The 56,287-nt window shown below is 55.1% G+C and carries 55 protein-coding genes and 1 other RNA gene; 27 read left to right on the top strand and 29 right to left on the bottom strand.

Going from position 1 to position 56,287, the window contains the following annotated elements:
- Positions 1-128: 128 nt before the first annotated feature.
- Positions 129-1,742: a diguanylate cyclase gene (locus Q4501_RS04155; RefSeq protein ID WP_303594461.1), complete on the bottom strand. Its 1,614-nt coding sequence runs from the start codon at positions 1,740-1,742 to the stop codon at positions 129-131.
- A 224-nt stretch (positions 1,743-1,966) separates the two neighbouring features.
- Here Q4501_RS04155 and Q4501_RS04150 point away from each other — a divergent pair, with 224 nt between their 5' ends.
- Complete coding sequence (locus Q4501_RS04150; protein ID WP_303594459.1) at positions 1,967-3,019, top strand: DUF2333 family protein; 1,053 nt, start codon at positions 1,967-1,969, stop codon at positions 3,017-3,019.
- 70 nt (positions 3,020-3,089) lie between these two features.
- Here the strand turns inward: Q4501_RS04150 and ppa are convergent, their stop codons facing one another.
- The 3 genes from ppa to rpiA all read right to left on the bottom strand — a co-directional run bounded on the left by ppa (position 3,090) and on the right by rpiA (position 5,748).
- Complete coding sequence (gene ppa / locus Q4501_RS04145; protein WP_303594458.1) at positions 3,090-3,617, bottom strand: inorganic diphosphatase; 528 nt, start codon at positions 3,615-3,617, stop codon at positions 3,090-3,092.
- A 145-nt stretch (positions 3,618-3,762) separates the two neighbouring features.
- Positions 3,763-4,902 carry an acyl-CoA dehydrogenase family protein gene (locus tag Q4501_RS04140; RefSeq protein ID WP_303594457.1) on the bottom strand — a complete coding sequence of 380 codons (1,140 nt, stop codon included), beginning with the start codon at positions 4,900-4,902 and terminating at the stop codon, positions 3,763-3,765.
- A 165-nt stretch (positions 4,903-5,067) separates the two neighbouring features.
- Positions 5,068-5,748, bottom strand: coding sequence for a ribose-5-phosphate isomerase RpiA (rpiA, locus tag Q4501_RS04135; protein ID WP_303594455.1), 681 nt, complete (start codon positions 5,746-5,748; stop codon positions 5,068-5,070).
- A gap of 135 nt (positions 5,749-5,883) precedes the next feature.
- Here rpiA and ilvA point away from each other — a divergent pair, with 135 nt between their 5' ends.
- Together ilvA and Q4501_RS04125 are read left to right on the top strand one after the other, a co-directional pair.
- Positions 5,884-7,419, top strand: a complete 1,536-nt coding sequence (gene ilvA / locus Q4501_RS04130) for a threonine ammonia-lyase, biosynthetic (protein WP_303594454.1) — start codon at positions 5,884-5,886, stop codon at positions 7,417-7,419.
- Between the two features lie 210 nt (positions 7,420-7,629).
- Positions 7,630-7,803, top strand: coding sequence for a hypothetical protein (locus tag Q4501_RS04125; RefSeq protein ID WP_303594453.1), 174 nt, complete (start codon positions 7,630-7,632; stop codon positions 7,801-7,803).
- Between the two features lie 13 nt (positions 7,804-7,816).
- On the opposite strand, the gene Q4501_RS04120 is transcribed toward Q4501_RS04125, so the two are convergent.
- The 6 genes from Q4501_RS04120 to Q4501_RS04095 all read right to left on the bottom strand — a co-directional run bounded on the left by Q4501_RS04120 (position 7,817) and on the right by Q4501_RS04095 (position 11,308).
- Positions 7,817-8,449 (bottom strand): 5-formyltetrahydrofolate cyclo-ligase, encoded by a 633-nt coding sequence (locus Q4501_RS04120; RefSeq protein ID WP_303594452.1) that lies wholly within the window; start codon positions 8,447-8,449, stop codon positions 7,817-7,819.
- A 4-nt stretch (positions 8,450-8,453) separates the two neighbouring features.
- Positions 8,454-8,633: non-coding RNA, 6S RNA (gene ssrS / locus Q4501_RS04115), on the bottom strand.
- Positions 8,634-8,694: 61 nt separating this feature from the next.
- Complete coding sequence (locus Q4501_RS04110; protein ID WP_303594450.1) at positions 8,695-8,991, bottom strand: cell division protein ZapA; 297 nt, start codon at positions 8,989-8,991, stop codon at positions 8,695-8,697.
- Positions 8,991-9,197, bottom strand: coding sequence for a TIGR02449 family protein (locus Q4501_RS04105; protein WP_303594448.1), 207 nt, complete (start codon positions 9,195-9,197; stop codon positions 8,991-8,993). Before Q4501_RS04105 ends, Q4501_RS04110 begins: the two co-directional genes overlap by 1 nt.
- 126 nt (positions 9,198-9,323) lie before the next feature.
- Complete coding sequence (locus Q4501_RS04100; RefSeq protein ID WP_303594446.1) at positions 9,324-10,595, bottom strand: ABC transporter permease; 1,272 nt, start codon at positions 10,593-10,595, stop codon at positions 9,324-9,326.
- Positions 10,592-11,308, bottom strand: a complete 717-nt coding sequence (locus tag Q4501_RS04095) for an ABC transporter ATP-binding protein (protein WP_303594445.1) — start codon at positions 11,306-11,308, stop codon at positions 10,592-10,594. The genes Q4501_RS04100 and Q4501_RS04095 overlap by 4 nt, the downstream gene beginning before the upstream one ends.
- 81 nt (positions 11,309-11,389) lie before the next feature.
- Between Q4501_RS04095 and Q4501_RS04090 the strand changes: the two genes are divergently transcribed.
- Positions 11,390-11,920, top strand: coding sequence for a DUF3299 domain-containing protein (locus Q4501_RS04090; protein ID WP_368497117.1), 531 nt, complete (start codon positions 11,390-11,392; stop codon positions 11,918-11,920).
- 2 nt (positions 11,921-11,922) lie between these two features.
- On the opposite strand, the gene Q4501_RS04085 is transcribed toward Q4501_RS04090, so the two are convergent.
- Positions 11,923-12,546: a DUF2796 domain-containing protein gene (locus tag Q4501_RS04085; RefSeq protein WP_303594444.1), complete on the bottom strand. Its 624-nt coding sequence runs from the start codon at positions 12,544-12,546 to the stop codon at positions 11,923-11,925.
- Positions 12,547-12,763: 217 nt separating this feature from the next.
- Here Q4501_RS04085 and Q4501_RS04080 point away from each other — a divergent pair, with 217 nt between their 5' ends.
- From Q4501_RS04080 to Q4501_RS04060, 5 genes are all read left to right on the top strand, one after another.
- The gene (locus Q4501_RS04080; protein ID WP_303594443.1) at positions 12,764-13,363 is read left to right on the top strand and encodes a UPF0149 family protein; all 600 of its coding nucleotides are present in this window, start codon (positions 12,764-12,766) and stop codon (positions 13,361-13,363) included.
- Positions 13,364-13,389: 26 nt separating this feature from the next.
- On the top strand, positions 13,390-14,709 hold the full coding sequence (pepP, locus tag Q4501_RS04075) for a Xaa-Pro aminopeptidase (RefSeq protein WP_303594441.1): 1,320 nt from the start codon (positions 13,390-13,392) through the stop codon (positions 14,707-14,709).
- Between the two features lie 4 nt (positions 14,710-14,713).
- Positions 14,714-16,012, top strand: a complete 1,299-nt coding sequence (gene ubiH, locus Q4501_RS04070) for a 2-octaprenyl-6-methoxyphenyl hydroxylase (RefSeq protein WP_303594440.1) — start codon at positions 14,714-14,716, stop codon at positions 16,010-16,012.
- A complete protein-coding gene (locus Q4501_RS04065) occupies positions 16,005-17,228 on the top strand; it encodes a UbiH/UbiF/VisC/COQ6 family ubiquinone biosynthesis hydroxylase (RefSeq protein ID WP_303594438.1) in 1,224 nt (407 codons plus the stop codon). The genes ubiH and Q4501_RS04065 overlap by 8 nt, the downstream gene beginning before the upstream one ends.
- Before the next feature lie 122 nt (positions 17,229-17,350).
- Positions 17,351-18,271: a DUF808 domain-containing protein gene (locus Q4501_RS04060; protein ID WP_303594436.1), complete on the top strand. Its 921-nt coding sequence runs from the start codon at positions 17,351-17,353 to the stop codon at positions 18,269-18,271.
- Positions 18,272-18,273: 2 nt separating this feature from the next.
- Here Q4501_RS04060 and Q4501_RS04055 read toward each other — a convergent pair whose 3' ends face one another.
- From Q4501_RS04055 to ubiE, 10 genes are all read right to left on the bottom strand, one after another.
- The gene (locus tag Q4501_RS04055; RefSeq protein ID WP_303594435.1) at positions 18,274-18,993 is read right to left on the bottom strand and encodes a 16S rRNA (uracil(1498)-N(3))-methyltransferase; all 720 of its coding nucleotides are present in this window, start codon (positions 18,991-18,993) and stop codon (positions 18,274-18,276) included.
- Entirely contained in the window at positions 18,990-19,790 is an 801-nt protein-coding gene (gene tatC / locus Q4501_RS04050) for a twin-arginine translocase subunit TatC (RefSeq protein WP_303594433.1), read from the bottom strand. Before tatC ends, Q4501_RS04055 begins: the two co-directional genes overlap by 4 nt.
- Complete coding sequence (gene tatB, locus Q4501_RS04045; RefSeq protein WP_303594432.1) at positions 19,787-20,179, bottom strand: Sec-independent protein translocase protein TatB; 393 nt, start codon at positions 20,177-20,179, stop codon at positions 19,787-19,789. Before tatB ends, tatC begins: the two co-directional genes overlap by 4 nt.
- A gap of 11 nt (positions 20,180-20,190) precedes the next feature.
- The gene (gene tatA / locus Q4501_RS04040) at positions 20,191-20,424 is read right to left on the bottom strand and encodes a Sec-independent protein translocase subunit TatA (protein ID WP_303594430.1); all 234 of its coding nucleotides are present in this window, start codon (positions 20,422-20,424) and stop codon (positions 20,191-20,193) included.
- A 90-nt stretch (positions 20,425-20,514) separates the two neighbouring features.
- Positions 20,515-20,844 carry a phosphoribosyl-ATP diphosphatase gene (locus tag Q4501_RS04035; RefSeq protein ID WP_303594429.1) on the bottom strand — a complete coding sequence of 110 codons (330 nt, stop codon included), beginning with the start codon at positions 20,842-20,844 and terminating at the stop codon, positions 20,515-20,517.
- Positions 20,845-20,856: 12 nt separating this feature from the next.
- Entirely contained in the window at positions 20,857-21,273 is a 417-nt protein-coding gene (gene hisI, locus Q4501_RS04030) for a phosphoribosyl-AMP cyclohydrolase (RefSeq protein WP_303594427.1), read from the bottom strand.
- 117 nt (positions 21,274-21,390) lie between these two features.
- Positions 21,391-21,768, bottom strand: coding sequence for a nuclear transport factor 2 family protein (locus Q4501_RS04025; RefSeq protein WP_303594425.1), 378 nt, complete (start codon positions 21,766-21,768; stop codon positions 21,391-21,393).
- Positions 21,769-21,893: 125 nt separating this feature from the next.
- Entirely contained in the window at positions 21,894-23,537 is a 1,644-nt protein-coding gene (gene ubiB / locus Q4501_RS04020; protein WP_303594423.1) for a ubiquinone biosynthesis regulatory protein kinase UbiB, read from the bottom strand.
- Positions 23,534-24,175: an SCP2 domain-containing protein gene (locus tag Q4501_RS04015; protein WP_303594421.1), complete on the bottom strand. Its 642-nt coding sequence runs from the start codon at positions 24,173-24,175 to the stop codon at positions 23,534-23,536. The genes ubiB and Q4501_RS04015 overlap by 4 nt, the downstream gene beginning before the upstream one ends.
- Entirely contained in the window at positions 24,175-24,957 is a 783-nt protein-coding gene (gene ubiE, locus Q4501_RS04010) for a bifunctional demethylmenaquinone methyltransferase/2-methoxy-6-polyprenyl-1,4-benzoquinol methylase UbiE (RefSeq protein WP_303594419.1), read from the bottom strand. The genes Q4501_RS04015 and ubiE overlap by 1 nt, the downstream gene beginning before the upstream one ends.
- A 126-nt stretch (positions 24,958-25,083) precedes the next feature.
- On the opposite strand from ubiE, the gene Q4501_RS04005 reads away from it, so the two are divergent.
- Complete coding sequence (locus tag Q4501_RS04005; RefSeq protein WP_303594417.1) at positions 25,084-25,362, top strand: polyhydroxyalkanoic acid system family protein; 279 nt, start codon at positions 25,084-25,086, stop codon at positions 25,360-25,362.
- A gap of 41 nt (positions 25,363-25,403) precedes the next feature.
- Here Q4501_RS04005 and Q4501_RS04000 read toward each other — a convergent pair whose 3' ends face one another.
- Both Q4501_RS04000 and Q4501_RS03995 read right to left on the bottom strand, forming a co-directional pair.
- Positions 25,404-26,153 (bottom strand): hypothetical protein, encoded by a 750-nt coding sequence (locus Q4501_RS04000; RefSeq protein ID WP_303594415.1) that lies wholly within the window; start codon positions 26,151-26,153, stop codon positions 25,404-25,406.
- Positions 26,154-26,237: 84 nt separating this feature from the next.
- Entirely contained in the window at positions 26,238-27,161 is a 924-nt protein-coding gene (locus Q4501_RS03995) for an alpha/beta hydrolase (protein WP_303594412.1), read from the bottom strand.
- 351 nt (positions 27,162-27,512) lie between these two features.
- On the opposite strand from Q4501_RS03995, the gene Q4501_RS03990 reads away from it, so the two are divergent.
- From Q4501_RS03990 to Q4501_RS03960, 7 genes are all read left to right on the top strand, one after another.
- On the top strand, positions 27,513-28,931 hold the full coding sequence (locus tag Q4501_RS03990) for a WS/DGAT domain-containing protein (protein WP_303594410.1): 1,419 nt from the start codon (positions 27,513-27,515) through the stop codon (positions 28,929-28,931).
- A gap of 69 nt (positions 28,932-29,000) precedes the next feature.
- Positions 29,001-30,521 carry an aldehyde dehydrogenase family protein gene (locus Q4501_RS03985; RefSeq protein ID WP_303594408.1) on the top strand — a complete coding sequence of 507 codons (1,521 nt, stop codon included), beginning with the start codon at positions 29,001-29,003 and terminating at the stop codon, positions 30,519-30,521.
- 148 nt (positions 30,522-30,669) lie between these two features.
- The gene (locus tag Q4501_RS03980) at positions 30,670-31,308 is read left to right on the top strand and encodes a TetR/AcrR family transcriptional regulator (RefSeq protein WP_303594406.1); all 639 of its coding nucleotides are present in this window, start codon (positions 30,670-30,672) and stop codon (positions 31,306-31,308) included.
- 47 nt (positions 31,309-31,355) lie between these two features.
- On the top strand, positions 31,356-32,339 hold the full coding sequence (locus Q4501_RS03975; RefSeq protein WP_303594404.1) for an MDR family oxidoreductase: 984 nt from the start codon (positions 31,356-31,358) through the stop codon (positions 32,337-32,339).
- A gap of 43 nt (positions 32,340-32,382) precedes the next feature.
- Positions 32,383-32,961, top strand: coding sequence for a peroxidase-related enzyme (locus tag Q4501_RS03970; protein WP_303594402.1), 579 nt, complete (start codon positions 32,383-32,385; stop codon positions 32,959-32,961).
- Positions 32,962-33,039: 78 nt separating this feature from the next.
- The gene (locus Q4501_RS03965) at positions 33,040-34,416 is read left to right on the top strand and encodes a lyase family protein (protein ID WP_303594400.1); all 1,377 of its coding nucleotides are present in this window, start codon (positions 33,040-33,042) and stop codon (positions 34,414-34,416) included.
- A gap of 26 nt (positions 34,417-34,442) precedes the next feature.
- Positions 34,443-34,925 carry a CDP-archaeol synthase gene (locus Q4501_RS03960; protein ID WP_303594399.1) on the top strand — a complete coding sequence of 161 codons (483 nt, stop codon included), beginning with the start codon at positions 34,443-34,445 and terminating at the stop codon, positions 34,923-34,925.
- Here Q4501_RS03960 and Q4501_RS03955 read toward each other — a convergent pair.
- Complete coding sequence (locus tag Q4501_RS03955; RefSeq protein WP_303594398.1) at positions 34,919-35,896, bottom strand: metallophosphoesterase; 978 nt, start codon at positions 35,894-35,896, stop codon at positions 34,919-34,921. The two genes, Q4501_RS03960 and Q4501_RS03955, sit on opposite strands and share 7 nt — an antisense overlap.
- Positions 35,897-36,148: 252 nt before the next feature.
- Here Q4501_RS03955 and msrA point away from each other — a divergent pair, with 252 nt between their 5' ends.
- Both msrA and msrB read left to right on the top strand, forming a co-directional pair.
- Positions 36,149-36,817: a peptide-methionine (S)-S-oxide reductase MsrA gene (gene msrA, locus Q4501_RS03950; protein WP_303594396.1), complete on the top strand. Its 669-nt coding sequence runs from the start codon at positions 36,149-36,151 to the stop codon at positions 36,815-36,817.
- A gap of 11 nt (positions 36,818-36,828) precedes the next feature.
- On the top strand, positions 36,829-37,254 hold the full coding sequence (gene msrB, locus Q4501_RS03945) for a peptide-methionine (R)-S-oxide reductase MsrB (RefSeq protein WP_303594395.1): 426 nt from the start codon (positions 36,829-36,831) through the stop codon (positions 37,252-37,254).
- Positions 37,255-37,296: 42 nt separating this feature from the next.
- On the opposite strand, the gene Q4501_RS03940 is transcribed toward msrB, so the two are convergent.
- From Q4501_RS03940 to Q4501_RS03930, 3 genes are all read right to left on the bottom strand, one after another.
- Positions 37,297-37,617 carry a cytochrome c gene (locus tag Q4501_RS03940; RefSeq protein WP_303594393.1) on the bottom strand — a complete coding sequence of 107 codons (321 nt, stop codon included), beginning with the start codon at positions 37,615-37,617 and terminating at the stop codon, positions 37,297-37,299.
- Between the two features lie 57 nt (positions 37,618-37,674).
- On the bottom strand, positions 37,675-38,901 hold the full coding sequence (locus Q4501_RS03935; protein WP_303594392.1) for a sulfite oxidase: 1,227 nt from the start codon (positions 38,899-38,901) through the stop codon (positions 37,675-37,677).
- Positions 38,902-39,087: 186 nt separating this feature from the next.
- A complete protein-coding gene (locus Q4501_RS03930; protein WP_303594389.1) occupies positions 39,088-40,071 on the bottom strand; it encodes a calcium/sodium antiporter in 984 nt (327 codons plus the stop codon).
- Between the two features lie 480 nt (positions 40,072-40,551).
- On the opposite strand from Q4501_RS03930, the gene mqo reads away from it, so the two are divergent.
- From mqo to Q4501_RS03915, 3 genes are all read left to right on the top strand, one after another.
- Positions 40,552-42,033 carry a malate dehydrogenase (quinone) gene (gene mqo, locus Q4501_RS03925; RefSeq protein ID WP_303594387.1) on the top strand — a complete coding sequence of 494 codons (1,482 nt, stop codon included), beginning with the start codon at positions 40,552-40,554 and terminating at the stop codon, positions 42,031-42,033.
- Positions 42,034-42,094: 61 nt separating this feature from the next.
- Positions 42,095-43,327, top strand: coding sequence for an acetyl-CoA carboxylase biotin carboxylase subunit family protein (locus tag Q4501_RS03920; protein ID WP_303594385.1), 1,233 nt, complete (start codon positions 42,095-42,097; stop codon positions 43,325-43,327).
- Positions 43,328-43,381: 54 nt separating this feature from the next.
- Positions 43,382-45,406 carry a hypothetical protein gene (locus Q4501_RS03915; protein WP_303594383.1) on the top strand — a complete coding sequence of 675 codons (2,025 nt, stop codon included), beginning with the start codon at positions 43,382-43,384 and terminating at the stop codon, positions 45,404-45,406.
- A gap of 21 nt (positions 45,407-45,427) precedes the next feature.
- Here the strand turns inward: Q4501_RS03915 and Q4501_RS03910 are convergent, their stop codons facing one another.
- Together Q4501_RS03910 and Q4501_RS03905 are read right to left on the bottom strand one after the other, a co-directional pair.
- Positions 45,428-46,315 (bottom strand): chemotaxis protein, encoded by an 888-nt coding sequence (locus Q4501_RS03910; RefSeq protein ID WP_303594381.1) that lies wholly within the window; start codon positions 46,313-46,315, stop codon positions 45,428-45,430.
- A 139-nt stretch (positions 46,316-46,454) separates the two neighbouring features.
- Entirely contained in the window at positions 46,455-48,035 is a 1,581-nt protein-coding gene (locus Q4501_RS03905; RefSeq protein ID WP_303594379.1) for a BCCT family transporter, read from the bottom strand.
- 410 nt (positions 48,036-48,445) lie between these two features.
- On the opposite strand from Q4501_RS03905, the gene Q4501_RS03900 reads away from it, so the two are divergent.
- The 5 genes from Q4501_RS03900 to Q4501_RS03880 are packed head-to-tail and all read left to right on the top strand — an operon-like array spanning position 48,446 to position 56,086.
- Complete coding sequence (locus Q4501_RS03900; protein WP_303594377.1) at positions 48,446-49,786, top strand: TolC family protein; 1,341 nt, start codon at positions 48,446-48,448, stop codon at positions 49,784-49,786.
- On the top strand, positions 49,783-50,949 hold the full coding sequence (locus tag Q4501_RS03895) for an efflux RND transporter periplasmic adaptor subunit (protein WP_303594375.1): 1,167 nt from the start codon (positions 49,783-49,785) through the stop codon (positions 50,947-50,949). The genes Q4501_RS03900 and Q4501_RS03895 overlap by 4 nt, the downstream gene beginning before the upstream one ends.
- A complete protein-coding gene (locus Q4501_RS03890; protein WP_303594374.1) occupies positions 50,942-54,109 on the top strand; it encodes an efflux RND transporter permease subunit in 3,168 nt (1,055 codons plus the stop codon). The genes Q4501_RS03895 and Q4501_RS03890 overlap by 8 nt, the downstream gene beginning before the upstream one ends.
- Positions 54,103-54,792, top strand: coding sequence for a response regulator transcription factor (locus Q4501_RS03885; RefSeq protein ID WP_303594373.1), 690 nt, complete (start codon positions 54,103-54,105; stop codon positions 54,790-54,792). Before Q4501_RS03890 ends, Q4501_RS03885 begins: the two co-directional genes overlap by 7 nt.
- Entirely contained in the window at positions 54,785-56,086 is a 1,302-nt protein-coding gene (locus Q4501_RS03880; RefSeq protein ID WP_303594371.1) for a HAMP domain-containing sensor histidine kinase, read from the top strand. The genes Q4501_RS03885 and Q4501_RS03880 overlap by 8 nt, the downstream gene beginning before the upstream one ends.
- The last annotated feature ends 201 nt before the right edge of the window (positions 56,087-56,287 follow it).

Genomic DNA, 56,287 nt, shown 5'->3' with positions numbered 1-56,287 from the left:
CGGGAAAGCCGAAGTGAGGCGTTTCGAATGATAGCGATCATTGTCGTGAACGGCGGGGAGGACTTCTATACGACGATGGTTTCATACGGGCAGCGCTTAAGGGCTGCCCGGCCCGCTATCTTCGACTTTCAGTTGTCGGCAAGCGTAACGCAGTTGCGGCCATATTCTTTCGAGGTGTAGAGCGCACGATCTGCCCGCTCGCACAGAGTCTGGGATGGCTCGTTATCCCAGGCCGTTACGCCGCAGCTGAAGGTGACATTGAATTCCCTGTCACCTGCAGGCTGCAGAAGTTCAGCGAAACGCTCCCGGATTTCGTTGAGAACGTTGCGGGCGTCGCTGGGGCGGGTATCAGGCAAGATGATTGCGAACTCTTCGCCGCCATAACGGCCAATATGGTCGGTTTTGCGTAGGCGCTGCTTGAGAAACATCGAAAGACTACGAAGAACACGGTCGCCAATGGGGTGCCCGAAGGTGTCATTCACCTTTTTGAAGTAATCAATGTCGATCATCGCAAAGCACAGAGACTGGTTTTTTTGTCGGGCCCGGACTATTTCCTGGTCCAGAAGGTACAGCGTATGAGTGTGATTGTAGAGCCCGGTAAGGCTGTCACGGATCATAAGAGCCAGCAGGGAGCGTGCGCGCCGGCCCCGATTATGAAGCGTTGCAATCAGGTGCTTTGGGTCAATAGGTTTGGTTAAAAAATCATCGCCTCCCAGGCTCATGGCATGCAGCTGTTTTGTGACATCGTCTTCGGCCGAGAGGTAAATGATTGGCACACTGTGAAACCGGTCCTGCTGGCGGATCACCCGGGCAATCTCCATGCCGGTGCAACCGGGCATGTACATGTCGAGAACAATGATTTCCGGGGAAAACATGTCGAGAGAATCGATGATTTCCATGGGGTCGGTAATAATGTGTGCGGTCATGCCTGCGCGTTTCAGAACCGTTTCCATGAATTTTGCCTGTGCTCTGGAGTCATCCAGCACCAGCACTCGATAGGGTTCAACTGTGTTGCCGTGGGTGTAGGTTTCGATTTTTTCGATAAGTTGGCCGGGGTCAACTGCCGGGTAGAAGAATTCCTCTCCACCGCAGCGGGATGCACGCAGACGGGTCTGTATAGTGCCGTCTTCATCGCTCATGAAAATGATCGGGATGGGTGTGTCGTGTCGCTCCTGCAGATGCTCAATAGTCGAGATGCCTGCGTTCACACTGCCGCCAAAGTTCACATCCATCAGGATGGTCTCTGGCTTATGAAGTGCGCAGGCCTCGATCAACTCGTCCGCAGAATCAAAAGCTGATGCGCGGAAGCCGAAAAACTCTAGCTGGCGAATCAGTCTGTTCGCCATCTCGCCGTTTGCAAGTGCAATATAAACCGGTGTCCGCCGAAATTGATGAGGTGCCTCGGTATTGCTTTGGTCTGTTCGCCTGAGGGTGCTGCGCGCCAACGCGTCTATGGCGTCCTGGAGTTGTCGCTCAGTGGAATCATCCAGAGATCTGTCAGCAGGCCAGGCCTGCATGATTCGGAGAATTTGGCTGCCCGCATCGGCATGGCCCGACATTTCAAACCGCTGTGCGTAACGCACCAGTTTGTCGGACGCAGACAAGAGCTCTTCGCGATGAGCTGCAAATGAATCGGTATCGGTGTGGATTTTCTGCCATGTATCCAGAACGACTCGTGCCTGGGTCGTTACGCGGCGAGCAAAGTGCTGCCTGAGTTTTTCTTTCTGGCTTGCGTCGCTCATTGTGCTCCGGCCTGTATTTTTTCATTATGGGCCGTCCTTTCCAGTGTGGACGATTTTCCCAACCTTAGTCTGTTTTTGGAGTCTATAGTGTTTAGAGTTGTCGGCGAAGGTTGCACTGTGTAACGGTTTGTCATTTCTACGATCTGTATATAAAAGGCACCATAGGTTAGGATCGAGGCAGAACATTTGTACGGCCAATCAATAGACAAGGGGCTTAACGTAATATGCCAGGCAAAATCAGACAGTACTTCAGAGATAAAAAGGATGATGCTCAGGATTATGCCGGCAACAATGGCGTGATCGGCAAATTTATAGCAGTTGTGCTGCTGGTGTATCTGCTGGTGACAGTGGTATTGGGGATGTACTGGTCGAGCGAGCCCGAGCCTTTTTCCGTACGCGAGCATACCCGGGCTGTTGCCAATGAGATGCAGCGCGAGCCAGTAACTGGCTTTGCCACAACTGTAACCATGATTCGCATTGCCGAAACCCTTCTGGATAAGCCGGGCGGATACATTTCAAACGATATTTTCCCGCCGGGCCTTTGGCTGGATAACATTCCCAACTGGGAATATGGTGTACTGGTGCAGTTGCGCGATCTCTCCCGTGCCATGCGCAAGGACATCAGCCGCTCTCAGAGTCAGTCGGCGGAAGATCCGGATCTGATCATTGCCGAGCCGCAGTTTCACTTTGACAGCGAAAGCTGGGCCATTCCATCGACAGAAGCCGAGTACCGTCGGGGCATTACAGCGCTGAAGCGCTACCTTAATCGCCTTTCCAGCCCGGAGCAGGCCAACGCCCAGTTCTTCGCCAGAGCCGACAATCTTGGTAACTGGCTGGCCGATCTGGAGACCCGCCTGGGTAGTCTTTCGCGCACTCTCGGTGAGAGTGTCGGCAAGGCATCGGTATCAGAAGCGGTCGCCAATATTGACGCAGACAACCCGCTGAATGAAGAGAAAGGTGGTGGGGATATAAAAACCGATTGGACTAAAATCGACGACGTGTTTTACGAAGCCCGTGGAAGCTCCTGGGCGCTGCTGCACATTTTCCGTGCGATAGAAGTCGATTTCCGCAAGGTGCTTCAGGACAAGAATGCCGTTTCCAGCGTTAAACAGGTGATTATTGAGCTTGAAGGTGCTCAGGGCGACATGTGGAGCCCGGTTATCCTGAACGGGAGCGGGTTTGGTGTTCTGGCTAACCACTCTCTGACCATGGCTGCCTATCTATCTCGCGCCAATGCAGCGATCAGCGATATGCGGGATCTCTTGTCGCGGGGCTAAGGGGTTTTGCGCAGACATAAAAAAACCGGGCTGTTGGATTAGCCCGGTTTTTTATTATCTGGTGCTCGGCTCAGCCTTTGTAGGCGTTGATCGAGTCCACAATAGCTTGCTTCGCAGCGGCAGCGTTATCCCAGCCCTGCACCTTGACCCATTTGCCCGGCTCAAGGGTTTTGTAGTTTTCAAAGAAATGACGGATCTGATCGCGCAACAATGTTGGCAGGTCGTCAATTTCCTTCACATCCTGGTAAGCATTGGTCAGCTTGTCGTGAGGCACTGCGACCAGCTTCGCATCTCCGCCTGCCTCGTCTTCCATGTTCAGGACGCCTACCGGACGGCAGCGGATCACTGAGCCGGCCTGAATCGGGTAAGGAGTAACAACCAGAACGTCCAGTGGGTCGCCGTCGTCAGCCAGCGTGTGCGGGATGAACCCGTAGTTCGCTGGATAAAACATAGGCGTTGCCATAAATCGGTCAACCAGCAGTGCGCCCATGTCTTTGTCCAGCTCATACTTTACTGGAGAGCTGTTGGCCGGAATTTCGATGGCAACGTAGATGTCTTCAGGCGGGTTCTTGCCTGCGGGAATGTTATCGAATTGCATGTGAGATCCTTCCTGATATGTGAAGTTCGTTTAACTGTGCTCGAAAAGTAGGCGCAATTATACGGGACTCTACAATCATCCGAAACTAAACCTTGGTATGCCAGCCCGGTCCCCTGAGTGGGCTTGATTCTGGGAAAGTAAAAACCTACAGCTTGATCTGCTTGGCAATCAGCTCCTTCATGATCTCCGTGGTGCCACCGCCTATCGAAAGAATCTTCGCGTCCCGGTAAAGACGGTCAACGACCGATTCCCGCATATAACCCATTCCCCCGAAAATCTGCACGGCCTCGCGGGTAACCTTCTCGCAGATCTCCACAGAAAAATTCTTCGCCATGGCCACCTGGGTGATCGGGTTCTTGCCCGCTTGCATAAGGGCTGCGCAGCGATAGGTGTATTCGCGGGCCACGTCGATCTGGGTCGCCATATCCACCAATTTGTGGCGGGTAACCTGAAAGCCGGCAATGTTGCGCCCGAACGCTTTGCGCGTTTTGGCATACTCCATTGCCGTTTCGTAGGCCAGCTGAGCCGTCATGTATGCCATGACCGAGAGCATCAGGCGTTCCGACAGAAAGTTGCTCATAATGGCGATAAAGCCTGCGTTTTCCGCGCCAATCAGGCGGTCGGCAGGTACTCGACAGTCTTCGAAGAAGAGCTCCGCCGTATCGCTGGCCCACCAGCCCATTTTTCTCAGCTTCTTGCCATTAGAGAAACCTGGCATGTCGCGATCAATCAACAGCAGGCTGATACCGCCATGGCCTTCACCGCCGGTGCGCACGGCAACCGTGTAATGATCCGCACGGGTGCCACTGGTAATAAAGGTTTTGCTGCCGTTCACCACGAAATGATCACCGTCCTTCACCGCACGGGTTTTCAGGCTGGCTACATCGGAGCCGCCACCGGGCTCGGTAATAGCCAATGCAGAAATCTTCTCACCACTGAGGACCTGGGGGACGATCTGTTCACGTACCTCTTTCTTTGCCCATTTGGCGACGGGTGGCAGGCCGATGTCCAGAGAGCCCAGGCTGGCAACAAAGCCGCCAGAGGTGGAGCGCATCAGTTCTTCGGAAACGGCGACTTTCAGGAATACATCGCCAGCCCCCACGCCGCCCAGTGCCTCGGGAAATCCGATGGCGAGCAACCCGGCATCACCTGCCATCCGGAAAATTTCACGAGGAAATTCACCAGCCTCCTCCCATTCATCAATATGAGGGAGAACGTGAGTGTTGATGAACTTGCGCGCGCTCAAGCGCGCTTGCTCATGAGTCTCGTTGAAGTAATCGGACACGATAAAACACCTCTGATCGGACGTGATGTGAGGTAGTGTCGCGCAATTCCATGTACCAAGCAAGCGCTTGGTTGTTGGTGTGTCAGGCACAAAAAAAACTGGCCTGAGAGGCCAGTTTGTATCGTGCTATCTTCGACGAACATGAGTTGATACGAGTTTGCCGGGTCAGATGCCTTTGCGTGGGATGCTCTCGACCCCGTTGCTGGTGCCGAGTAATAGCAGGTCTGCCGGGCGGCGAGCGAACAGGCCGTTAGTGACAACGCCTACAATGTTGTTCAACCTTTCCTCAACCTGGATCGGGCGGGAAATATCCAGATTGTATATGTCCAGAATAATATTACCGTTGTCGGTGGTGAAACCGTCCCGGTAGACCGGATCACCGCCGAGCTTGACGATTTCGCGACCAACATGGCTGCGGGCCATAGGAAGTACCTCCACCGGCAAGGGAAATTCGCCGAGCAAGTCTACTTTCTTGGATTCGTCTGCAATACAGATAAAGGTTTTGGCAACTTCCGCAACAATCTTCTCGCGCGTCAGGGCGCCGCCGCCGCCTTTGATCAGCTCAAGGTGTTCGTTGGTTTCATCTGCCCCATCCACGTAAAACTCCAATTCCCCGGCACTGTTCAGGTCGTACACAGGAATGCCGTGGCTTTTCAGGCGTTCCGCCGTTGCTTCTGAGCTGGCGACAGCGCCGTCGAACTCGGTTTTCAGGTCTGCAAGCATATCGATAAAGAAGTTGGCAGTGCTTCCCGTGCCAACACCGATGATGCTGTCGCGCTCCAGGCGCGGTGCAATGTAGTCCACTGCAGCTTTGGCAACGGCTTTCTTGAGTTCGTCCTGGGTCATTGAGCGCTCCGGGTGAAAATCTTATGAGTTCGTGCCCATTATAGCGCTTAAGGGGCGCCTGCTTATAGACGGCTGCCGTGCAAACTTTCTACACTGTAGGTTTTCCCCGACCAATCATCAGCAACCGGAACCATCATGCCGCAACGCTACATCAAGAAGATTCTCGATGCGCGCGTCTATGACGTGGCCATTGAAACACCCCTCACTGAAGCCCGCAGCCTGTCCAAGCGCTTTGGCAACAATATTATGCTCAAGCGGGAAGACCTTCAGCCGGTGTTTTCTTTCAAGATTCGCGGAGCCTATAACCGGATTGCGCAGCTGTCGGAAGAACAGAAAGCCAAGGGCGTGATATGCGCTTCTGCCGGCAATCACGCTCAGGGTGTAGCGCTTGCGGCGAAGAAGTTGGGCATCAAGGCTGTTATTGTCATGCCGCAGACCACGCCAGAAATCAAGGTGCGCTCTGTGCGCGACCATGGCGCGAAAGTTGTGCTCCGGGGTGATGCCTTTGATGAAGCCGCGGCTCATGCCCATGAACTGATTGAGAAGCATGGTTACACTTACATTCCCCCCTATGATGACCCCGACGTCATCGCCGGGCAGGGTACGGTCGCCATGGAGATGCTTTGGCAGTTCAGCAAGCCGATTCACGCGGTGTTTATCTGTGTGGGCGGTGGCGGGCTTATCGCCGGCATGGCTGCCTACATTAAATACTTGCGCCCTGAAGTGAAGGTGATCGGTGTGGAGCCTGAAGACTCCAATTGCTTGCAGGCCGCCTTGAAAGCAGGCGAGCGCGTTATTCTGGATGAGGTGGGCATCTTCGCAGATGGTGTAGCAGTCAAGCAGATTGGTGAATACCCCTGGGAGATCTGTAAGGATCACGTGGACGAGGTGATTACCGTCTCCACCGATGAAATCTGTGCAGCCATCAAGGATATCTTCGAGGATACGCGATCCATTTCCGAGCCTGCCGGTGCGTTGGGTGTGGCCGGCATCAAGAAGTACATCGAGCGGGAAAAGATTGAGAATGAAAATCTGATCGCCACTCTGAGTGGCGCGAACATGAACTTTGACCGTCTGCGCTACATTTCTGAACGCACCGAAGTCGGTGAGAAACGTGAGGCTATCCTCGCGGTTACCATTCCAGAGAGGCCTGGTGCTTTCAAAACTTTTATCAACGCGCTGCACAAGCGCAGCATTACCGAGTTCAACTACCGTTACGCCGACGCAGCTCAGGCAACGATCTTTGTGGGTGTCCAGGTTCAGGCAGGTGGGCTGGGTCGAGATGAGCTGGTGCAGGAACTCCGTGAAAAAGGCTACTCCGTGCTGGACCTCACCGACAGTGATATGGCGAAACAGCACATTCGCCACATGGTCGGTGGCCACGCACCTACGATTACCAACGAGAAAGTTTTCCAGTTCGAGTTTCCCGAGCGCCCGGGAGCTCTGCTGAAATTCCTGATGTCTCTGGGAACGCGCTGGAATATTTCCATGTTTCATTACCGCAACCACGGCGCGGCGTACAGTCGTGTATTGCTGGGGGCTCAGGTACAAGATGATGAAGTAAAAGACTTCGAAGCAATGCTTGAAAAAGTGGGCTTCCGTTATGAAAACATGACGGATAACGAAGCGTACCAACTGTTCCTGGGAGCGGGGAACGGTAAAACATCCTAGCCTGCAAACAAGGGCGGCCCGGAAGGTCTCTTTCGGGTTGGCCCCTGAACCCGATTTATCTGAATGCCCCGTCAGTTTTCTTACTGAACTTTAATCTGTCAAAAATTGTAAAAATCGGGATGCGTGTTAGTCTTTTGTCACATTCTTGAAATCAAGAATAGCTAACTGATTTTCCGCAGAATTAACCTATCTGAAACAGGAAGAAGTGTCATGGGTGGCAAGCCTGATATTATCCGGGCAATTGTGCTGATTTTTGCTGTCGGCCTTGTTATTACCGGGTTTACCTCGCTTCAGGCGTCGGAAGACCGGCCCGCTGCTGCCGTTATGCAAAGCTCTGTCTCGGTGGGTTCGACGCAGATGACCGAAATCCCGCTATCCCGGTAAAGACGCTCCTGTATTATTTGACCCGGTAAAGCCGCCGGTTTGTTGCAACACTGTGTAGCGGAACATCCCAGGGTTCAATCGGCAATTTTTCCACCTTTTGAAAGTCGTGAGCCAGGCCAATCAGTTTTGGCGCCAGTCGCGGCCGCAGGCGGGTGAATGCGAAAGTCCGATCATAGAATCCGCCTCCCATCCCCAGTCGCCCCCCGCGTTCGTCAAAACCCACTAACGGGAACAGCACTGCGTCCAAAGCCCAGGCTGGTCGCCGGAGCCCATTGCTGAATGCGGGTTCGGGAATGCCAAAACGGTTGGCAGTCAGCTCTACACCGTCGAAATAAGGGCTGAAAACCAGTTTTCCCGGGTGAATAGGGTGCAACACCGGCAGGTAGAAATGAATGCCTTTGCGACGGGCCATAGCCATGTACGGGTGCGGATCAATCTCGCCGTCGTTGGGCAGATAAATGGCTACGTGCCTTGCCCGATGCAGGTCCGGGTTTTTCAGAAGATTCAGCGCAAGAGAAGCGGAGGCCTGTTCCTGTTCCCGGGGCGACAACATGCGTCTGCGCTGGCGCAGCTGTTTACGCAGTTGTTGGCGAGGTAAGGAAAGTAAACCGGAGTCAGAATGGTGTGAGTCGATTGTCTGGCTCAAAATAAAGCTTCCCGGGCTGCCGTTATCGGATGTGGCCCTTGAACCCAGAGTTCAAGGTCGGTGGCCGCTGTGACATATTAGGCTTTCCCCTAACGGGGACATGCTCACAATGCCCTAAAGTAGCCACCTGGGTAGTGCGCATCGGCTCGAGGACGAATCCGACCAGCGAACAGCCCAGGAAGTAGATTCATTATAGGGGCAGACCCGGGGCCGATTGCAACACCTATCGGGGAATCTTCGCAGATTCAGTGGTTGGAGGATTCTCCGAGGGCGTTTTCCAGCTTGCTGTCCATCGCCTTCAGCAATGTGCTGGTGGCATCGGACATGGTGTCCCGCTCGAGCAGTTCGTGGGTCATGTTCAGTGCAGCCATGACAGCGATACGCTCGGTTCCGAATACCTTGCCGCCGGTACGTATTTCGCGCATTTTGTTGTCCAGATGCCTGGCGGCACGGATAAGGGCTTCCTGTTCTTCTGCGGGGCAGGCGACCAGGTACTCCTTATCAAGAATTTTTACCTCAACGGTGGTGGACTGCTTAGACATCAATGATGCTCCAGTGCCCGAAGGCGGCTGATCATGGCTTCGATCTTGTTTTTCGCAAGATCATTCTTCTGAATAAGCTGGGACCGTTCCCGGTTCCAGTCATCCTGCAACTGCCTCAGAGTGGCGTTGTTCTGCTCCAGTTTCTGGCAGTGTTCGATCAGCTTGTCCAGCTTGTCCGCTAATGCTTGTACTTCGGACTGTTCCATGACGTGCCCAGCATAGGTTGATGTTATTGCGCCTAACTATAAGTGCGGACGCCATAACGGTCAATTTACGGGGCTGTCATAAGCGGTCATTCGCCTTGTTTTGGCGTGCCAGCGAGACCTGCATCACTACTCCGCGCCACTTCCAAGGCCTTGTGAGCGGCTTTGGCGCCAAGCGCTGAATGCCGGAATCAAAGCCACTACTACAGCGGCAAGCGGCACGGATATCAGCAGAGCCCATTCGTCGAGGTTCAGTGCGCGCAGTGGAATCTGAATGCCATAGTTTGTGAGCAACCAGGGACCCAGCATGGAGACTGCGAGTGCGCTGAACGCAAGCGCAGCCAGGCAGGCGACCACTGCCAGGGCCAGACACTCAATGAGATAAAGGCTTGCGATCAGCCCGGGGGAGGCGCCTGTAGCGCGCAGAATGGCTATTTCATGGGCGCGTTGGGTTTGCAGTGTGAGCAGCACCGCAACCAATCCAATCAGACTGGTAATCACCACGAACCCGGTTATCGCAAATAGTGCCCGTTCAAACTGGCTCATCAGGCGCCAGAGTTCGCTCAGAGCAACGCCTGGCAGAACAGCAGAGAGTGGTTCACCGGAGTATTGGTTCAAATCACGCTGCACGCGAAACGTCAGGATCTTGCGATCCAGTCCGGCGAAGACAGCGGTAATGTTGCCGGGTGTGAAATCCCGCCCCTCAGCTTGCTCAGGCGTGAGAGTGCGGCCCGGAATCGCAATGCCGGACTCCCAGCCTACATGTATGGCTTCCATGCCCTGAAGGCTGATGTAGACCGCTTGATCCACGGGTGTGCCTGTAGCGTCAAGAATGCCCGTCACCGTGAACGGCGTGTTTGTGTGATTGGAGAAGCTGGTGCGGCCGCCGCCATGGGAAAGTATGATTTTGTCATCAAGGGCGTGGTTCAGTTGTTTGGCAACACCTGCCCCAAGGACCACATCGAAAACCCCGTCAAACCATTGGCCGCTGGCCAAAGTCAGAGGTTGGCCCCGCCCGAACCGGAAATGCTTGCCAAACCCTTGGTCGGTTCCGACAACCCGAAACCCTTTGTAGCTATCGCCCAGAGAAATGGGGATCAGCCAGTCAATACGGGAGTCCTCCTTAAGATCCTGAAAGGTAGACCACCGAATGTTATTTGTGGCATCACCGATATGGAAGACCGTATACAGCAAGAGGTTGAGCTGGCCGCTGCGGGCACCGATGATCAGATCTGTATCGCTGATGGTGCTGGTGAAGGACTGCTTTACTTCTGTGCGCAGATACTGGATACCGAGCAGTAAAGTGACGCTTAAAGTAAGAGTGAGGCACACCAGGGCTAACACCTTGCGCCGATGCCAGAGGCTTGCAGATGCCAGTGAGATTGCCAGACGAGCTTTCATGCCGGTACCTCCCCGAGTTGAATCTGGTGGTGAAACCGCTGGGCGAGGGAGCGGTCGTGGCTGACGAACAGAACGGAGGTATTGGATTCTTCGGCCAGCGTTAGCAATAGATCGATGAAGCGATCTCGGTTATCGCTGTCCAGGGCAGAGGTGGGCTCGTCGGCCAGAATAATCTCTGGCGAACCTATAAGGGCCCGCGCAGCGGCAATGCGTTGCTGCTGACCAATGCTGAGCTGGGTGACCTTCCTTTGCCAGTGGCTTTCAGGAATGGCTAGTGCGGTGAGTAGCCGTTCAGCCGCTGCAGCTGAATTCTGGCCTGTTGAAATGTTTCGCATGCGCGAGAGCCGGCAGGGCAGGGTCACGTTGGCCTCAGCCGTAAGGTAGGGGACAAGGTTGAATTGCTGGAAGATCACGCCGATATGATCAGCCCGGAACCGGTCACGTTTCCCCGCCCCCAGCTTCTGAATGGCAGTGCCCAGCATGGTGATGGTGCCACTTGCTGGCGAAAGCATGCCCGCCAGCAGGCTCAGAAATGTACTCTTGCCGGTTCCGCTTGCACCGTGAAGGAACAGGTGCTCGCCCTGTGGCAGATATAGATCAGGGAAAGTAAGTGCGGGCTGATGCTTGTCCCAGCGAAACGAGAGGTCTTTGACTTCAATTGCCGCAGATCTATCTGCAGATATTTGCACGCTGCTTTCTGACTGGCTGTTCATGTTGATCTGTATCTGCCCCGTGTATCATGTCTGGCTTGTGTCGCGTTCACGTCGCTGTCAGTTTTCCGGAGAGCTTTGCTAATGATCCATTTCTTACGTTGCCCTGCCGGGGTGCATTTTCTGTCCCTGTTGGTTGTCCTGCTGAGCGTTGCTGCTCCAGCCCACTCCGAGCCGAAGCAGGAGATGCGGGAAATCGACTGGCTGGAACTGATGCCCGCTGAAGATCTGGCTCTGCTTGAAAATATGCCAGAACTGGAGCATGAGGGCGATGGGCCCCCTCTACTACCGGACGAAATAATGACCGGCAGGGTTGTTATGGATATGGCGAATGTTGAAGGCCGAATCCCCGGTTTTGTCGTGCCTCTGAAAACAACCAAAGACATGCGTATTCTCGAGTTTTTCCTGGTGCCTTATTACGGCGCCTGTATCCACGTGCCGCCACCGCCCCCAAACCAGATTATTCACATGAAATACAAAGAGGGCTTCAAGCTTGAGGCTTTGTACGACCCTGTCTGGGTTACTGGTACGCTTGTCATCGACCGTACGGAAACCGATCTGGGGACGTCCTCCTACTCGATGGTGGCGGAAGCCGTTGAACCCTATGAAGAGTAAATTCAGCGCCCGAGGCTGAATGAATCCTCTCCGTGCTCAAGGCGAGTCGCTCCTTGTCCGTCAGGGCCGGCCCAGGCTATATCGAGATCTTCAATACCAGAAAACCGGGTGGTAAGCGGGGTTGTCAGATTGGCTGACTGATCAAGCCCAGGGCAATTCAAGGTTTGGGTTACAGTAATATCTGAATGTTGAGCTTCGTTGTCGTGGCCTGATTCGTCATGATCGTGGTGGTCATGGTCATGGTCATGGTCATGGTCATGGTCATCTTCGTGTTCATGATCATCATGGTCGTGCTCGTCGTGATCATGGCCGCCGCCAACCTCATGCTGAACCTGGGTTGCGACCACTGTGCACGTAGAGTCCAGTGTGTTCACCAGCGGGGTTTCACCAAACCAGCCGGTAACACTTTCTATCATCTCATGCTGTTCTGGTGTGCGCGGCTCGTGCTCAAATCCAAGCATGTTGCCTGCCGGTGACAGAATCAGAATTTCAACCTGGTCAGCACTGAAAGCAAGCTGCATTTCGGCATGCCCGTGCTGATGTGATCCGGGGTTGTCGGCGGCCATGGCGGGTAAGCTGAGCAGTGCCGAGGCGATGGATAGTGCCAGGAGATTTCGGGAGATCATGACCTTGTCCTCAGGTGGAAATTGATATGTTATAACATATTCTGCCCTTGCCTCGTGAAAATCAACCGCTCAGTATTCACGAAATGTGTGACGAGAGACTGGAGAGCGTCTTGATAGTTCCGGAAGAGCTTCTCACAAGAGTTCGGCAAGAGTGCCTTGCGGCCGCCTGAATGTTAGGATGAAATCCCAACTTCATAACACAGGACTGTCTTGTTTCATGTCAGAAACCGACACTGCAGGAGCGGCCTACGCCGCTGAATTTGAACGCTGGGCAAACATGTTTGCCACCCATAAAGCGTTTAGCCATCCATCTGAGCTTCACGGCGCTCTTTGCGGTCGTTTGGCTGCCGGGGCACGCATTGAGGAAGATGAGTGGCTCGCCATGGTATGTGAGCACATGGGGTTGCCTGAAAGTGCATCCGGGGAGGCCGATGACCTCTCTGCTTTCATGAAAGAAGCTTACGAACAAACCCTGGAGTTTCTGAAGTCTGCGGATATGAGTTTCCACCCACTGCTCCCGGACGATGACTATGCGCTTGACCAACGCCTGGAAGCTCTGGTGGCCTGGATACGGGGTTTTCTTGAAGGTATGGCTCTGTCGGCCGGCGAGTCTTTAGGTCAAGCACCGGAAGAGATTCGTGAACTTATCGAAGATATGGTCGCCATCAGCCAGGTTTCGGAAGACCAGGAGTCTGATCAGGAAAGCGAACAACAGTTGGTTGAAATAACGGAATACATCCGGCTCGGGGCTCTGGCCGTATTCACCGAATTCAATCCCCCGGAAAAGCCTGCGTCACAAGCGCCAACGCTGCACTGATCATCTCACACACTGCGGGAGAATTTATGCCAACCATTATACCCGTCAAGGAATTTGCAGAGCGCCGTCGCAAACTGATGGAGCGCATGGCACCTGACAGCATTGCCATAATTCCCGCTGCGCCGGAGCGCGTCCGGAACCGGGATGTACTGCATCCATTTCGCCAAGACAGCGATTTCCAGTACCTGACCGGCTTTGGTGAGCCAGAGGCGGTGCTGGCATTGATTCCGGGCCGTGAGCACGGAGAGTCGGTGCTGTTCTGCAAAGAGAAAAACCCTGAAAAAGAACTGTGGGATGGTTTTCTGGTGGGGCCGGAGGGTGCAATCGAGCGCTACGGCCTGGACGACGCCTTCCCGGTGGCAGATATCGACGACATTCTGCCCGGTATGATTGAAGGTCGCAGCCGGGTGTATTATCCACTGGGTAAAGACCAGGGGTTTGATACCCGGGTGATGGACTGGGTCAAAGTTATCCGCAGCAAGGTGAAAAGCGGTGCGCATCCGCCGGGTGAGTTTGTGGCGCTGGAACACCTGCTGCATGACCTTCGGCTTTACAAAAGTGCCAGCGAAATCAAGGCTATGGCCAGGGCTGGTGAGATTAGCGCCGAAGCCCATTGCCGCGCCATGAAGCGCGCACGCCAGGGTGGCAGTGAGTACAACCTCGAGGCTGAGTTGATCTATACCTTTATGGAACACGGATCACGTTCCACGGCCTATCCGTCTATTGTTGGTGGCGGTGCCAATGGCTGTATCCTGCATTACATCGAGAACACGGCGCCCCTGAAAGAGGGTGATCTGGTACTGATTGATGCCGGCTGTGAAGTGGAATGCTACGCCTCCGACATTACCCGTACCTTCCCGGTCAATGGCAAATTCAGCCCTGAACAGCGGGCACTCTATGATGTTGTGCTGGACGCTCAGTATGCGGCCATTGAAGCAGTGCGCCCCGGCAATCACTGGAATCATCCCCATGAGGCCGCCTTGAGAGTGCTGACCGGTGGCCTGATTGACCTGGGTATTTTGTCAGGTACGGTCGACGACGCCATTGCCGACGAAGCCTTCAAACCTTTTTTCATGCACCGGACCGGCCACTGGCTGGGTCTGGATGTACACGACGTGGGCGACTACAAGGTCGGCGATGCGTGGCGGTTGCTTGAGCCGGGTATGGCACTGACGGTTGAGCCTGGCTTGTACATTTCTCCGGGCAACACCGATGTAGATGAAAAGTGGCGGGGTATCGGCATCCGTATTGAAGACGATGTAGTGGTTACCAAAGATGGGTGCCGGGTACTGACAAACGGGGTGCCAAAAACCGTTGAAGAGATCGAAGCGCTGATGGCGGAATGAGCCTGTGAAACACTCTGATACTGATGTGATCATTGCCGGTGGCGGGCTTGCAGGCGCCACCCTGGCGCTGGCCCTTGCCAGGGTGGCGCCAGCCTTGAGGGTGACAGTGGCAGAGACTTTTCCGCTATCTGCGGATGCTTTGCCCGAATCCTATCAGCCGAGCTATGACGCCCGCTCGACAGCCTTGGCCTGGGGGTCGCGGTTGATTTTTGAAGAACTCGGGCTCTGGTCACGATTATCGGAGCATGCAACGCCCATTCGACAGATTCACGTTTCTGATCGCGGCCATTTCGGCGCCACTCGGCTGAATGCGAAGGAATATCAACAGCAAGCTCTGGGCTACGTGGTGGACAACCGCTGGATGGGGCTGTGCCTGATGCGAGAGCTGCTGGCAACGGACACCCAGTGGCGAGCGCCGGCGGAAGTTGTCGACATGAAGTCTTCTGAGCAGGGCGTGAATGTTACCCTGAAGAGCGGTGATGAAATTAGCCGCATAACGGCGCAGTGCCTGATTGTGGCAGACGGAGGCCGTTCCGGGTTGAGAGAAAAGCTCGGCTTCCAGCCCAGCCACCACAGCTATGACCAGAACGCTCTGGTTGCCAACGTAAGCACCAGTGAGAGCCATGAGTTCACAGCATTCGAGCGTTTTACCGAAGCCGGCCCCATGGCTATGCTGCCGCAGGGTTCACCTTCCCATGCAAGCCATCAGTCCGCGCTGGTCTGGACTTTGAGCGACGAAGAGCTTGAAGCTGTTCTGGCAATGTCTGACAGCAACAAATGCCAACGGCTTCAGAATCGCTTTGGCTGGCGACTGGGCCGGTTTACAAAAATTGGCGAATGCAATCATTACCCCCTGACACTGACCACGGTTGACGAGCCTGTAAGGCCCGGTGTCGCGCTGGTAGGCAATGCCGCGCACGCTTTGCACCCGGTGGCAGGGCAAGGCTTCAATCTCGCACTGCGGGGCTTGATGACGTTAGTAGAGCAGTTCCGGTTGGCGGCAGAGCAAGGCCGGTCGCCGGGCGATTTTCAGATTTTGCGCCGTTATCACGAATTGCATCGCCCGGACTGGCAACAGACCGTAAAGTTCTCGGATTCACTCATTCGTATCTTTGGTCAAACCCCGGCGCCGGTGACAGCAGCGAGAGATGCCGGATTGGTAGGTCTGGATCTGTTGCCTGGTGCCAAGCGCCTGTTTGCGCGCAACGCTATGGGTATAGGCGGCCGCCGCGCTGTCATTAACCATCCTGGACTCAATCAGCAGCCAGACCGCCATCAGCACGGGATCTCAGAGCATGAGTGACACCAGCGTGTTCGATATTCTTGTAGTCGGCGGTGGCATGACCGGCACCGCTCTTGCTCTTGGCTTGTCCCGGCAGGGCTGGCGGGTTGGGTTAATCGAAGGCGGTGATCGCGATACTCTGCTGCAGGTTCCAGATGCCGCCGAGGGTGTGGCGGATTTTGAACCTCGAGTCAGTGCCATCTCTGTGGCCAGCCAGCAGTTGCTGGAATCCCTTGGTGCCTGGCAGAGTGTCGTGACTGGTCGTCATTGCCCCTATCAAGGCATGACCGTGTGGGATGGAGACGGCACCGGGCGTATCCATTTTGATGCGGCCGAGTTGCAGTCACGCGCCCTGGGAACGATTGTAGAAAACCGTAGCCTGGTTCGGGCCTTGTTCGAGGTTGTGGTGGCCAGCGATGTTGAGCTGATTGATGGTGTGCAGGTTATCGGATGTTCCCGGACTGGCGAGCAACGCAGTATTGAGCTTGCGGATGGCCGGACACTGGGTGCTCGCCTTGTAATCGCAGCGGATGGTGCCAACTCACGGTTGCGCCAGTGGGCAGGGTTGCCGACCCGTGAATGGGATTACGATCAGCAAGCGATTGTGTGCACCGTACGCACGGCCCAAAGTCACAGGTACACAGCCTGGCAGCGGTTTTCCCAAACCGGGCCTCTGGCGTTTTTGCCGCTGACACCGGAAAACGCTGATGAACATTTCTGTTCTATCGTCTGGTCGCAGGATACCGAAGAAGCCCGCCGTTTGATGGCGCTGGACGATACCGCCTTCGCTGCGGAGCTGGAGGGAGCAATCGAACGAGAGCTCGGAGCTGTTGAAGCTGTTTCCAAACGCTTTGCCTTTCCGCTTCGGCAGCGCCACGCCAAAGATTACATCGCCCCCGGTTTTGCACTGGTAGGAGATGCGGCCCACACCATCCACCCGCTCGCAGGCCAGGGTGCCAACCTCGGTTATGGCGATGTCCGGGTGCTGCTGGAGGAACTCTCCAGGGCCAAAAACACAGGGTTGAGCCCCGCTCATGAACTGGTTCTGGCGCGCTATCAGCGCCGCCGAAAGGGCGACAATCTAACCATGATGGCTGCGATGGAAGGCTTCAAGCAGTTATTTGGCCGTGATGAACTGCCATTCAGGCTTCTCAGAAATACCGGTATGCGCTGGCTTGATGGGCTGGGCCCGGTTAAAAACCGGATTGCTGCCGAGGCGATGGGGCTGAGAAGTTAGAATAGGCAAAAAGCTGCCAGCGCCCCGTCGCGCAGTTCAGATAAGTTGAACTGGTTTCTGGGCAATCAGCTTTCGGATACACTCGACCGATACCTCACCAATACTCCCGGGAACCCAATACCATGGCTGGAGCAAGCTTACTCGCCCTCATCGATGATATAGCCACGATACTTGATGATGTTTCAGTGATGACAAAAGCCGCCACAAAAAAAACTGCTGGCGTGCTGGGTGATGACCTTGCGCTTAACGCACAGCAGGTAACCGGCGTAAAACCAGCCCGGGAGCTGCCAGTTGTCTGGGCGGTGGCCAAAGGCTCGATGCTGAACAAGGTGATTCTTGTGCCGGCCGCGGTCGCGATCAGTTTTTTTGTGCCCTGGCTGGTTACACCGCTGCTGATGCTAGGCGGCGCGTTTCTTTGCTTTGAAGGCGCCGAAAAGCTGGCCCACAAATTTCTGCATTCGGAGGAGGAAAAGCAGCACAAAAAGGAACTGCTCAAAGCCGTCAGGCAGCCCGATGTCGATCTGAAAGTCGTGGAAAAGCGAAAGATAAAAGGCGCTATCCGAACGGACTTCATTCTTTCGGCGGAGATTATAGCCATTACCCTCGGTGTAGTAGTCGGCACCAGCATAGGAATGCAGTTTGCGGTGCTGTCTGTGGTGGCTGCGGCGGTGACAGTGGTTGTCTACGGTCTGGTGGCGGGAATCGTAAAGCTTGACGATGCAGGTCTCTATTTGAGCCAGAAAGACAGTGAGTTGGCACAGCGGGTGGGCAATGGCATTCTCTGGCTTGCTCCCTACCTTATGAAGGGACTGTCGATTCTCGGTACTCTGGCCATGTTTCTGGTAGGTGGTGGCATTCTGGTGCATGGAGTGCCGCCGCTTTATCACGCAATCGAACACTTCGCAGCAGATGTTGGTGGTCCGGCGGCCACTTTGATACCTGTACTGGCCAACGGTTTGATTGGCATATTGTCGGGTGCGTTACTGGTGGCGGTACTTACACCCTTGCTTCGGATGTGGGAATCGAGGTCAAAGCCTGACTGATTTCAAAGGCAGGCATCAAACAGCCGGCTGACGAGAACGGGAACGGCCGTTTCCACCCGCAGAATACGCGGCCCCAGATGGACACTCTGGCAGCCGGCATCTTCCAGTTTACCGACTTCGTAGGGTGTAAAGCCGCCTTCCGGGCCTATGCACAATGCAGCGGGTCTATCCAGGTGCGTGGGGCAGGGCGTTGCAGTGCCCGGGTGGGCAACCAGCGCCTGTTTGCCGTTCAGTAAAGCGGGCAGCTCATCTTCCACGAAGGGTTTGAACAGTTTGCGGATATGCACGCTCGGCATGGCCGTGTCTTTTGCCTGTTCAAGCCCGAGGGTCAGGTTCTCCCTCAGGTTTTCATCCGACAGCCAGGGCGTCTGCCAGAAGCTTTTTTCTACCTTGTAGCTGTTGATCAGCCATATGTCTTTAATACCCAATGTTGCGCTGGTTTGTAGAATACGGCGAAACATCTTGGGCCGGGGCATGGCCAGAAGGAGCGTGAGGGGCAGTGGGGCCGGTGGCTGCTGATCCAGAGTAACAATCAGTTCGGCTTCTGAATCCGTGAGCCTTAGCACTTTGCCGAGTCCCATCTGGCCATTTACGCGGCCAACCGATAGCTGGTCTCCCGTGGACACGCCAATCACAGCCCGTATGTGCTCAAGCCGCCGGCCCCGAAGGATAACGCGGTCCCGGGTAACAAAGTCCTCGTCAAACAGTAAGGCCAGGTTCATTCAGAGGGTGACTCGTCCGAGTCTGTGTCTGACACTTCTCGTACAGCCAGCCGGCCAAACAAAATACCCAGCTCGAACAGAATCCACATGGGCACAGCCAGAAGCGTCTGAGAGATGATATCCGGGGGCGTCAGCATCATGCCGATGATAAAACAACCCACAACGACATATGGACGCTTTGATGCCAGATCCGCGGGCGTTGTGACGCCGCTGAGGATCAGCAGAATGGTGGCAATGGGAATCTCGAAGGCAATACCGAAAGCGAAAAACATTTTCAGCACGAAATTCAGATAGCTGCTGATATCCGGCAGCTCAACAATGCCTTCCGGGCCTATGGCCGTAAAAAAGCCAAATACCAGAGGGAAAACCACGTAATAAGCAAACGCAGCACCCAGATAGAACAGGATGACGGAGGTAAATAGCAGGGGAAAGGCGAGCCGCTTTTCATGGGCGTAGAGGCCCGGGGCCACAAAGCTCCAGAGCTGGTAAAGAATAATCGGTATAGCGGCAAAGACAGACAGGAATAGGGCCAGTTTCAGAGGTGCGAAAAATGGCGACGTGATGTCTGTTGCAATCATTGTCTGTCCGATCGGAAGCAATGATCGGATAGGTTCGGATAGCCAGAGATACAGCTCGTTAGCGAAGGGATAAATGGCCGCAAAACAGATCACCACGGCCAGAACCATTTTCAGTAGCCGGTTCCTCAGTTCCAGCAAGTGCTCAACCAGAGGCATGTCCGGTTGTCCGGAAGAGGTGTGTTGATGTTCCGGGCCCTTGCCCTCGGTTTTTGCATTCATGGAGATTTGTCCGAGGGTTTTTCCACTGAGTCGATGTTTGCGTCTTTTTTCAAGCCTTGGTCAGCGGCTGGCTGTTTGGGGGTTGCCGGTTTTCTGGCGGGCTCGCCCTCCATGATCATGTGCTCGTACTTTTTGGCCTCGTCCAGAGCGCCCCGTACGGTTTTCTCAACATCTTCCAGTCCGACATCACCGGCGTCCCGAAGCTCTTTTCTTAGCTCATCGGCTTTCATCTGGCGGTCGAGCTCTGAGGTGAACTGGCTGACCATGCGGCGAGCACCACCAATCCAACGCCCGGCCGCGCGCGCAGCCGTTGGGAGCCGTTCGGGGCCGAGCACCAGGAGAGCGATAACGCCGCAGATCAGCAGCTCAAGAAAGCCGATATCAAACATTCTGTCTGGTCTCAGCTTTTGGTTTTATCCCTGGGCTTCTCTTCAGCTGCTTGCCGTGTTTGCTCATCGGCCTGAGCTTCCAGAGAGTCCGGGTCTTCGGACTTGGTGTCTTCGTCATTCATGGACTTTTTAAAGCCGCGAATGGCGCCACCAAGATCAGTGCCGATGTTGCGGAGTTTTTTAGTTCCGAACAACAGGATGACGATGCCCAGTACGATAAGAAGTTGCCAGATACTGATGCCCATTACGGGGTCCTCGTTTAAATGTTTCTGTTTGTCGGTATTGTACGTTACCGGGGGCTGTTCGCGGAAACCCCTCCAAAGGGGTATCGCGACTTATTGGCTTCGGGACGCTTTCTCTTCAAGGCCGGAAAGATCAAACCGGCTGGCCAGCTCGTCCAGAATGTCCTTGGAAGACAAGCCCAGATTGGAAAGCATGACCATGCTGTGAAACCAGAGATCCGCAGTTTCGCTGACCACGGCCCGGGTATTTCCGGAGTGTTCTGCGTCCTTGGCGGCCAACAATGTCTCCGTGCACTCCTCGCCAACCTTTTCCAGAATCTTGTTCAGGCCTTTCGCATGGAGGCTGGCGACGTAGGATTTCTCCGGGTCGGCTGATTTACGGGCTTCCAGAACCTGCGTCAGGTTTTCCAGAACATCGCTCACTGCACACACTCCTCAGTTCTTGCCATAAATGGCGTCTGGATCTTTAATCACCGGGTCGACACTGGTCCACTTTCCGTCTTTCAGGGAGCGATAAAAACAGCTGCGTCGACCAGTGTGGCAGGCGATTCCACCCTTTTGTTCCACTTTCAGCAAGATCACATCCTCATCGCAATCGAGGCGAATGTCCTTTACTACCTGCTGGTGTCCCGAGGTTTCACCCTTGCGCCAGAGCTTGCCTCGCGATCGAGACCAGTAAACAGCCTGGCCCTCTTCCGCGGTGAGGCGAAGTGATTCGCGATTCATCCAGGCCATCATCAGAATGTCGCCGGTGACAGCATCCTGAGCAATTGCCGGAACGAGTCCATCCGCCGTCCACCGGACAGCTTCAAGCCAATCGAGGTTGGCTAGATTATAAGGTACATCTTTCATTTTTATGAATCCCGAGTACTGCATGCTGAAAGTTGCCGTAAACTAAAGGGCGAGCGAGAAGCCGGTGGCATCTTTTCTCTACGCTTACCATCTTGGCCCGCTCTGAGCTTCATTGAGTTAGCCGGCCGATGGAAGGTTACCTCCCAGCATGTTTTCAACAACTGCAGCATTATAGAAAGCTTCAACTGTCTGGATTTTGTCGTCCTGAACACGAAACCAGATCGCAAGGCGCACGTCGCCGATCGGTTCAAAGTTGGTCTGGTAATCCAGGATTGCGAACACATGCTCCCCGTCGGCACTAAGCTGGCGCAGGATAAGATCTTTCTGAATGGCGGCCATACCGAATTGGTAGGTCATCATGTCATCCGGATTGAGGAAGCGCATATTCGGCCCCACATATTCGAAGCCCTCATCAACCAGAAGGGCTTTTGCCTCATCAAAACGCTGGGCATGGATGTCCGCGATGTACTGCGCCACGATTTGCTTGGGCTGCATGAAAAAACTCCATTTCGAACACAGGGATGATTAGGGTGCCAAAGGTTCCATTCAATCACATAGTTCTTTATCGCGAAACCAAAGGTCGTCAGCGAGGCCCCGGAATCGTAGCAAAGCTGACCAATTTAGCGGCTGCCGCGTATCACCAATGCACCGGCACATGCCAGAACGGCCCAGGTCCAGATGGGCGCATTCTCTGCCCAATCGCGGGCTTCCGGATGGGTGCCGACAATGGCGGTGGCAACCAGAGCGAGGACTGCTATTCCCCGGCGCCAGAGTCGGTCGGTTCTCAGCTGTTGCTCCCGGAGTAGCGCCAGAGTGTCCTGGTTTTGTTTCTCGGTTGGGCCCGCGCTGCGGAGTTGTAACAGTGCGTCGTGGACCAGTTGAGGCATTTCCGGAGACTGTTCCAGCCATGAAGGCAGGTGAGTCTGCAGGGACTTGATCAGGCCGGCCGGCCCTATCCGCTTGCGCATCCAGCCTTCCAGGAACGGCTGTGCGGTGCTCCACAGATCGAGCTCCGGATAGAGCTGTCGGCCCAGACCTTCCACGTTAAGCAGGGTTTTTTGCAGCAGAACCAGTTGTGGTTGCACCTCCATGTTAAACCGGCGGGCAGTCTGGAAAAGCCGGAGCAGGAAGTGACCGAAGGAAATGTCCTTCAGGGGCTTTTCAAAAATTGGCTCGCATACGGTACGGATGGCGGCCTCAAACTCGTTCACCCGGGTATCCGGCGGCACCCAGCCAGACTGGATATGGAGTTGCGCCACTTGCCTGTAGTCGCGCCGGAAAAAGGCCAGCAGGTTGCGCGCAAGGTAGCTTTGATCATCCGGTGCCAGGGTGCCGACAATGCCAAAATCAATCGCGATATATTTCGGGTCAGCCGGATTGGTAACGTCTACAAAAATGTTGCCCGGGTGCATGTCGGCGTGAAAAAAACTGTCGCGAAAGACCTGGGTGAAGAAAATCTCGACGCCTTTTTCTGCGAGAACCTTCAGATTTACGCCCGCCGCTTTCAGAGCCGGAACATCGGCAATGGGAATGCCATGGATACGCTCCATCACCATTACGGACTTTCGGGTGTAATCCCAATCGATGAAGGGGATATAGATCAGCGGGGAATTCTCGAAATTGCGACGCAGCTGGCTGGCATTGGCGGCTTCCCGCTGCAGGTCCAGTTCGTCGTGAATGGTCGAGTCGTAATCTTCAACCACTTCTACCGGGTGCAGTCGCTTGCCTTCGGTCCAGTATTTTTCCAGCAGGTTGGCCATCAGATACATCAGGGCCAGATCCTGGCGGATGACTTTTTCGATGCCGGGGCGCAGCACTTTCACAACCACTTCCTGACCATTCAACAGCGTAGCCGCATGAACCTGGGCTACGGATGCGGACGCCATGGGGTCAGCGCTGAACGCTTTGAACAATTCGGAAACCGGCGCGCCGAGGGAGGTCTCAATGATTTGGCGGGCCGTGTCGCTGGAGAACGGTGGCACCCGATCCTGCAGGGTTTTGAGTGATTCCGCCATGTCGTCTGGTAGCAAGTCACGGCGCGTGGAAAGAATCTGTCCAAACTTGACGAAGACGGGCCCGAGCTCTTCCAGAGCCAGGCGCAGCCGGTCGCCACGATCAAGCTTCGGCTGCGGGAAAAGGTGCCAGGGAGCCAGCAGGAAAAATAATTTCAGCGGTGCGGGAAGTTCCGCCATTGGCAAAAATATGTCCAACCGGTAACGGCAGAATACCCAGAAAATTCGAAACAGGCGTTGCAGGCGGGTCACGGAGTCTCCGGTTGGTCAGTATTGCTGCGGCTTTCGATTTGGTTAACGCGAGCTTCCAGGCGTTCGGTACGCAGGCTCAGGGAATCAATATCCTCGAACGTGGCTTCCAGTTCACGTCTGCCGGGCAGGGCGCGGCTCTCTTCGTGCACGTATTCTTCAATATTAGCGTTCAGCGTGGTGAAAGCCTGGCGGCTCCAGCTTACCGAGTTGCGAATACGTTTGCCGATAAAGTGGGCAGGCATGTCGCCAATGTGTCTTGCCATGGCAGCTTCCCAGTCTGGGTTGAGCTGATCCAGCGCCCGCTGGAACTGGTGTGCGAGGTTTGTATCGCCGACGACGTCGAGGCGCTTTTCCGTGAATACACGGTTATCGCCTGTTGCCAGTGCGGCGAAAGCCAGGGGCTTGCCGCTGATCTCCAGTGCTGGTTGATCTACAGGCTGGCTTCGCACCTGCACCTGATTGCCTGTTCTGTGCAGAGAAAAGGTAAGGAGCAGAGGGTCGGTCATGCGGAACTGGACAGGCCCTTCAAGCGCTGCCAGCAACGCCTTCTGGCCAGCAGGATCCAGTTCCAGCGCCTGGTTCAGTGCCCGCTCGATTATGGCGGTTATTGCCGCAAGCAGGGTCGGGCCAGGGAACATCAGGGTTTGATTCCAACATGCAGGGCAACAATGCCGCCGGTCATGTTGTAATACTTGCAGTTCACGAGGCCTGCGTTTTCCATCATGCCCTTGAGCGTCTCCTGGTCCGGGTGCATGCGAATGGACTCGGCCAGGTACTTATAACTCTCGCTGTCGCCGGCGATAAGCTGGCCGATCAGCGGCAGGGCGGTGAAGGAGTATGTATCGTAGGCTTTGCTGAGTAGCGGGTTGGAGGGTTTGGAAAATTCCAGCACCATGAGTTTTCCGCCAGGCTTCAGCACGCGGGTCATATCCCGAAGCGCCTGATCCTTGTCGGTCACATTGCGCAGGCCGAAGGCAATAGAAACCGCGTTGAAGTTGTTGTCGGGGAAAGGCAGGTGCTCGGCATCGGCTTGCACGTATTCGATGTTGCCGGCATAGCCGCGATCGGTCAGGCGGCTCCGGCCAACCTGCAGCATGGAGGCGTTGATGTCGGCAAGAACCACTTTGCCGTCAGGCCCGACCAGATCAGAGAACTTCATGGTCAGGTCGCCGGTTCCGCCAGCAATATCGAGCACCTGGTGGCCAGGGCGCACGCCGGACAGCTCGATGGTGAAACGCTTCCACAACCGATGGATGCCCATGGACATGAGGTCGTTCATGAGATCGTATTTGCCCGCCACGCTGTGAAACACTTCGGCGACCTGGCCGGCCTTCTGGCTCTTGGGTACATTCCGGAAACCGAAATGGGTGACGTCATCCTGGCCGTTATTGGAACTGGCCGGCGTTTGTTGATCGCTCATGGGGCATGTCCTGTCAGAATCTGAACCCCGTATTCTAACGCTTGGCGGGGTTGCTACAAGGGTGGCTAGACGTTAAATACCGACTTACACTATAAAACCTTTCAATTTTGAAGAGAAAACTGATTCATGTCCGTAATCGATGTACATCGCGCCCACACTCTTGATAAAGACCATGCCCGCGAAGCGGCGGAAACACTTGCCAAGGACCTCTCCAGCAAGTTCGAGCTCGACTATCAGTGGGAAGGAGATCACCTCAAGTTCAAACGCTCGGGCGTTAAAGGTCATCTGAACATTACCGACGATGACCTTAATGTGCACCTGGAACTGGGCATGTTATTGCGGCCTTTCAAATCGCGGATCGAGCAGGAGATTCATAGCCAGCTTGATCAGATTTTGAAAGCCTGAGACACACCATGAGTGGATTGAAATAAGGCGCTCATGGGCTGTTAAAGGTCGTTCGGGAGCACAAATGGGTCCGGGCGACCGTTGAGAATGTTGTCCATAATTTGCTGCTCCCGGGTGACCAGCCGGTCGATCAGCAGGTTAACCTTGTCCATTCTGCGAAATGCCGAATACCCTCTGTGAAGAAAATCGTGCAGATCGCTCAGGTCAGCCATTTCTGCAGGTGTCCGGCTCATTGAGAGCAGCCAGCCCAAGGTGCGATTACGCACATATCGGTCAAGCTGTTGCCCCACATCGGCGACCAGCACCACTTGCTGTCTGCGCTGTTCCAGTTTCTGGCTTGCTCGGTAAACATCGCAGTAACGTTCAGGCGTTAGCGATTCGGCGTGTATGTCGCGTTCATCGAGCAGTTCTGCCAGCTCAAGATCCAGCTGCTGGGTAATCAGGTTCAGCTCCACCAGCCCGGCGAGTGTTTCCAGCAAGTGGTCAGGCAACCACTTGACCATTTTGGGGAACACCCGATCTATATTGTCGTCGCGCCGTGTCATGCTGGCGGGGGCATAAAGGTCCGTGAGCAGGAACTCCAGGCCAGCCTGATAGCCAGGGTGCTGATACAGGTCCTGGTGGGTCAGCTTCAGGCGCCTGGCCTGCCAGTCTGCAACGGTGAGTGCACTGTCGAGGAGCCGGTGGTCCGCTTTCTGTTGCCGAAAGTCGTGATAATCCAGTAGCAGCTGCTGTAAGCGGCGGGCGCTTTCTGAGCGCACTTCCGTGCCAACAAGGCGCTCACGATACATGGGCCAGCTCCGGTAGGTCTGAGTGCAGGTTTGAATATAGCCGGGTAGTTTACCGTAGGAAAAGCGAGGGTGCAGTAAGCCCGGTCAGTTTTGGGCAGCAGCAGGAAGAGACTCGAATCCGGGCAGCCATTCCTTGCTGTCGAGAGTAACGAAGTGGCTCGGTGCCTGGGTTTCAATGATGCGCATGGTGGTCGGGCTTTGCCTCGCGCTTGCGAGCATCGCAGGGCGGTCCAGAATGCGATCGACTCCGGGAATCAGGAAGGTGCCATGGCGTACATTCTGGTATATGCCCGTGTCAGTGCGCTCCATCCATTCAAGAATATTTTCAATGTTGCGAACAATGGTCAGATGGTCGCGGGTTGAGTAAAACAGTTTGCTCAGCAACTGCTTTTTGCGAGGGTTCATTTTCCCAAAGAATGTTTGTCCGTACGCGGATGAAGGTGCACTGTTGATCAGGCGAATCAGCCAGGGCCACATGCCGTGACTGACAGGCTCAAGAAGCGCTGTGACCAACGGGTGAATTTTCCCCTTCGGCAGGGCCGGCGCTTCCAGAATCACTTCGATATCTTCGTAGAGTTCTGGCCGGTGTTTGATCGCTTCAAGAACAACAGCGCCACCCCGTGAGTGGCCATGAATGCGGATGTTGCGAGTGCTTGGCAGGTTTGTCAGGGCCTGGTTCAGAATACACGCATCGTATTCAATGGTGCCTTCCAGGTGTTTGATCGGCACTTCCCACGTCGGCGTTTCCGGTGTTACACCGTTTACCGGAATATGGTAGTTGCTGCAGGTCAGCAGGATCAATTCAGTGGTCGGTGCGTCGTAAGTCTGGGTGAAGTAGCAATGATTTTCCAGAAAGCCATGTACGCCAATAACGGTTTGCTTTGCTGAGCCACTATGGTTTCTAACCGATACGGCACCTTCACCAACGCGATAGACTCGACCTGAGAACATCTCCGAGTAAGCGCTGTTGATAGGCTTGATCAGCTTGCGGATATGGCTTGCTTTCATAATGCATCTCCTCCCAGCACGGCAATAGCCTGTTTTCAGAGTTTGGTCGTGTGACCTTAGTTGTGCTGGTAACCCTGTTGTACTCCTGAGCGGCCCAATCTGTATTGGCAGTGGAAACGGTGCTATCACCAAGCCATAGTCAACTGGTGACCTTTTGGGCGGTCAAATAACTATCACATCAAGGCTTATAACGAGTATAGGAGTGTAGGGATGCAGACGTGTAATTTTTTGTAACCTCGTGAGGTGCGCGGTGATGGGGGTGGTGAGCGCCTTTGTGGAGCCGTTGGTGCATGTCTGTCACAATGCAGGTGACATCTTTTTCCACTCTACTACTTCCGGGGACGTTCGGGTTTGAGTCACGATCAAACGCATCTTATGCTTCCTGCGGATTCAGCCTGGCTGGCTCTGGAAAATCCCCGAAACCCCATGGCTATTACCGTCATGATGCGAGTCGATGGCCTGACAGCGCCCCGGCTTCGGGAGTTTTTGCGGGTGTACTGGATGGCCTGGGAGCGTTTCAGGTACATGCCGGTCAAGCGTGCGCCGGCCTGGTGGTGGGAGGAGGATCCGGTATTTGACCTCCGGCACCACCTGGACGTAGTGCTTGACCGTTTCACGGAATCTTCACTTCAGGAGTGGGTTTCCGCTCGCCTTAATCAGCCCCTGCCGTTGTATCGCCCTTTGTGGAAGTTCTGGCTGGCACCGAATGCAGAGGACGGCGCGGTATTGTTGTTGCGACTTCACCACAGCTATGCCGACGGGGTATCGCTGACGGGCATTTTTGACCGTCTTTGCCCGGCTTCTCCGCAACAACACCCTGCTGTCTACGGCGCCCGGCAAACCCGGGATCTATCGCCCTGGATATCAGCGGCCAAGAGCCGTATTGAGAAGTTGGTTGGCTGCGACCTTACAGGCGAAGCCAGCACAGAAGAATCCCAGCCGGAGGACAAGGAAAGCCGCGACGGACCCGAGGCTAAGTTGCTGGGCCAGTTGGCACGCAATGGCCTTAAGCTGGTGAATGAATTCAGTGACTTTCTTGCAGAACCGGAAGATACGCCGTCAGATCTCAAAACACCCTTGCTGGGTCGGCGTCATTGCCGGTGGTCCGTGCCGGTTCCACTCGACCGGTTCCGGTCAATCGCCAAAGCGACGAATGTCACCATCAACGATGTGCTGCTCAGCTGCGTAGCGGCAGCGGTTCGTCCTCGCCTCGGGGTTACCGGCGCTGCATTAGAAGATGCGGTAATGCATGCGGCCGTCCCGATTGATATCCGCAGTCGTTTGCCTGAGGACCTCAAGCCGGAGCCAGATGCTCTCGGCAACTATTTTGGCACTGTGTTCGTGCCCTTGCCCGTAGATGGAGAGAGCGGGCTGGAGCGGCTCTATCGCATAAAACAGGAAACCCGGAGGCTGAAGAAAAGTTGGCAACCCGGAATTGCCTGGGCCTTGTCCTCCTGCTCGACTCTGATCCCGGAAGCCCTGCGCCAGCCGCTTTCGGATGTCTTTTACCGCAAGGCCAGTGCCGTGGTGTCAAACGTACCCGGTACGCCCGAGGCACGCTATATTGCTGGTTGCCGCATCACGGAGCAGATGTTCTGGGTGCCTCAGGCCGGTAATATCGGGTTGGGCGTCAGTGTTGTCAGCTATGCCGGGCAGGTCCAGTTCGGTGTGGTGGCAGATGAAGCGGTACTGGCAGACCCGGAAGGTTTCCTGGGGGACTGTCTTCAGGAACTGTCAGAATTCCCGGGTGGTTCACCTATTGTTGTTTGAGGTCTACAGTGAATGAGTAAACGCGCATAGCCGCGTTGTCATTTACAAACACAACAAGAGGTGGCGACAATGATTTATGCACAACCAGGAAAAGACGGTTCCGTCGTTTCTTTCAAATCCCGTTACGGAAACTATATCGGTGGTGAGTGGGTTGCTCCGGTTAAAGGGGAATATTTCGAAAATATAACCCCGGTAACTGGCGCTGTTATTTGTGAGATTCCGCGCTCATCCGCTGAAGACATTGACCTGGCTCTAGATGCTGCACACAAAGCTGCACCAGCCTGGGGACGGACGTCGCCGGCAGAGCGCTCCAATATACTGCTCAAAATTGCTGATCGCATAGAGGCCAATCTTGAAAAGCTGGCGGTCGCTGAAACCTGGGATAACGGCAAAGCGGTGCGTGAAACCCTGAACGCTGACATTCCCCTGGCGGCAGACCACTTCCGTTATTTCGCCGGTTGCATCCGGGCCCAGGAAGGGCACATGGGTGAAATTGATCACAACACAGTGGCCTATCATTTTCATGAGCCCCTTGGTGTGGTCGGGCAGATCATTCCCTGGAACTTTCCAATACTGATGGCGGCCTGGAAACTTGGCCCCTGTCTGGCTGCGGGTAACTGCACCGTACTCAAGCCGGCAGAACAAACGCCCGCCAGTATTCTTGTGTTGATGGAGATTATTGGTGATCTGCTACCGCCGGGCGTTATCAACATTGTTAACGGCTATGGCATTGAGGCTGGTGAAGCCCTGGCAACCAGCAAGCGCATCGCCAAGATTGCCTTTACCGGCTCTACACCTGTGGGCTCGCACATTCTCAAGTGCGCGGCAGAAAACATCATTCCATCAACGGTAGAGTTGGGCGGCAAGTCGCCTAATATCTATTTCTCCGATGTCATGAAAGCCGAGCCGGCGTTCGTGGACAAGTGTGTCGAAGGCCTTGTTCTCGCGTTCTTCAACCAGGGTGAGGTATGTACATGCCCATCCCGTGCCCTGGTGCAGGAAGACATGTTCGAAGAGTTTATGCAGAAGGTTGTTGAGCGCACCAGGATTATTAAACGCGGCAATCCGCTGGATACCGATGTGCAGGTGGGTGCCCAAGCCAGTAAGGAGCAGTACGACAAAATCATGTCTTACCTGGAAATCGGCAAACAGGAGGGAGCGGTTGTTCTCACCGGTGGCGGCAAGGAAGAAATGGATGTCGATTTCAAAGACGGCTTCTACGTTCAGCCCACCCTGTTCAAGGGTGAGAACAATATGCGGGTTTTTCAGGAAGAGATCTTTGGCCCGGTTGTCGGCGTGACTACTTTTAAAACCGAAGAAGAGGCGGTGGCGATTGCTAACGATACGGAGTTCGGGCTGGGCGCTGGTGTATGGACCCGCGACACCAATCGTGCCTATCGTGTGGGGCGCAACATTCAGGCCGGACGGGTGTGGATGAACTGCTATCACGCCTACCCGGCACACGCGGCTTTCGGCGGCTACAAGAAGTCCGGTGTAGGTCGTGAAACTCACAAGATGGCACTGGAGCATTACCAGCAGACCAAGTGCATGCTGACCAGTTACGACATCAACCCGCTCGGGTTCTTTTGATCCAGAAACCGCGTCAGGCCCTGAGCAAAGGGGTCTGACTCTAATGCCCTCCATAACGCCTCTTTTGAGGCGTTTTTTCTTTTTAGTAGACGCTCGGTCATAAATATGCATAATTAATTAGACGATTGGTCTAAATAAAGGGCGATGTGTGGAGAGTACACCAGTTAAACGCAAGCGTGGTCGGCCGCCAAAAAGCCAGAATGCCGGCTATCAGGACACCCGCCAGACGCTGATTCGGGTGGGTTTGGCGGCATTAACCGAGAAAGGGTACTCCTATACCGGGCTGGACGAAATTCTGCGCCAGGCCAGCGTGCCCAAGGGCTCCTTCTATCATTATTTTGAGAACAAGGAAGCTTTCGGGAAAGTGTTGATCGAGGCCTATGGGCGTTTTTTTGCCGAAAAGCTGGAACGTTCACTGTCTGACACTTCCCTTCAGCCACTGGCACGCATTCAGGCTTTTGTCGATGACGCGAAAGCCGGCATGCAGAAATTTGATTATCGGCGCGGATGTCTGATCGGCAACCTGGGGCAGGAAATGGCTGCCTTGCCTGAAAGTTTTCGCAACCTGTTACGCGAAACCTTCCAGGATTGGGAAGCACGGATCGCCCGGGTGTTGGGGGAAGCTCAACAAGCCGGTGAGGTGTCGGGCCAGGCGGCTCCGGGCTCGATGGCACAGTTCTTCTGGATAGGCTGGGAAGGCGCGGTACTTCGCGCAAAACTCGAAAAAAGCTCACAACCGCTGGATCAGTTTGCCGAAGGGTTTATGGCACTGGTGCGCAGCTCCTGATGAAAACACATGAATTCAGATCATAGAGCGAAATCATTGGAGGCAATATGTTTAAAGGTATTTTGATTGAGGGTAGTCGGGGTGACCAACAGGTGTCCTTGAAAGCTATCGACGAGGCCCAGTTGCCAGAAGGCGATGTAACCGTAGATGTCGCCTACACCACGCTTAACTACAAGGATGCGCTTGCCATTACCGGGCGCGCACCTATCGCGAAAAGTTACCCGATGGTTCCGGGCATCGACCTGGCCGGAGTGGTAACTGAATCTTCGAATGCAGATTTCAAAATCGGAGACGAAGTAGTTCTGAATGGCTGGGGTGTTGGTGAAAAACATTGGGGCGGCCTTGCTCAGAAAGCACGGTTGTCCGGTGATTGGCTGATTCCGTTGCAGGCGCCGTTCACAGCTCGTCAAGCTATGGCTATTGGCACCGCAGGTTATACCGCGATGCTTTGCGTGATTGCTCTGGAAAAACACGGCGTTACTCCGGATTCTGGTGACATTCTGGTGACTGGCGCAACCGGTGGCGTTGGTAGCGTTGCGATCGCGGTGCTGGCCAAACTGGGTTATTCGGTAACTGCTGTCACGGGCCGGTCCGAAGAGGAAGGCTACCTGAAGTCTTTGGGCGCCAAGCAGATTCTTGACCGGGCGGAATTGAGTGAGCCAGGCAAGCCGTTGGCGCGGGAAACCTGGGCCGGGGCAATTGATGTGGCCGGAGGCCAGGTGCTGGCGAACGTGTGTGCTGGCATGAAGTATCGGGGTGTTGTTGCGGCATGCGGTCTTGCTGCCGGAATGGATTTCCCGTCTACGGTTGCGCCTTTCATTCTGCGGGGCGTGACCCTGTGTGGTGTAGATAGCGTTATGGCACCGAAAGAAGACCGTCTGCACGCGTGGAAACGGCTGGCCCAGGACCTTTCGCCGGAACTGCTCGACAGCATGATCACCGAAGTGCCCTTTGATGACGCAATCGATGCCGCGGGCCGGCTCATGGACGGCAAAATCCGGGGTCGTGTGGTGATTCCCGTAGCCGACTAATTCCGGTGCTTACCAAGCTGAATAAAAAAATAGAGGACATAAAATGACGGTACAAACAGAACAAGCTATCAGCCGTTTCCCGGTGCCCGAACTGGACGCCATGCCGGAGGATATTCGTGATCGGATTCTGGCAGTGCAGGAGAAATCAGGCTTTATCCCCAATGTGTTTCTTGTACTTGCTCACCGGCCAGCCGAGTTCCGGGCTTTCTTCGATTATCACGATGCTTTGATGGAAAAGGACAGTAACCTCACCAAGGGTGAGCGCGAAATGATCGTGGTAGCCACCAGCAACCTGAACCAGTGCCAGTATTGCGTGGTGGCTCATGGTGCGATTCTGCGGATTCGGGAGAAGAATCCGTTGATTGCGGACCAGGTGGCGGTTAACTACCGCAAAGCAGACATCAGTGACCGCCAGAAAGCGATGCTGGATTTTGCCGTCAAGGTTTCCCGGCGGGCAGAGGAGGTCAGCGATGACGACTTCGCTGTGCTGCATCATCACGGCTTTACCGACGAAGATATCTGGGATATTTCGGGCGTTGCGTCGTTCTTCGGGCTATCCAACCGGATGGCGAATGTGACAAGCATGCGCCCGAATGCGGAGTTTTACGCATTGGGTCGCTAAGCCTGACCTGAGAGCCTCCTGACGAGCTACACTTATTCTGAACCGTTTGGTAATGATAATGCAGAGCAGGAGGCAGCAGTGAGCGATTATCGAATAGAAACCGACAGCCTGGGCGACGTACATGTACCTGTGGGCGCGCTTTGGGGTGCCCAGACTCAGCGCGCGGTCAACAACTTCCCGGTCAGCGGCCAGCCCATGCCGCCGGCCTTTATTTCGGCAGTCGCGCTCGTTAAACAGGCGGCAGCTGAAGCCAATACCAGCCTGGGGCTCCTGGATAACAACCGTTGCGATGCTATTACGGACGCTTGTCAGGCGCTTGTTCGGGGCGAGTTTGCCGACCAGTTCCCTGTTGATCGCTTCCAGACAGGCTCCGGCACCAGCACCAATATGAATGTGAACGAAGTCATTGCGGCCATTACTGCCAGCAAGGGCGTTGAGGTGCACCCGAACGATCATGTGAATATGAGCCAGAGCTCGAACGATGTGATCCCCACGGCGATTCATGTGAGTTCAGTGATTGGTGTGACAGAGCGTCTTATCCCCGCGCTAACGCACCTGCGTGGCATTATTTACGAGCGTGAGGCCTTCTTCTCTGCGCAGGTCAAAACCGGTCGTACCCATCTTATGGATGCCATGCCGATTACCCTTGGCCAGGAGTTGCGCACATGGCGGGAGCAGATTCTCCTGGCTGAAAAGCGCCTTGAAGCGACTGCTGCCGATCTGCTTTCTGTACCCCAAGGCGGTACCGCAGTCGGTACAGGCGTGAATGCGCTGCCTGAGTTTTCCAGCCAGTTTGTAAAGTTCCTGAAAGCCAACACCGGTTACTCTTTCCGCTCAATGGAGCACAAGTTTGTGGGGCTGAGTTCTGTGGATGGCCCGGTTGCGCTCTCGGCGCAACTGCGGGGGCTGGGCATAGTGCTTACCAAGATTGCCAATGATCTACGGTGGATGAACAGCGGTCCGATTCACGGCCTTGCAGAAATCAGCCTGCCGGCGCTGCAGCCGGGTAGCAGCATCATGCCAGGCAAGGTTAACCCGGTTATTCCCGAATCTGTAGCCATGGTAGGAGCCCAGGTGATGGGCCTAGACAGCGCCAATGCCATTGCAGGGCAGTCTGGTAACTTTCAACTAAACGTGATGCTGCCGCTGATCGGAGGCAATCTGCTGGACATGATTGGACTGCTTGGTAATGCAACCAGCATGCTGGCGGACAAGGCTATCCGCGACTTTACTGTAAACACCGAGACACTGGACGCCAGCGTTGGCCGCAACCCGGTGCTGGTAACTGCTCTGAACCCGGAAATTGGTTACAGCCTGGCCGCGGATATTGCCAAGGAAGCCTATAAAACGGGCCGTCCAGTGATCGATGTGGCTGAGGAGAGAAGTGGGCTCAGTCGGGAGCGGCTGGAAGACTTGATGGATCCGCTAAAGTTGACCCGGGGCGGAATCACCTGAAATAAATCTGTCAGGAGTAGCGGCGCTTGCTGATATCCCTGAAGTTATTTGTGATGTTGGTTCTGGCCAATGGCGCGCCAGTGATTGCCGCCAAGATTCTCCGGAGACGCTGGTCAGCGCCGGTGGATGCCGGGCTGAACTGGTTTGATGGTCGCCCATTGCTGGGCAAAAGCAAAACCTGGCGGGGGATCGTTTTCGGTGCTCTGAGCTGTGCACTGTTTGCTTTGGTCACTGGGCAAGGATTTCTGTTCGGGTTGCTTTTTGGTTTGCTGGCACTCACCGGAGACCTGTGCAGCAGTTTTATCAAACGCCGGCTTGGGCTTGTGTCCAGCGAGCGGATGCCATGGCTGGATCAGGTGCCCGAGGCGGCGGTGCCATTGCTACTGGCGATGGGCTGGGGGCTGATTGGAGCCTGGGCCGCGTTGGTTATTGTCGTGTTCTTCACGCTATCCAACATGTGGATATCGCCCTTACTCTATCGCCTGGGGATCCGGCGCCACCCTCACTGAGACGGTCCGCGTGACAGGGTGTGGATCGTCACCTCCGGTGGGCAATTAAGCCGCACGTTGACCACAGAAGTACCTGCCCCGGGCGATGTGTATCCCTGCATGCCGTTTGCCCGCCAATAGCCGCGACCGAGATGGCGCGGGCAGTCGGCATCCAGTGTGAGTGGAATACCTCCGGGCAGGCAGATCTGACCGCCATGGGTGTGCCCGCACAGGAACATATCGTAGCCGGCGTGGGAGGCTTCCCGCCAGATTTCTGGCGAGTGGCTGAGTAGCAGGCTGATCCCACCCGGGGGAATGTCATCACCGGCGCGGTGCAGGTTGTGAACCTTGTAGAAGTGGGGGTCGTCAACTCCGGCGAGGTACAGGTGTTCACCGCTCCGTTCTATCGGAACCATCTCATTCATCAGCAGGGCGTAGCCCATGTCTTCCAGGGCCGGCACCATGCGCACGCTGTCGTGGTTGCCAAGCACGGCGTAGGCCGGTCCTTTGATTGCATCGCGCAGTCGCGCCATACCCTCCAAAGCCGCTTCAACCGGCCCCCAGGTCTGCTTACGATAATCGCCGGTGAGCACGCACAGGTCGTAATCCAGCGGAGAAATCTTACGTATAACTGACTGCAGATTGGCTTCGTCCATGTCCACATGAAGATCTGTCAGGTGGAGTATGCGGAAACCCTCGAAGCTCGCGGGCAAGTCTGGCAAATGAAAGTAGTTATGGGCTGTGTCCAGACGACGGCTGTTGGCCTGTCCACGGCCGAGCAGCCCCGAGATCCTGAGGCAGAAGCGGATAAAGCCGGGTGCAGATGTCAGGTTTTCAAGGTGAAATGAGGAGCGATCCCGACCGAACACTTTGGCTTCTGCTTCACGCTCAATGCCCAAGCGCTGCCTGGCATGAACCGGCCCCAGCCTCAGGCTCAGGCGGTAGTCCAGAAGTTCATCCTGGCGTTCCGGTTTTCTGGCCGGTGAGTTCATCAGCTTTCCTCTGGTTCGGGGCGGAACCGCGTATGAATTTTTCCAACCCTTGATTTCATTATGATAGGCAACGGAAGGGATGCAACCCGGTTATTGGACCGTTCGTATATTTGTCGGGAACTTTTCTGTCCTGGTTGCTACCAACCTGCCGGAGGACGTTGGAACAGGAATAACAGTTCCGGTTGGAAAAATGATGGATTAGCAGCCACAATCTGTAGCCTGAGTACATTCACATACGTAGCCGAGGTCTTTATGACGTCATCTTGCAGTATTCCCGGTCTGAACGTAGCCCGTAGCCGCTTCCCCGAGCCGGAGCAGGATTCGCCTGCCGGAGAAGGTGAGCAACGCCTCGTTCTTGCGGGTGGTTGCTTCTGGTGTGTGGAAGCTGTTTTTCTCGCAATGGATGGCGTTAATCGAGTGGAATCTGGCTACGCAGGTGGATCGCGTGAAACTGCCAACTACGAAGCTGTGTGCACAGGCACTACCGGGCATGCAGAGGTAATAGACGTTCACTACGACCCCAAACGGGTCAGTTTTGGTGAGTTGCTTCGGGTGTTTTTCTCGGTTGCTCATGACCCAACTCAACTGAACCGGCAGGGTAATGATCGGGGTACGCAATACCGGTCGGCCGTTTTCTATGAAACCCCGGAGCAAAAACGGGTTGTAGAAGCCTATATCCATCAGATCAATAAAGCCGGAGTCTATTCGCAGCCGGTAGTGACGGCACTGGAACCCCTGGAAGCTTTCTATCCGGCCGAAGCGAACCATCAGAATTTTGCCGCGCGCAATCCTTACCAGCCATACATCATGGCCGTGGCGGCTCCTAAAATGGAAAAGCTTATCGATGGCTTCAGTGACCGGCTCAAGCCGGAATACACTGAGGCCAGTGCCGGTTCCAATTCCGGGAGCAACCTGGCCTGAGGAGATAAATGATGAGCAGTTCAACTTCAGGTTATGACCTGACGCCTCTGACTGAGGCACAGATACAAGAGAAAGCCGCCAGTCTCACACCCGAAGAGCGACAGGTGCTGCTAGATCACGGCACCGAACATCCGTTCTGTGGCACCTTGCTGGATAATAAGATGGAGGGCGTCTATCACTGCCGCCTTTGTGATCTTCCGTTGTTCAGCTCAAATGCGAAGTTTGATTCAGGTACTGGCTGGCCGAGCTTTTTTCAGCCGTTCGACAAGGGTCACATTCGTTACATTGAAGATACAAGCCTGGGAATGGCTCGCACCGAGGTTCGTTGCCCCCGCTGCGATAGTCACTTGGGGCACGTGTTTCCAGACGGGCCTCCTCCAACGGGGCAGCGCTATTGCCTGAATTCCATTGCCATGGTTTTCCGGGAAAACGCATAGTGCCTGGGCCGGGGCTGTGGGTCCGTCGCTCCCGCCCCGCTTCTACTTTTGACCGCCTGAAGCTGTGGCTACATATTGAGCCACAGCGCGAATCTGTTCTGCAGACAGAGATTCATTGAATGCCGGCATGATCCCAACGCCGCCTGTGACCGCGTTGATAACTTGTTCCCGGGACGGTTTCAGGTCGTCCAGGTTTGGTCCGATCGCGCCAGCAGAACCTGCATCCGAGAGGGTATGACAAATGGTACAGGAGGGCTGTGCGTCCTGAGTGAATACCTGTTTACCCGTTTCAAAATCGCTGGCGTGCGCCAGCGACGATAGGCCAGTCAGCGATACAGCAAGCAGTAATGCAGTCTTTCTCATGTTTGGCATTCCGGGAGAGTCGGGGCGCCCGTTATTCCTGGGGCGCCCCTTTAGTTGTTAACTGAGCGCGACCGTGACTCCGTGGTCGCTCCAGCCATTGTGACCGTAGCCACGTTCGTTTTCTGTGCGGCCCTCAGGCTGCATGTTGCCTTGTGTGTCGGTGGCCCGGCTCACAATCCGGTGTTCCCCGGCCGGCAAGTCTGCGGCCAGAACGAAGGGACGCCACGCGAAGGGGCCAAGGTCCGGGCCCAGGAACCGGGCCTGTTTCCAGGTTTTTCCACCATCGACGGAAACCTCAACCTTTTCCAAATCTACGGTGCCTCCGAAGGCAACGCCGTAAATCATATTTCGGCCACTGCGACCCCTTTCCAACGGTGCAGTCACCCAGGATTTAACGTTCATCTCCCACATCGATGGCTGGTCCGGCGCGCCTTTCACGCCCACATCGCGTATGCGATAGCCGGAGGCCTGGATTTTGGCGTCGGTCTGGTTTTCAGTAAAGGCTACATTCTTCACGTATTTGACGTTATTCACGCCGTAATAACCCGGTACGACCATTCGAAGTGGACCACCGTGGGTGTGGGTCAGTGGTTCGTCATTCATTTCCCAGGCCAGAAGTGCAGTTTCGAGTGCTCTGGTGGGCACTGAACGCTCGACCATAATGGTTTTCGGGTCAAGCCCCTCTGGCAGTGATTCACCACCGGTGCCAGTGATATATCTGGCGCCGTTTACCGGGCCCCCGAGTGCTTCCACGACGTCCTTCAGAGGCACGCCAGTCCACATGACGCAACCGGCAGCGCCGACCGACCACTGGGTGCCACTGGCACCATGAGGAAAGAAAGCCCGACCGTTGCCGGAGCACTGGAGCACAGATGCGACGGTGGTGACCCCCATGCCCTTCAATTCACCGACTGTCAGGGTACGAGGATTTTTGACGCCTTCGATATGCACCTCCCAGACGTCTGGATTTTCGGTCACCGTAGCTGGAGGGGCGGGTAGGTTATTGCGAACGAACAGGCGATCACTTGCGGTAATGACACCATTCCCGATGGCGCCGCGCTGGGTTTCCATGGTGTTTGCGCTGTGCACGATCAGCGCATTGCGTTCTTTCCACGCCGCGTAATCCGGTAGTGATTTTGGCTCATCGGCCCTGGCGAGCGGAGTAAAGCCCAGCAGGCTTACGGCAGCCATGGCGCCGGCACTTCCGAGCAGCAGGCTTCGGCGGGAAGGGTTCTCGAGGCCCGGATCATGGGGGCCTCGGTGTAGGGCTGTTTCCTGTGTCATGATCCGTCTCCTTATTTGGTTTGTAGTTGGACGGTGCGGGTCTGCTCTCGAGCGGGCAGGTTATATCCTTATAACTTATAGGTGCTGATTAGTAAATGAGCAACACTCCGGCAGGAAACAAACCGGAAGTGTGCTTTCGAGGGCTCAACTGAATGTGAGTAGGCAAGGGGGTAAAGGGCTTAAATGTCAGCTCGTGCTGGCAGCAACAACTGTAGAGAGCAGGTAGCCGGTATACGCGACGTAAACCAGTAGTAGAAGAGAGCCATCAAATCGGCTGATAACTTTCCGCAAGCCGGTCATTCCGAAGCCCATAATAAGCAGACCAACTGTCAGCGCCAGCATCAGTGTCCAGTCCCGATAGAGAACTTCCGGAGCTACAGATAGAGGTTGGATAACAGCTGCCAGGCCGACGACGGCCAGGGTGTTGAAGATACCTGAACCAAGAATATTGCCCAGGATCAGGTCGTGTTCGTTTTTCCGTACCGCGGCGAGAGCCGAGGCCAGTTCTGGCAGCGACGTGCCAATCGCCACGATCGTGAGGCCGATCACCAGATCACTGACTCCCAGACTCTGTGCGATGGTAACTGCACCCCAGACGAGCAGGCGGGAGCTGACAACGAGTAAAATGAGGCCGATAACCAGCCACATAATGGCAGTTTTCATTGCCATCAGTTCGTCGGTCAGCTGGGCATCGGTTTCACCGGCCAGGGAGTCGCCTTTGCCGCGCATGCCCTGGAAAATCGACCAGCCCATCACCGCAGAAAATACGCCCAACAATACCCAGCCATCCAGCCGTGTTAGCTCACCATCGAGCAATTGGGCGCCTGCAATCAGGGTGAGCACCACGAGCAGAGGGAGTTCTTTGCGGATAACCTGGGAATGCACGGCAATGGGCGCAATCACAGCGGTCAGGCCAACAATCAAAGCGATGTTAGTGATGTTGGAGCCATAACCGTTACCCAGCGCAAGTCCGGGATTGCCGTCGGCAGCGGCCATGGCAGACACGGCCAGTTCCGGTGCTGAGGTGCCGAACCCGATAATTACCATACCGATGAGCAGCGTGGGCATGCCCAGGTGTTTGGCGGTTGCAGCAGCGCCTTCCACGAACTTGTCTGCACTCCAGACCAGCAATACAAGGCCGGCGATGATTGCGGCAATTGCCATTCCCATAGATGAGCCTCAGTCAGATGCCTTTTACAAAAAAATCCGGTATTAGACCTGTACGTGCAAAGATGCAAGCACCGGAACGGTGTGCAAGATACCGCATATGGGCGGTGAAGGTCAGCACCTTTCGGATGAAGAGTCAGGATCCGGGGCGAGCAATGGTATGAGACTAAAGTTGCGGTGATATTGCAGTTCAAAGAAGCGAAAATGATCAGAAAGCTTGTCGCGACATGTGTCCGGATGATTACCTATAAGCCGGCGCAAGCCATTGTTCGTAATAAGACAATGTCGTCCTTTAGCCGCGCACAGACCCGCAACGATTCGCAATCGCAATTTATTATTTTCGTAAAATCCGGATAATTGCGCTCACATTTTTGACGGACGCATAGGGCAGCGCCTTTTACCTCGCGACTGGCCAGCATCCGACTGATCTCTCTGCTGATCGTGGGGAGGCGAAAGGCTCATAAATAGCTAGGGTGAAAATCAATGGCCGTTAAACAGGCAGACGTAGTGCTGGTCGGCGGTGGTGTCATGAGCGCCACTCTCGGTGTGATGCTCAGGCAACTCGATCCGTCCATGAAAATTGTCATGTTGGAGCGTCTTGACCACGTTGCCCATGAAAGTACCGATGGATGGAACAACGCAGGAACCGGCCATGCGGGCTACTGTGAGCTCAACTACACACCGGAGACAGAAGACGGGGATGTGGCTATCGAGCGCGCGCTTCAGATCAACGCGCAATTCGAGGTCTCGTTGCAGTTCTGGTCACACCTGGTAGAGCAGGGCATGCTGCCCGAGCCTTCAAAATTCATTAACCGCACACCTCACCAGAGTTTTGTCTGGGGTGAAAAAGATGTGGCTTTCCTCAAACGGCGTTACGAGCGCCTGAGTGCCCATCACCTGTTCCGTGAGATGGAATATACCGAGTCGCCACGGGATCTTGAAGAGTGGATGCCTCTGATTGTTCAGGGCCGGGATCCGATGCAGCGTGTTGCTGCAACCCGTATTCGCCATGGCTCCGATGTTGATTTTGGCTCCCTGACCCGCAACATGGTCGATTACCTGCAGAGCGAGCCCAACTTCGAGTTAATGCTGGGTTGCCCTGTGCACTATATAGACCAGCGTGACAACGGCCGCTGGAAAGTGCGGGTTAAAAACCAGCACACGGGTGAATTGACCAAGCTGGAAACGGATTTTGTATTCCTGGGTGCCGGCGGCGGCGCTTTGCCGATGCTGCAGAAATCCGGAATTGATGAAGCCCGTGGCTATGGAGGCTTCCCTGTCAGCGGTCAGTGGCTGGTATGTCGCAAGCCAGAGGTCGTGGAGAAGCACCACGCCAAGGTTTATGGCAAGGCGCCAATTGGCGCGCCTCCCATGTCGGTACCGCACCTGGATACCCGCATTATCAATGGCGAGCCCGCTCTGTTGTTCGGTCCGTTTGCAGGGTTTACCACAAGATTCCTCAAGCAGGGCTCGATTTTCGACCTGTTTGGCTCAGTGCGCACGACCAACCTCAAGCCGATGCTGTCGGTGAGCAAGAGCAACATGGATCTCACGCGCTATTTGATTGGTGAAGTTTTCCAGTCGCATGGTGATCGTGTGGAGGCTCTGCGTAATTTCTTCCCGGAAGCCGAGGAAGGCAACTGGGAGCTGCGTAACGCCGGCCAGCGGGTCCAGATTATCAAGCAGGCCGAAGGTGGCGGTGGAAAGCTGGAATTTGGTACTGAAATCGTGGCTGCGAAAGACGGCACTCTGGCCGCTCTGCTCGGAGCCTCGCCCGGTGCATCGACAGCAGCAAACGCCATGATCAGTGTGATTGAGCGTTGCTTCCCGCAAAAAATTCAGACTCCCGAGTGGCAGGAGCGCATGAAGCGTATGGTGCCTTCTTACGGTCAGTCGCTGGTCAACGATGAAGCGCTGTTGACGAAGGTTCGTGAGAGAACACTCTCAGTCCTGAAACTGGGCTGATATTTGCGATTCTCATACATCGGCGTAGTGTAGGGAGACACCCCGATGTAGGAGATAGCCGATGAGCGAGCAAAACTATAACCCTGAAAAGGGGTATGTTGCCTTACTTGGCTGGAGCCTCAACGCCGTAGAAGCCGCTGATAAATTTGATCGGCGCTATGTCGTGGTTGCACCGGACTGGGCAGAACCCTACTGCAAAGAACACGACATCCCCTACGTACCCTGGAATTTCGAGCGACTGAACGATCGCTCGGTCGAGATTGCTCAAACCCTCAAAGACATGGGGGTCGATGTTTCCATCCCGTTGTTCGAAGAAACCGTTGAATGGGCCGGCGCTATCAACTCGGTGTTGATGGACAAGCCACGCCTGTTTGGCCAGGCCATGTTGCTGAGAGACAAGGCACTGATGAAGCGCCGCGCGCAGCTTGGTGGCATTCGGGTGGGTATTTTTGAAGAGGCCCACGACAAGGGTGATGTCATCCGCTTTCTGAAGCGCGTTAACCAGACATTGTTGAAGCTCGACGGCGACCCTAATGACCCGATTCACCTGAAAGCCTTTGATAAGGCTGGCTGTCTTGGCCACAGAGTAATCCGCACCCCTGACGAAGTAGATTCCATCCCGGATGAAGAGTTTCCCGTGCTCATGGAATCACACCTTGATGGCTGGGAGTTTGCGGTAGAGGCGTGGATTCATAACGGTAAAATCGCCTTTCTGAACATCTCCGAGTACGTCACGCTTGGCTATTCCGTTTTTGTGCCAGCGACGCCGGATCTCGAAAAGTATCGTGACCAGATTCGCAGTGAAATAGAAAAGCTGATCAAGACCTTTGATATAGATTTCGGTTTTGTTCATCCGGAATATTTCGTGACCAGTGACAGCACCATGTACTTTGGTGAAGTGGCCTATCGCCCGCCCGGGTTCAAGGTTTTCGAGTTGCTTGAGAAAGCCTACGGCTTCAACGCGTATCAGGGCCTGATTCTTTCATTCGACCCCAAGACCACGCCCGAAGAAATCGAAGCCTTCTTCCCGAAAGAGGTGGTGGATGCCAAAGGCTACGCGGGTTGCTTTGGCGTGTACCCACGGCGCAGGGTTGTCAGCAAGCTCGAAATTCCCGAGGAAACCGAGAATCACGAGTATTTCGAATCCCATGAATTGACCCCTCCGCTCGAGGAAACGGTGACCAAGCGCACGGCGTTCGGCACTCACTGGGGCCTGGTGTACTTCTTCGGTGAGGATCCCTACGTAATGCGTGATCTCCTGAAACATCAGGAAGATCTGGATTTCTATGTATAATCTGGCGATGCATCAACAACTATAGGGCTTGGTACAGGCCCTGAGGAACATCGTTTGAATGATCAGCAATCGGGCAATGTGTTCCCCGTTGTGAATCTGGACAAGTTGGCGACAAGGCTGGATGACGCAGTCCGGATTCTGGAAGAGAGCCGGTCTTTTTCCAAGCCTGGCAAGCTACCGCCGGTATTTGATCTTGTTCGCAGGATACTTATGCAGCCGGAAGGCTGCGCAGTGATTGAGGCGCGTGCGGAGCGGCTTGAGGCGTCAGGTGTGTTTGCCGGTACAGACTGGGCGGAACCGGCCATCCTGCTGCCGGCATTAACCACATACTCGCTACAAAGCCAGAATACTGACACGGTGGTTGTCGAGGCGCTCAGCGAGCTCCGGCTGCTGGCCGTTGCCCGAGGGGCCTATCAGCACCCCACAGTGTCTGCCGAGCAGGCGCACCACTACCTGACTCAGGTTCTTGCGATTAACCTCGGGCTGTTGTTCGGTATGACTGGTGAAGCTGAGCGGGAGCAGGGGCGGCTTGCGCTGATCAGCCAGCATGTTGTGAAGCATGTAGCCCAGCATATTGGTTACGAACACGTTATCGATAGCCTGATCGAAGAAATCTGGCGGATTCTGCAGCAGCGGCCCATTCAGGTGGCTGACGTGCGCAAGATGATCACTCAGATCGCCATTTGCAGAGCCGAACCAGATGCTGATCTCGGCAGTGCTGGGCGGGGCGCCGACCGTCTCATCTCCAGTCTCTACGGTCCTACCCGGGGGTGCAGCGAAGACCCGGGGACCGTGGTGTACCAGCAGCGCCTGGAGTCTATGGATTACCAGACATTGCAGAACGAAGCCACCGGATTCGCCCGCTCCATGCACGATACCGGTCTGGTCTCGCCTTATCATGCAACCTTCGTCAGTTTCATTCTGGAGAGTCACGATAACCTGCTCAGCGAAGCCCTGGGTCTTTCCAGCACGGGGCGTGACTGCCTGATGTGCTACCGGGAACTGGTGTACACCCTGATCACAGAGGGTGTTTTCCCGGAAACAGCTCAAGGTTTATATGGCTTGGCACTCTTGCTGGAACGGGGCATTCTCTATCAACCTCCTGTCGCACCTGCGCTTTGGCGTCAGGCCCGGCTGAACCTTTGCCCGCAAGCGCGTGAGCGCCTGCAGCTTGCCTACGGCTATCAGCCCCAGGCTGCGGCCTGGCTGATACAGGGGGTGCTGAATATGCTGGGGCAACCCTTGGGCGTTGGCCAGGGAAACAATCCGACCTGTCAGTCAGCCCGGGCATTGTCCATGTGGGCCTACAACGATCCGGACTATCTGTTGCAGATGGTGGCATGGGCTGCTCGTGACAACGAAATTGTCATGCATTTCGAGGGTCAGCCCGTGTCCTCGGCGGACAGTCTGGGCGGCGTGGCTTCAGAAGTAACCCTTGATCTTGATCCTGTATCACTGGTTGTGGTGCCGCACCTTGACCGGATATATGGCGAGATGGGGCGCATGTGTATCGGCCGTGAAGGCGATCCGCATAGATGGGTAAACCCGGAATTTCACGGCTGGTCTGCAGGGCGAGGTTTTGCCATCAATGTGGATGTGGCTACCGGTAATCTGGATGACCTGGAAGGTTTTATCCGGCATTTCTACGCCAGTTATCACCCCTACTACAACGGCAACCAGCCGCTTATCCACCCTCAGCCTGCGGGCATCGCGGTAACTGACAGGGCGGCACGTTTTATTGGCTGGCATGCCATAACCATTCTTCGGGCAGCCCTGGATCCGGAGGGGGAGATGCGGGTGTATTTCTACAACCCGAACAATGACAGCGGCCAGAGTTGGGGTGATGATGTGCATGTGAGCACGGAAGGCTGCGGCGAAAGATTCGGTGAGGCCTCTCTGCCATTCGAGCAGTTTACCTCCCGGCTTTACATATTCCATTTTGACCCGCTTGAGCGTGGCGAGCCTGCGGAAGTAGGTGATGAAGAGCTGCAGCGGGTAATGGAAAGGGTATACCGCAGCTGGGGTGAACACCGAGTCCCTTCAAAAGAGCTTCAAGCGGAGCCGCCTCAGACCGAGTAAGCTGGTAGTGCGGCCGGCATGTTATGCAGGCCGGTTCGCGCCCCTCAGCATGGCATGCAACAACTCATTGGCGTCAAACTTGGTTAGAGCCTCATTGGCGCCTACCTGATTGGCGTAACTCAGGCTCATCTCGCTGTTCAGTGAGGTATGCAGGATGATGTAAGGCTGTGTGAGTACACTGTTGTCCCGCACACCGAATGTCAGTTCATAGCCGTCCAGGCCTGGCATCTCAATATCACTCACCAGAATATCAACCGGTTGCCCGCGCTCGTTGTTGTTCAGGAGAACCTGCAGGGCGTCGTCACCGCTGATCGTGACCTGGTAAGAGATATTCTTTGCGTCCAGTGCATCGCACAACTGTTTACGGGCAACACGGGAATCATCTACCAGCAGAATGTTGAGGGCTTTCAGGGTCTCGCTCTGAACATCAGTAAGTGCGACCTCATCCGGTTCCAGCGAGTCAGGGTAGACGTTTGCCAGCAACAGCTCGACATCCAGCAATTGAATGATATCGCCGTCGGCGTCCAGCAAGCCGGTAATAAAAGCTTTGTCTCCCAGAGCCTTGGGCGGTGCTTTTACCTGCTTCCAGTCTGTTTCGATGATTTTCTGTACGCCGCGCACCAGAAAGCCGGTTTCCTGACGTTGGACATCTGTGATGATGATCGACGACTTCTGCAGTTCTTCCCGGGTTAGAGCCGGATAGCCAACCGCTGCTGCCATATCAATCACCGGTACGGCGGAGCCGCGGAAGCTGGCGGTTCCAACGACGGCATGATGACTGTGTGGAAGCTTTGTCAGTGGCTGGTAAGGCAGTATTTCCCGGACTTTCAGCGTGCCTATCCCGAAAAGCCGAGTGCCTGACAAGCGGAACAGGAGGAGTTTCTGGGATTGTTTGGCTTTGCTGGTCATTACCCGATCCTTGCGAACATGCCCTCCGCGAAAGCGAAAAGCTTTCGCGGAGGTTGGTCAAATACGGTACGGGTTAAAGATAGCAAGCTTAAGGGTTGTTATCACCCGCTGCTATGACAACTTTGGTTACGAATCGTATTCAGCTTCTGTTTGGCACTGCTTGCCCGGTTATCAGGTTCTGCTCACGAGCCATGGCGTAGGCTGCTTTGGGGCCGAGCCATAGTGACGGCAGCAGAATCAAAGAAACCGGGATGGCGGTGATCACAATAAACTGCTGAAGCACACTGATCTGGCCTGCTCCCATATACAGAAGAATGGCTGCCATACCCGCCATGGTCAGGCCCCAGAAAGCCCTTACAAAAGTATTCGGCTGGTCGTGGCCAGAGCTTACAACTGCAATGGAGTAACTCATGGAATCGCCGGTGGTTGCCACAAAGATTGTGGTAAGCACCAGAATGGCCAGCGCCATAAAGCTACCACCCGGCAAAGCCTGAGCAACGGTGAGGGTCGCCACGTCGAAGCGGAAGTTGTTCAGCGCCTCTGCCAGATCAATCGCGCCGGTCATCTGGTAATAGATGCCTGAGCCGCCCATTAGGGTGAACCAGATTGTGGTGGCGACGGGAGCCATGACAGCAACGGCCAGGATCATGTCGCGAATGCTTCGGCCGCGGGAAATGCGGGCCACGAAGATCGCCATCAGCGGGGCGTAGCCGATAAACCAGGCAAAGAAGAAAACGGTCCACCACTGCATCCACCAGCCAGGGGCCGTTTCAGCGGTCATGGTCGCCATTTCCATAAAAGAAGAGACGTACTGACCCATGCTCTGGAAATAGGTGTTGGTGAGGAACAGCGTGGGGCCGAAGACGAAAATAATAGCCGCGACCGCCAGGGCCAGAAACACGTTCAGACGGCTCAGGAACTGGATGCCACGGTGAATGCCCGATATTGCCGACGTTACGTAGATAATTGCGAGGCCAACCAGGATGGCCAACTGTGTGGCCAGGCCGTCCGTCAGGCCGAAGAGCTCACTCAGGCCGAAGCTCATCTGGGTAGCAAGGAAACCAACCGGGCCAACGGTACCGGCAACCACGGCAATCACGCAGCAGGCATCAACAACACTGCCCAACCAGCCACTCATAACGCGCTCACCGAATACCGCGTAGAGCAGTGTTCTCGGTTGTAGTGGCTTGCCCTTCACGTAGTGAGCGTGGGCCAACACAATTGCTGCCAGAGTTCCCAGAACCGCCCAGGCCAGAAAACCCCAGTGCATGAACGATTGTGCCATAGCATTGGAGACCGCGGCTGCGGTGCCTGGTTCACTGGTGAAGGCTGGCGGAGTGACTACAAAATGGTAGATAGGCTCGCCCGCAGCAAAGAACACGCCGCCTCCAGCAAGCAATGTGCACATAATGATCGAAAGCCAGCGGAACGTGCTCATCTCGGGCTGATCCAGATTACCAATTTTGGCTTTGGCGGCCGGGGTGCATGCCAGGCCTATTGCGATAAAGAAGGTTGCCAGTAGCAACATCTGGAAATAGGTGCCAAACGTTTTCGCGGTCCAGGCAAAGCCGTTTCCGATAAGGTCGGCGACCGCTGTTATATCAAAAAGTGAGAACCCGACGAATAAAACAATGAAGCCAATGCTGAGAGTCAGTACCACAGGATCGCCAAGCTGAGCGATGGAGTAATCCTCCCCGCGCTTGAGATTTTCATTCTTCATAAAAACTAAACCTTGTATTTGATTACCTTCGTTTGCCTGTGTTGCCTGACAAAACCGTTCGGTTCGAGACTTGCCGCTTTCAGCAGAGCGCGCCTGCTGGAACTGCAATGGATGCGCGCCGGTATCGTCGCTACTGGCGCGGGGGCGAGACCATGCCATAAAGCTGACACTAATACCAAGGTCGTAACGTAAGTTTTAATACGGAGAGAATCGTTATCGGATGACCGGTTGGAGCGAAGCGCACCTGGTGCATCCTGGCTCAGTGGGCCCCAGTTCATATTTAAGGAGAAGTCTTAACCCTCCATTAACCAGTCTTTCGATAGTCTGAACCCAGTCGCTTACCGCAGATTCCGCTGCGCCCGATTGGGTTTTTGTTTATGTGTCGCTTCCCCTGCTTGAAAGTAATACCGATGGCGCTGTTCTGCCTGGCTACTGCCGGCTGCAGTTCGTTGTCCACAAGCCCCGACTATCTGGCCCAGGCGGACTCTGATCGTCAGAACCTCGTCTCCTGGTCTGAGCTGGACGCTGGTTCCGAATCAGCCTATCTGGATGATTTGGTCAGCAGCGGTGATCTGAACGCGCTGATCGCCGAAGCGCGTGCGGCCAACCCGGATCTTGGACAAACACTGCTTTCTCTCGAAATTCTCCGTGCCCAATACCGGGCGACTCAGGCAGACCAACTCCCCGACGTCGAGGCTGGCTTCGGCGCAAATAAAACGGAAGACCTCGATACTTCCTACACCGGAAGCATCAGCGTCAGCTGGGAACTGGATTTGTGGGCGAAGATCTCTGATGAGGCGTCGGCAGCTGCGAGCGATGTCGCCGAACAGCTGGCTCTCTACCAGGCTGCCCGGGATACGCTCGCAGCCGAGGTTATGCAGGGCTGGTTGAAGCTGGTTAATCTGAACCGGTCCGTTGCTATCGAAGAACAACGAGTAGAACTGCTGGAAAAAAACGAAGAGTGGATTCTTCAGCGCTACCGATCCGGTTTGGGTGACCTTGAGGACCTCGACAGTGCCCAAAGTTCGGCAGCCAGTGCCAGAGCGTCGCTGTTCGCCACTCTGGAATCCCTGCAGCAGCAACAAAGAGCTTTAAACCTGTTGCTCGGCCGGAGCCATGGCAGCACGGCTATCGCAGCCGACTACCCGCAAGTTCTTTTGCCCCTGGCTGACCTTGCCGACCAGACGTTACAGCGCCGACCAGACCTGAAAGCGGCCTATCTGGCCATAGAAGCAAACGACTTTCGTACGTCTGTTGCCTACAAAGAGATGCTGCCATCGATCAGCCTGGAAGCGGCCCTGAGCGACACAGGAACATCGCCAAGCGAAGCTCTGTTGAGAAATCCGGTGTGGTCATTGCTCGGTCAATTAACGGCGCCTTTGTTTCGTGGCGGTGAGCTTAAAGCCAATGCTGAAGCTGCAGAACTGACCACCGCCAGGAGCTATCAGGCCTACCGGGAAACGCTGCTGAACGCAGTCCAGGAAGTTGAAAATGCGATCAGTCAGGAATCGAGCCTTGCCAAACAGCAGCAGCAGATAGACAGCGCGCTTCTGAGCGCACGCCGCAACTATCAACAGTACCAGCAGAAGTACCGGAATGGCCTGGTTTCTGTACTCGACCTACTCGAAGTGCAGGAGCAGACCTTTGATCTGGAATCACAACTTAACGACTTAATCTACGAGCGCCTGAGCAACCGAATCACACTCGGGCTTGCACTGGGGCTGGGCATCAAGGAGGCCGATCAGTCATGATCCGACCATACGCAAAATGGCTTGTTTTGTTGGCCGCCGTTGGCGTGCTGATCAGTGTATTCCTCTATAACAGTCAGAAACTCCGGGAGCAGGAAAGTCGGCCTCTGCCGGCGAAAGAGGATAGTGGTATTGCACCGAATGTCGGTGTTATTCCGGCAATAACCGACTCCCATGCCGTCAACGTTGAAGCTTTTGGTGCGGCCAAGTCGCGATATGAAATAACTCTCACTGCCCAGGTTTCCGGCCAGGTCTCTGAACTCGCAAGCGCTTTTGAATCCGGGCGTATCGTGAAAAAAGGCGACCTTCTTTTGACACTGGAAGACAGCGATTATCGTGCTGCGCTTGCCAGCGCAGAAAACGATCTGGCGAGTGCGCAGTTAGATCTTCTTGAGGCCGAAAGAGAAGCGAAGCAGGCAGTTCTGGAGTGGCAGGCTTCCGGAATGACCGGCGAACCGGACTCTCCCTTGGTGCTGCATGAACCTCAAGTAAAGCAAGCTCAAGCGGCGGTCGCTAACGCCGAGGCTGCGGTGGCCAGTGCCGAAAAAGACGTGGCCCAAACCCGTGTCAGAGCGCCTTTTGACGCGCTGGTTGTCAGCCGTACCGTCTCACCGGGCAGTTATCTGCAGGCGGGGAACGATATAGCCGAGCTCTACAGTGCAGACCGTATCGAGATCTCTTTGCCTATATCTCAGCTCGACTGGCAGAAGCTTCCGGATATCGAAGTGTTGGACAAAGGCGAGTGGCCGGTAAGCCTGTTTTCCGTTGAAACCGGGCAGCAATGGCACGGTTATATCCAGCGCACGGAACTGCACCTGGATGATACAACCCGGCAGCAGTCAGTGATCGCAGCTTTAGAACGGCCACTGGAGCAGGCCGACATGCTAGCGCCCGGCGCTTTCCTCCGGGCAGAAATCGCAGGCCGTGAACTGAGCGACCTCTGGCGTCTGCCTTCGTCTTCACTCAGCCAGCGAGGCGAAGTCTGGTATGTAGACAATGGCGTTCTGGCCAGGTTCTCCGCAGACCCGGTTGCCAGTGATGAGCAGGCTATCTATATCCGCCCACCGGCCTCGCTTTATGGCCAAACCGTGAACGTGCTGACCCATCCATTGAGCACCTACATGCCAGGTATGGCCGTTAATCCAGTGGAGGCATCCGATGACTGATCAAAGCTGGAACAAGGGGATCATACCCTGGTTTGCCAAAAACCCGGTTGCGGCAAACCTTCTGCTGATTCTGGTGATTGGCCTTGGTGTTCTCCAGGTGGGAGACCTCCGAAAAGAAGCATTCCCGAGCACGGAACCGGACAGCATTACTGTCTCTGTTACCTACGACAGTGGCTCAGCCCAGCAGTCGGAAGAAGGGCTGGCCATCAAGATTGAAGAAGAACTGGAAGATGTTAATGGCATTAATGACATCACCAGTACGTCGACTGCCAGCGGTTCAACAGTCACAGTTGAAAAGCAGAGCGATTACGACCTGGATGTATTGTTGCGAGACGTCAAAAATAAAGTGGATGCTATTTCAACCTTCCCGGCTGACGCCAAGAGCCCGGTTATTGAAAAAGCGGAACGTGAGGAGCACTCGCTCTGGTTGCAGCTCCATGGCGAAACAGACCGTCACACATTGCAGCAACTGGCCGAAGAGCTGAAATCTGACCTGCTTGCCAAGGCTGACATCAACCGTGTAAGCAAATCCGGTTGGCTTGACCCCATGATGTCGATAGAGATTGATGAGGGGCGTTTACAGGCCTACGGTTTGTCACTGTCCGATGTCGAGGATGCGATCAATCAGGGGTCATCCAGCACGATGACGGCGGTCCTGAAAAATGAACAGGTCTACCTGCAATTGAAAGCCTCGCAACAGGCTTACCTTAAAGAAGAATTTGCTGCCATTCCTCTGATCACAAACAGTGATGGCGTGATTGTCTCCCTGGGTGATCTCGCTTTCATTAACGATACCTACGACGATGATACTGCTGTGTTGTCCCGCTTTGCCGGCGAGAACAGTGTTGCCCTGCAGGTAATCACCACCGGCCTGGATGACATCACCGAGACGGTGGAAGCCGCTAAACAGGTGATCGAAGAATGGCATGGCAACGGAAATCTGCCTCAGGGTGTAGAACTCACCAGCTGGTATGATCGCAGTAGCTCCATAAGTGAACGCTTGGACCTGCTCGTCACCAATGCACTGAGTGGCATTGTGATGGTGTTCATTCTTCTGGCCCTGTTCCTGAATCTGACGGTGGCGTTCTGGGTCTCCATGGGGCTTCCCTTTATCTTCTTCGGAACGCTGTACTTCATGGGCGACCGATTTGCCGGGCTCTCCCTTAATGAGTTCACCACATTTGGTTTTATCATGGCCCTGGGGATTGTCGTGGATGATGCCGTGGTTGTGGGCGAAAGCGTTTACACCGTGCGCAAACAGGAGGGCGACACCCTTCGCAACACCATTCGGGGCACCCTGCGGGTGGCTGTGCCGACACTTTTTGGCGTTTTTACCACGGTGGTGGCCTTTTATTCTCTGTCGAATCTCAGCGGCAAACTGGGGCAGATCTACGCCCAGTTCGCGGCTGTGGTTACCATTTGTCTGTTGTTGTCCATTGTCGAATCCAAGCTTATTCTGCCGGCCCACCTGGCACACTTGAATACCCATCGCAGAGCCAGTCGAAACCCGCTCCTTGAGATATGGCGACGTATCCAGCAGGGAGCAGATTCCGGCCTTCAATGGTTCAACGACCGGGTCTATAAAGTTGTGATCGATTGGGCGCTCGCCTACCGGTATGCCGTGTTGGTTTTATTCCTTGCCCTGTTTGCGCTGGTCATGGCCATGCCTTTCAACGGTGCCGTTCGAACCAGCTTCTTTCCGGACATTCCGGGGGATACGATTCGGGCCAACATCACCATGGAAACCGATGCCAGCTTTGGCTTGACGCATTCCGCTCTGCTTTCACTGGAGCAACTAGCGCATCAAATTGATGAGCAGCTCGTTGAGCGTGCCAATAGCGATGTGCAGACCGGAATTGCTAATCTGCAGGTTCTCTCCGAGAGTGACCAGGCGGGAACAGTGACGGTCGAGCTCGCATCAGACGCTCCTTATGACATCACCACCTTTTCCAACCAGTGGAAACTCAGCGGCGGTCTGGCTGAAGGTGTAAAAACCCTCAGCGTCGCCAGCCGGCCCGGGATGGTAGACGCACTCCGTATTGAGTTGCGGGCCTCCGATGATGGTGTGCTGACTGCGGCCGGCCGTGATATCAAGGAGCAGCTATTAACAATTCCGGCAATCAGTGGTATCGAAGATAACATCGAAGCCAGCCAGCCCCGTCTGCTCCTGGAACTCAACCCGCAGGGCAAAGCCCTGGGATTGAGCACCGACACCCTGGCCCAACAGGTCCTTCAAGCCTTCAGTGGCCAGGTAGTTCAACGCTTTCAGCGGAATAACGACGAAGTGGAAGTTAAAGTCCGCTACCCCGAAGACGCCCGGGAAAACCCTACTGATGTGCTGAACGCCAACATCCGCACCGACGAGGGTACGGTGCTTCCTTTGTCCAGTGTTGCCACAGTGACCTACGGCTACTCCCGGGATACCATCACCCGCATTGACGGCAAGCGGGCACTCTATCTCTCCGCCGACGTGGACAAGGACATTCTGTCGGCTTCGGAACTGGTGGCTGGTCTCCAACAGGATCTGGTTCCGGAGCTGGAGCGCCAATACCCCGGGCTCGATATCAGTTTTGCCGGGGAAGCGGAGCAGCAGGCAGAAACCCAGAATTCCATGGTGCACGTGTTCATGATCGCCATGCTGGTCATCTACATGCTGTTGGCAATCCCTCTGAAATCCTATGTCCAGCCTGTATTGATCATGACTGCGATTCCTTTCGGAATTGTCGGGGCCATCCTTGGCCATTGGATGAATGATCTGTCCATCAGTATTCTGTCCCTGAATGGGATTATTGCTCTCAGTGGCGTCGTGGTGAATGACAGTCTTTTGCTGGTATCCCGTTACAATGAATTGAAACCCGATGCCGATCACCAAATTGAAGCAATCAGTAAAGCCTGCAGGAGCCGTCTCCGAGCCGTGTTACTAACATCATTCACTACGTTTGCGGGCCTCTACCCATTGCTGTCAGAAACTTCAGCTCAGGCCCAGTTCCTGATACCGGCGGCTGTCGCATTGGGGTACGGGATCATGTTTGCAACGGTGATTACCTTGATTCTGATTCCCGTTCTGGTGGCGATTCAGCACGATTTGGTCGAGCGATTCACAGATATCCGCAACTGGTTTACCGTGAGAGCAGATAAAAATGAGGCAGATCCATGCTGAAATTGTTATTGGCCGAAGACGATCTCGACCTGGCTCAGACGCTGGTGCAATACCTGGAACTGGAGGGGTTCATCTGTGACCATGTCAGCAACGGTATCGCCGGGCTGAATCTGATCAAACAAAACAGCTACGATGTCCTGTTGCTGGATATTAATATGCCCCGCCTGGACGGCCTTGGCCTTTGCCAGCGTTTAAGGGAGCAGGGCAACGATATCCCCGTGCTGATGCTGACAGCTCGTGATCAGCTTAATGACAAACTGTTGGGGTTTGATGCCGGCACCGATGACTATCTGGTCAAACCCTTTGAGATGGAAGAGTTGCTGGCGAGGGTGCGCGCACTGTCACATCGGCGTAGCGGCCAGGTCCAGAAGCTCACCTGTGGTGAGTTGCAGATGAACCTCAGCGAGAAGATCTTGCTGCGAAACGGTCAGGCCCTGAAATTGTCGCCCACCGGGTGGCGCTTGCTTGAATGCCTGATGCGCGCCTCACCATCTCCAGTAACCCGTGAGGCGTTGATGGACGCCGCCTGGGGAGACGATCACCCCGACAGCAACAGCCTGAAAGTTCACATGTATAACCTTCGCAAGGCTGTCGACGGCTCATTTTCCGAGTCGCTTCTGCACACCATCAGCGGAGTTGGCTTTGCCATCAGGCCTCCCGGAACAGGCAAGACGAATGTTTAAAGCCAGGATTAGCCTCAGGGCACTTCTTATATCGTCCTTCCTGGCGTTGGGTCTCATCCTGGTCCTCGCCTATTCGCTGGTCTCAAAGGAGCACTTCATTCGGGGACTGGATGCGGCGATGGCCACTAATATGGAAAAGACCGCCCGCACTTTCAGCGAGGTAATAGGCCCGGGCCAGAGAGAGCGGGCCAGAGAGTTCAGTGGTTTTGACGTCGCGATGCAATGGGCCAGTTTACCCGCCTATGCCCTTGAAGCCTTTCCCGGTGGGCCGGGCGAACCCGGTCAGTTGCTGAAAAAAGAAGGCAGCAGCTGGTTCAGCCGCCCGAGCTTTGTCATCTTTGCAATGCGCTACGAAACCGCGAGCGGTCCACTTTACCTGAGCCAGAAACTCACGCCTCCAGCAACATCGGAGTTGCTACCTCAAGCTGCCCGGCAAAACCGATTGCTCACGCTAACGGTCAGTATCCTGGTGATTGGGTTTATTTTGACTGTTGGCTGGCTTCTATTGAGGCATGTATCCCGCCCCATGGCCGCACTGAGAGCCTGGACCCACTCCCTGAACAACGACAAACTTTCCCAACCGGTGCCGGATTTTTCGTATCCCGAGCTGAACGAAATGGCGGAACTCATTCGTAACAGTCTTTCCACGGTTGAGCAGGCACTGGACCGTGAACGGCGGTTTCTCAAACATGCGAGCCATGAGCTGCGGACACCCATAAGTACGATCCGCTCCAATATCGAGCTACAACGAAAGCTGACTCAGAAAAGGGAAAAGTACGAGGACGAGAAGAGCATTGTGGATCGCATCGACCGCGCCAGCCTGACTATGAAGCACCTTACCGAAACGCTGCTCTGGCTGAATCATGAGCCGGATACGCCGCTTCAGAGTGAAGCCGTCGATCTGCCGGGGCTGATACGGGAACTGGCTGGCGAAATGTCATATCTTCTGGCCGGAAAGCCCGTGACCACCGAGATTAGTACCTCCTCGTACAGCTGCACTGTACCTTTGGTGCCGGCACGTATCATTCTCGGCAATCTGATTCGGAACGCCTATCAGCACTGCTGGGAGGGGACCGTTGTTATCGATCAGCAAGAAGGCAGAGTTACGATTAGCAATCCGGTAGAACCGGATGCGCAAAACCTGTCCCCGGCATCGTCAGAAAATACGGGTTATGGTCTGGGCCTGGAGCTGACAACAACCCTCAGTCAAAGGATCGGATGGCATTACACAGCAAAGCGTGAGGGTAACTATCATCGCGTTGTTGTCGAGACCGAATCCAGTCGCGACAGCTAGCAGGTATTTGCAATTCACGTGGAGGCCTGTGGACCACCAGTAATTGTCCGGGCAAGAAAAAGCCCCGACTGGCGGGGCTTTAGGAGAGGTTTTAATATTCGGGTAGTTCCCGGGAAATCTGAATTTGGTGGAGACGGCGGGAATTGAACCCGATGCCGCAGCTTTTCGAAGCACCACACAAACCCACAATTACCAATAAAA

Origin of the sequence: Marinobacter sp. 2_MG-2023 (assembly GCF_030546935.1) — a bacterium.
Lineage (GTDB): Bacteria > Pseudomonadota > Gammaproteobacteria > Pseudomonadales > Oleiphilaceae > Marinobacter.
This window is presented reverse-complemented; position numbering and strand designations above follow the sequence as displayed.

Excerpts from the sequence above, each read along its gene's own strand:
- Q4501_RS04155 (WP_303594461.1), bottom strand. The coding sequence starts at position 1,742 with ATGAGCGACGCAAGCCAGAAAGAAAAACTCAGGCAGCACTTTGCTCGC.
- Q4501_RS04150 (WP_303594459.1), top strand. The coding sequence starts at position 1,967 with ATGCCAGGCAAAATCAGACAGTACTTCAGAGATAAAAAGGATGATGCT.
- ppa (WP_303594458.1), bottom strand. The coding sequence starts at position 3,617 with ATGCAATTCGATAACATTCCCGCAGGCAAGAACCCGCCTGAAGACATC.
- rpiA (WP_303594455.1), bottom strand. The coding sequence starts at position 5,748 with ATGACCCAGGACGAACTCAAGAAAGCCGTTGCCAAAGCTGCAGTGGAC.
- ilvA (WP_303594454.1), top strand. The coding sequence starts at position 5,884 with ATGCCGCAACGCTACATCAAGAAGATTCTCGATGCGCGCGTCTATGAC.
- Q4501_RS04125 (WP_303594453.1), top strand. The coding sequence starts at position 7,630 with ATGGGTGGCAAGCCTGATATTATCCGGGCAATTGTGCTGATTTTTGCT.
- Q4501_RS04110 (WP_303594450.1), bottom strand. The coding sequence starts at position 8,991 with ATGTCTAAGCAGTCCACCACCGTTGAGGTAAAAATTCTTGATAAGGAG.
- Q4501_RS04105 (WP_303594448.1), bottom strand. The coding sequence starts at position 9,197 with ATGGAACAGTCCGAAGTACAAGCATTAGCGGACAAGCTGGACAAGCTG.
- Q4501_RS04100 (WP_303594446.1), bottom strand. The coding sequence starts at position 10,595 with ATGAAAGCTCGTCTGGCAATCTCACTGGCATCTGCAAGCCTCTGGCAT.
- Q4501_RS04095 (WP_303594445.1), bottom strand. The coding sequence starts at position 11,308 with ATGAACAGCCAGTCAGAAAGCAGCGTGCAAATATCTGCAGATAGATCT.
- Q4501_RS04090 (WP_368497117.1), top strand. The coding sequence starts at position 11,390 with ATGATCCATTTCTTACGTTGCCCTGCCGGGGTGCATTTTCTGTCCCTG.
- Q4501_RS04085 (WP_303594444.1), bottom strand. The coding sequence starts at position 12,546 with ATGATCTCCCGAAATCTCCTGGCACTATCCATCGCCTCGGCACTGCTC.
- Q4501_RS04080 (WP_303594443.1), top strand. The coding sequence starts at position 12,764 with ATGTCAGAAACCGACACTGCAGGAGCGGCCTACGCCGCTGAATTTGAA.
- pepP (WP_303594441.1), top strand. The coding sequence starts at position 13,390 with ATGCCAACCATTATACCCGTCAAGGAATTTGCAGAGCGCCGTCGCAAA.
- Q4501_RS04065 (WP_303594438.1), top strand. The coding sequence starts at position 16,005 with ATGAGTGACACCAGCGTGTTCGATATTCTTGTAGTCGGCGGTGGCATG.
- Q4501_RS04060 (WP_303594436.1), top strand. The coding sequence starts at position 17,351 with ATGGCTGGAGCAAGCTTACTCGCCCTCATCGATGATATAGCCACGATA.
- Q4501_RS04055 (WP_303594435.1), bottom strand. The coding sequence starts at position 18,993 with ATGAACCTGGCCTTACTGTTTGACGAGGACTTTGTTACCCGGGACCGC.
- tatC (WP_303594433.1), bottom strand. The coding sequence starts at position 19,790 with ATGAATGCAAAAACCGAGGGCAAGGGCCCGGAACATCAACACACCTCT.
- tatB (WP_303594432.1), bottom strand. The coding sequence starts at position 20,179 with ATGTTTGATATCGGCTTTCTTGAGCTGCTGATCTGCGGCGTTATCGCT.
- tatA (WP_303594430.1), bottom strand. The coding sequence starts at position 20,424 with ATGGGCATCAGTATCTGGCAACTTCTTATCGTACTGGGCATCGTCATC.
- hisI (WP_303594427.1), bottom strand. The coding sequence starts at position 21,273 with ATGAAAGATGTACCTTATAATCTAGCCAACCTCGATTGGCTTGAAGCT.
- Q4501_RS04025 (WP_303594425.1), bottom strand. The coding sequence starts at position 21,768 with ATGCAGCCCAAGCAAATCGTGGCGCAGTACATCGCGGACATCCATGCC.
- Q4501_RS04015 (WP_303594421.1), bottom strand. The coding sequence starts at position 24,175 with ATGTTCCCTGGCCCGACCCTGCTTGCGGCAATAACCGCCATAATCGAG.
- ubiE (WP_303594419.1), bottom strand. The coding sequence starts at position 24,957 with ATGAGCGATCAACAAACGCCGGCCAGTTCCAATAACGGCCAGGATGAC.
- Q4501_RS04005 (WP_303594417.1), top strand. The coding sequence starts at position 25,084 with ATGTCCGTAATCGATGTACATCGCGCCCACACTCTTGATAAAGACCAT.
- Q4501_RS04000 (WP_303594415.1), bottom strand. The coding sequence starts at position 26,153 with ATGTATCGTGAGCGCCTTGTTGGCACGGAAGTGCGCTCAGAAAGCGCC.
- Q4501_RS03995 (WP_303594412.1), bottom strand. The coding sequence starts at position 27,161 with ATGAAAGCAAGCCATATCCGCAAGCTGATCAAGCCTATCAACAGCGCT.
- Q4501_RS03985 (WP_303594408.1), top strand. The coding sequence starts at position 29,001 with ATGATTTATGCACAACCAGGAAAAGACGGTTCCGTCGTTTCTTTCAAA.
- Q4501_RS03975 (WP_303594404.1), top strand. The coding sequence starts at position 31,356 with ATGTTTAAAGGTATTTTGATTGAGGGTAGTCGGGGTGACCAACAGGTG.
- Q4501_RS03970 (WP_303594402.1), top strand. The coding sequence starts at position 32,383 with ATGACGGTACAAACAGAACAAGCTATCAGCCGTTTCCCGGTGCCCGAA.
- Q4501_RS03955 (WP_303594398.1), bottom strand. The coding sequence starts at position 35,896 with ATGAACTCACCGGCCAGAAAACCGGAACGCCAGGATGAACTTCTGGAC.
- msrA (WP_303594396.1), top strand. The coding sequence starts at position 36,149 with ATGACGTCATCTTGCAGTATTCCCGGTCTGAACGTAGCCCGTAGCCGC.
- msrB (WP_303594395.1), top strand. The coding sequence starts at position 36,829 with ATGAGCAGTTCAACTTCAGGTTATGACCTGACGCCTCTGACTGAGGCA.
- Q4501_RS03940 (WP_303594393.1), bottom strand. The coding sequence starts at position 37,617 with ATGAGAAAGACTGCATTACTGCTTGCTGTATCGCTGACTGGCCTATCG.
- Q4501_RS03935 (WP_303594392.1), bottom strand. The coding sequence starts at position 38,901 with ATGACACAGGAAACAGCCCTACACCGAGGCCCCCATGATCCGGGCCTC.
- Q4501_RS03930 (WP_303594389.1), bottom strand. The coding sequence starts at position 40,071 with ATGGGAATGGCAATTGCCGCAATCATCGCCGGCCTTGTATTGCTGGTC.
- mqo (WP_303594387.1), top strand. The coding sequence starts at position 40,552 with ATGGCCGTTAAACAGGCAGACGTAGTGCTGGTCGGCGGTGGTGTCATG.
- Q4501_RS03920 (WP_303594385.1), top strand. The coding sequence starts at position 42,095 with ATGAGCGAGCAAAACTATAACCCTGAAAAGGGGTATGTTGCCTTACTT.
- Q4501_RS03910 (WP_303594381.1), bottom strand. The coding sequence starts at position 46,315 with ATGACCAGCAAAGCCAAACAATCCCAGAAACTCCTCCTGTTCCGCTTG.
- Q4501_RS03905 (WP_303594379.1), bottom strand. The coding sequence starts at position 48,035 with ATGAAGAATGAAAATCTCAAGCGCGGGGAGGATTACTCCATCGCTCAG.
- Q4501_RS03900 (WP_303594377.1), top strand. The coding sequence starts at position 48,446 with ATGGCGCTGTTCTGCCTGGCTACTGCCGGCTGCAGTTCGTTGTCCACA.
- Q4501_RS03895 (WP_303594375.1), top strand. The coding sequence starts at position 49,783 with ATGATCCGACCATACGCAAAATGGCTTGTTTTGTTGGCCGCCGTTGGC.
- Q4501_RS03890 (WP_303594374.1), top strand. The coding sequence starts at position 50,942 with ATGACTGATCAAAGCTGGAACAAGGGGATCATACCCTGGTTTGCCAAA.
- Q4501_RS03885 (WP_303594373.1), top strand. The coding sequence starts at position 54,103 with ATGCTGAAATTGTTATTGGCCGAAGACGATCTCGACCTGGCTCAGACG.
- Q4501_RS03880 (WP_303594371.1), top strand. The coding sequence starts at position 54,785 with ATGTTTAAAGCCAGGATTAGCCTCAGGGCACTTCTTATATCGTCCTTC.